The organism is Actinopolymorpha sp. B17G11, from assembly GCF_040196095.1.
Taxonomy (GTDB): Bacteria; Actinomycetota; Actinomycetes; order Propionibacteriales; family Actinopolymorphaceae; genus Thermasporomyces.
In genome coordinates this window covers 1-57,671 of record NZ_JBEFTW010000042.1, presented here as the reverse complement: position 1 = coordinate 57,671, position 57,671 = coordinate 1, and the positions used below count along the sequence as shown (strand labels likewise).

The 57,671-nt window shown below is 69.3% G+C and carries 45 protein-coding genes (1 of these 45 running past the window's edge); 22 read left to right on the top strand and 23 right to left on the bottom strand.

Going from position 1 to position 57,671, the window contains the following annotated elements; translation table 11 throughout:
• The 3 genes in view from ABN028_RS30400 to ABN028_RS30390 are tightly spaced (at most 3 nt apart) and all read right to left on the bottom strand, a layout consistent with a single transcriptional unit that may run on beyond the window.
• Nucleotides 1–59: the start of an ABC transporter substrate-binding protein gene (locus tag ABN028_RS30400; RefSeq protein ID WP_349698982.1), read on the bottom strand. 1,321 nt of this gene lie to the left of the window's left edge; the window shows 59 of its 1,380 coding nt (coding positions 1–59); its start codon is at nucleotides 57–59; its stop codon lies off the left edge, out of view.
• A 3-nt stretch (nucleotides 60–62) separates the two neighbouring features.
• Nucleotides 63–1,463 (bottom strand): extracellular solute-binding protein, encoded by a 1,401-nt coding sequence (locus ABN028_RS30395; RefSeq protein ID WP_349698981.1) that lies wholly within the window; start codon nucleotides 1,461–1,463, stop codon nucleotides 63–65.
• A complete protein-coding gene (locus ABN028_RS30390) occupies nucleotides 1,460–3,454 on the bottom strand; it encodes a glycoside hydrolase family 127 protein (RefSeq protein WP_349698980.1) in 1,995 nt (664 codons plus the stop codon). The genes ABN028_RS30395 and ABN028_RS30390 overlap by 4 nt, the downstream gene beginning before the upstream one ends.
• Before the next feature lie 180 nt (nucleotides 3,455–3,634).
• Between ABN028_RS30390 and ABN028_RS30385 the strand changes: the two genes are divergently transcribed.
• Entirely contained in the window at nucleotides 3,635–4,666 is a 1,032-nt protein-coding gene (locus tag ABN028_RS30385) for a LacI family DNA-binding transcriptional regulator (protein ID WP_349331208.1), read from the top strand.
• A 135-nt stretch (nucleotides 4,667–4,801) separates the two neighbouring features.
• On the opposite strand, the gene ABN028_RS30380 is transcribed toward ABN028_RS30385, so the two are convergent.
• Both ABN028_RS30380 and pyrE read right to left on the bottom strand, forming a co-directional pair.
• Nucleotides 4,802–5,503 (bottom strand): hypothetical protein, encoded by a 702-nt coding sequence (locus tag ABN028_RS30380; RefSeq protein WP_349331207.1) that lies wholly within the window; start codon nucleotides 5,501–5,503, stop codon nucleotides 4,802–4,804.
• An 87-nt stretch (nucleotides 5,504–5,590) separates the two neighbouring features.
• Nucleotides 5,591–6,094, bottom strand: coding sequence for an orotate phosphoribosyltransferase (pyrE, locus tag ABN028_RS30375; protein WP_349331206.1), 504 nt, complete (start codon nucleotides 6,092–6,094; stop codon nucleotides 5,591–5,593).
• 253 nt (nucleotides 6,095–6,347) lie between these two features.
• Here pyrE and add point away from each other — a divergent pair, with 253 nt between their 5' ends.
• The 3 genes from add to ABN028_RS30360 all read left to right on the top strand — a co-directional run bounded on the left by add (nucleotide 6,348) and on the right by ABN028_RS30360 (nucleotide 8,291).
• Entirely contained in the window at nucleotides 6,348–7,325 is a 978-nt protein-coding gene (gene add, locus ABN028_RS30370; RefSeq protein WP_349698979.1) for an adenosine deaminase, read from the top strand.
• Entirely contained in the window at nucleotides 7,229–7,501 is a 273-nt protein-coding gene (locus ABN028_RS30365; protein ID WP_349698983.1) for an integrase core domain-containing protein, read from the top strand. Before add ends, ABN028_RS30365 begins: the two co-directional genes overlap by 97 nt.
• Before the next feature lie 112 nt (nucleotides 7,502–7,613).
• Nucleotides 7,614–8,291, top strand: a complete 678-nt coding sequence (locus ABN028_RS30360) for a Type 1 glutamine amidotransferase-like domain-containing protein (RefSeq protein WP_349698978.1) — start codon at nucleotides 7,614–7,616, stop codon at nucleotides 8,289–8,291.
• 96 nt (nucleotides 8,292–8,387) lie between these two features.
• Here the strand turns inward: ABN028_RS30360 and ABN028_RS30355 are convergent, their stop codons facing one another.
• Genes ABN028_RS30355 through arfA form a run of 3 tightly spaced genes read right to left on the bottom strand, consistent with a single transcriptional unit; the run spans nucleotide 8,388 to nucleotide 12,136 of the window.
• On the bottom strand, nucleotides 8,388–9,491 hold the full coding sequence (locus ABN028_RS30355) for an arabinan endo-1,5-alpha-L-arabinosidase (protein ID WP_349331203.1): 1,104 nt from the start codon (nucleotides 9,489–9,491) through the stop codon (nucleotides 8,388–8,390).
• 47 nt (nucleotides 9,492–9,538) lie between these two features.
• A complete protein-coding gene (locus ABN028_RS30350; RefSeq protein WP_349698977.1) occupies nucleotides 9,539–10,597 on the bottom strand; it encodes a zinc-dependent alcohol dehydrogenase in 1,059 nt (352 codons plus the stop codon).
• A 21-nt stretch (nucleotides 10,598–10,618) separates the two neighbouring features.
• Nucleotides 10,619–12,136 (bottom strand): arabinosylfuranosidase ArfA, encoded by a 1,518-nt coding sequence (gene arfA, locus ABN028_RS30345; protein WP_349698976.1) that lies wholly within the window; start codon nucleotides 12,134–12,136, stop codon nucleotides 10,619–10,621.
• A gap of 265 nt (nucleotides 12,137–12,401) precedes the next feature.
• Here arfA and ABN028_RS30340 point away from each other — a divergent pair, with 265 nt between their 5' ends.
• The 3 genes from ABN028_RS30340 to ABN028_RS30330 all read left to right on the top strand — a co-directional run bounded on the left by ABN028_RS30340 (nucleotide 12,402) and on the right by ABN028_RS30330 (nucleotide 15,760).
• A complete protein-coding gene (locus tag ABN028_RS30340) occupies nucleotides 12,402–13,826 on the top strand; it encodes an extracellular solute-binding protein (protein ID WP_349331200.1) in 1,425 nt (474 codons plus the stop codon).
• A gap of 96 nt (nucleotides 13,827–13,922) precedes the next feature.
• On the top strand, nucleotides 13,923–14,873 hold the full coding sequence (locus tag ABN028_RS30335) for a carbohydrate ABC transporter permease (RefSeq protein WP_349331199.1): 951 nt from the start codon (nucleotides 13,923–13,925) through the stop codon (nucleotides 14,871–14,873).
• A gap of 2 nt (nucleotides 14,874–14,875) precedes the next feature.
• Entirely contained in the window at nucleotides 14,876–15,760 is an 885-nt protein-coding gene (locus tag ABN028_RS30330; RefSeq protein WP_349331198.1) for a carbohydrate ABC transporter permease, read from the top strand.
• A gap of 461 nt (nucleotides 15,761–16,221) precedes the next feature.
• On the opposite strand, the gene ABN028_RS30325 is transcribed toward ABN028_RS30330, so the two are convergent.
• Entirely contained in the window at nucleotides 16,222–17,229 is a 1,008-nt protein-coding gene (locus ABN028_RS30325) for a LacI family DNA-binding transcriptional regulator (protein ID WP_349698975.1), read from the bottom strand.
• Nucleotides 17,230–17,418: 189 nt separating this feature from the next.
• Nucleotides 17,419–18,660, bottom strand: a complete 1,242-nt coding sequence (locus ABN028_RS30320; protein ID WP_349698974.1) for an MFS transporter — start codon at nucleotides 18,658–18,660, stop codon at nucleotides 17,419–17,421.
• 378 nt (nucleotides 18,661–19,038) lie between these two features.
• On the opposite strand from ABN028_RS30320, the gene ABN028_RS30315 reads away from it, so the two are divergent.
• Nucleotides 19,039–20,967, top strand: coding sequence for an IlvD/Edd family dehydratase (locus ABN028_RS30315; protein WP_502879227.1), 1,929 nt, complete (start codon nucleotides 19,039–19,041; stop codon nucleotides 20,965–20,967).
• A gap of 134 nt (nucleotides 20,968–21,101) precedes the next feature.
• On the opposite strand, the gene ABN028_RS30310 is transcribed toward ABN028_RS30315, so the two are convergent.
• Nucleotides 21,102–22,157 carry a class I SAM-dependent methyltransferase gene (locus tag ABN028_RS30310; protein WP_349698972.1) on the bottom strand — a complete coding sequence of 352 codons (1,056 nt, stop codon included), beginning with the start codon at nucleotides 22,155–22,157 and terminating at the stop codon, nucleotides 21,102–21,104.
• Nucleotides 22,158–22,318: 161 nt separating this feature from the next.
• Between ABN028_RS30310 and ABN028_RS30305 the strand changes: the two genes are divergently transcribed.
• From ABN028_RS30305 to ABN028_RS30290, 4 genes are all read left to right on the top strand, one after another.
• Nucleotides 22,319–23,071: an RNA polymerase sigma factor gene (locus ABN028_RS30305; RefSeq protein WP_349331193.1), complete on the top strand. Its 753-nt coding sequence runs from the start codon at nucleotides 22,319–22,321 to the stop codon at nucleotides 23,069–23,071.
• Nucleotides 23,061–23,834 carry an anti-sigma factor gene (locus tag ABN028_RS30300; protein ID WP_349698971.1) on the top strand — a complete coding sequence of 258 codons (774 nt, stop codon included), beginning with the start codon at nucleotides 23,061–23,063 and terminating at the stop codon, nucleotides 23,832–23,834. The genes ABN028_RS30305 and ABN028_RS30300 overlap by 11 nt, the downstream gene beginning before the upstream one ends.
• Nucleotides 23,835–23,931: 97 nt before the next feature.
• On the top strand, nucleotides 23,932–24,057 hold the full coding sequence (locus tag ABN028_RS30295) for a hypothetical protein (protein ID WP_349698970.1): 126 nt from the start codon (nucleotides 23,932–23,934) through the stop codon (nucleotides 24,055–24,057).
• Between the two features lie 5 nt (nucleotides 24,058–24,062).
• Nucleotides 24,063–24,677, top strand: a complete 615-nt coding sequence (locus tag ABN028_RS30290; protein ID WP_349698969.1) for a nitroreductase family deazaflavin-dependent oxidoreductase — start codon at nucleotides 24,063–24,065, stop codon at nucleotides 24,675–24,677.
• Nucleotides 24,678–24,685: 8 nt separating this feature from the next.
• Here the strand turns inward: ABN028_RS30290 and ABN028_RS30285 are convergent, their stop codons facing one another.
• Complete coding sequence (locus ABN028_RS30285; protein WP_349698968.1) at nucleotides 24,686–28,240, bottom strand: AfsR/SARP family transcriptional regulator; 3,555 nt, start codon at nucleotides 28,238–28,240, stop codon at nucleotides 24,686–24,688.
• Between the two features lie 238 nt (nucleotides 28,241–28,478).
• Between ABN028_RS30285 and ABN028_RS30280 the strand changes: the two genes are divergently transcribed.
• Complete coding sequence (locus tag ABN028_RS30280; RefSeq protein ID WP_349698967.1) at nucleotides 28,479–29,687, top strand: AfsR/SARP family transcriptional regulator; 1,209 nt, start codon at nucleotides 28,479–28,481, stop codon at nucleotides 29,685–29,687.
• A 324-nt stretch (nucleotides 29,688–30,011) separates the two neighbouring features.
• Here the strand turns inward: ABN028_RS30280 and ABN028_RS30275 are convergent, their stop codons facing one another.
• Nucleotides 30,012–30,917, bottom strand: a complete 906-nt coding sequence (locus tag ABN028_RS30275) for a phytanoyl-CoA dioxygenase family protein (protein WP_349698966.1) — start codon at nucleotides 30,915–30,917, stop codon at nucleotides 30,012–30,014.
• A gap of 185 nt (nucleotides 30,918–31,102) precedes the next feature.
• Here ABN028_RS30275 and ABN028_RS30270 point away from each other — a divergent pair, with 185 nt between their 5' ends.
• On the top strand, nucleotides 31,103–32,038 hold the full coding sequence (locus tag ABN028_RS30270) for an SMP-30/gluconolactonase/LRE family protein (protein ID WP_349331187.1): 936 nt from the start codon (nucleotides 31,103–31,105) through the stop codon (nucleotides 32,036–32,038).
• 22 nt (nucleotides 32,039–32,060) lie between these two features.
• Here ABN028_RS30270 and ABN028_RS30265 read toward each other — a convergent pair whose 3' ends face one another.
• Nucleotides 32,061–32,390, bottom strand: coding sequence for a hypothetical protein (locus tag ABN028_RS30265; RefSeq protein ID WP_349698965.1), 330 nt, complete (start codon nucleotides 32,388–32,390; stop codon nucleotides 32,061–32,063).
• Nucleotides 32,391–32,524: 134 nt separating this feature from the next.
• Here ABN028_RS30265 and ABN028_RS30260 point away from each other — a divergent pair, with 134 nt between their 5' ends.
• The 5 genes from ABN028_RS30260 (at nucleotide 32,525) to ABN028_RS30240 (ending at nucleotide 41,107) form a co-directional block, all read left to right on the top strand.
• On the top strand, nucleotides 32,525–33,475 hold the full coding sequence (locus tag ABN028_RS30260; RefSeq protein WP_349698964.1) for a D-2-hydroxyacid dehydrogenase family protein: 951 nt from the start codon (nucleotides 32,525–32,527) through the stop codon (nucleotides 33,473–33,475).
• A gap of 155 nt (nucleotides 33,476–33,630) precedes the next feature.
• Nucleotides 33,631–37,170, top strand: coding sequence for a phosphodiester glycosidase family protein (locus ABN028_RS30255; protein WP_349698963.1), 3,540 nt, complete (start codon nucleotides 33,631–33,633; stop codon nucleotides 37,168–37,170).
• A gap of 49 nt (nucleotides 37,171–37,219) precedes the next feature.
• Nucleotides 37,220–37,987, top strand: a complete 768-nt coding sequence (gene uppS, locus ABN028_RS30250) for a polyprenyl diphosphate synthase (protein WP_349698962.1) — start codon at nucleotides 37,220–37,222, stop codon at nucleotides 37,985–37,987.
• 46 nt (nucleotides 37,988–38,033) lie between these two features.
• A complete protein-coding gene (locus tag ABN028_RS30245; protein WP_349698961.1) occupies nucleotides 38,034–38,645 on the top strand; it encodes an O-methyltransferase in 612 nt (203 codons plus the stop codon).
• A 152-nt stretch (nucleotides 38,646–38,797) separates the two neighbouring features.
• Complete coding sequence (locus tag ABN028_RS30240) at nucleotides 38,798–41,107, top strand: discoidin domain-containing protein (protein WP_349698960.1); 2,310 nt, start codon at nucleotides 38,798–38,800, stop codon at nucleotides 41,105–41,107.
• Nucleotides 41,108–41,231: 124 nt separating this feature from the next.
• Here the strand turns inward: ABN028_RS30240 and ABN028_RS30235 are convergent, their stop codons facing one another.
• From ABN028_RS30235 to ABN028_RS30210, 6 genes are all read right to left on the bottom strand, one after another.
• Nucleotides 41,232–42,158, bottom strand: coding sequence for a nucleoside hydrolase (locus ABN028_RS30235; RefSeq protein WP_349698959.1), 927 nt, complete (start codon nucleotides 42,156–42,158; stop codon nucleotides 41,232–41,234).
• Between the two features lie 202 nt (nucleotides 42,159–42,360).
• Nucleotides 42,361–43,092, bottom strand: coding sequence for an NAD-dependent epimerase/dehydratase family protein (locus ABN028_RS30230; protein ID WP_349698958.1), 732 nt, complete (start codon nucleotides 43,090–43,092; stop codon nucleotides 42,361–42,363).
• 7 nt (nucleotides 43,093–43,099) lie between these two features.
• Nucleotides 43,100–44,998, bottom strand: coding sequence for an alpha/beta fold hydrolase (locus ABN028_RS30225; protein ID WP_349698957.1), 1,899 nt, complete (start codon nucleotides 44,996–44,998; stop codon nucleotides 43,100–43,102).
• Between the two features lie 188 nt (nucleotides 44,999–45,186).
• Entirely contained in the window at nucleotides 45,187–46,578 is a 1,392-nt protein-coding gene (locus ABN028_RS30220) for an MFS transporter (RefSeq protein ID WP_349698956.1), read from the bottom strand.
• An 83-nt stretch (nucleotides 46,579–46,661) separates the two neighbouring features.
• The gene (locus ABN028_RS30215; RefSeq protein WP_349698955.1) at nucleotides 46,662–47,336 is read right to left on the bottom strand and encodes a hypothetical protein; all 675 of its coding nucleotides are present in this window, start codon (nucleotides 47,334–47,336) and stop codon (nucleotides 46,662–46,664) included.
• Between the two features lie 301 nt (nucleotides 47,337–47,637).
• The gene (locus ABN028_RS30210) at nucleotides 47,638–48,711 is read right to left on the bottom strand and encodes a tartrate dehydrogenase (RefSeq protein WP_349698954.1); all 1,074 of its coding nucleotides are present in this window, start codon (nucleotides 48,709–48,711) and stop codon (nucleotides 47,638–47,640) included.
• Nucleotides 48,712–48,829: 118 nt separating this feature from the next.
• Between ABN028_RS30210 and ABN028_RS30205 the strand changes: the two genes are divergently transcribed.
• The gene (locus tag ABN028_RS30205; protein WP_349331174.1) at nucleotides 48,830–49,132 is read left to right on the top strand and encodes a putative quinol monooxygenase; all 303 of its coding nucleotides are present in this window, start codon (nucleotides 48,830–48,832) and stop codon (nucleotides 49,130–49,132) included.
• A 20-nt stretch (nucleotides 49,133–49,152) separates the two neighbouring features.
• On the opposite strand, the gene ABN028_RS30200 is transcribed toward ABN028_RS30205, so the two are convergent.
• The 3 genes from ABN028_RS30200 to ABN028_RS30190 all read right to left on the bottom strand — a co-directional run bounded on the left by ABN028_RS30200 (nucleotide 49,153) and on the right by ABN028_RS30190 (nucleotide 56,633).
• Nucleotides 49,153–52,362, bottom strand: coding sequence for a glycoside hydrolase family 38 N-terminal domain-containing protein (locus ABN028_RS30200; RefSeq protein ID WP_349698953.1), 3,210 nt, complete (start codon nucleotides 52,360–52,362; stop codon nucleotides 49,153–49,155).
• Nucleotides 52,363–52,552: 190 nt separating this feature from the next.
• Nucleotides 52,553–55,621, bottom strand: coding sequence for a patatin-like phospholipase domain-containing protein (locus tag ABN028_RS30195; RefSeq protein ID WP_349698952.1), 3,069 nt, complete (start codon nucleotides 55,619–55,621; stop codon nucleotides 52,553–52,555).
• Nucleotides 55,622–55,814: 193 nt separating this feature from the next.
• Nucleotides 55,815–56,633: an aminoglycoside phosphotransferase family protein gene (locus ABN028_RS30190; protein ID WP_349698951.1), complete on the bottom strand. Its 819-nt coding sequence runs from the start codon at nucleotides 56,631–56,633 to the stop codon at nucleotides 55,815–55,817.
• Between the two features lie 98 nt (nucleotides 56,634–56,731).
• Here ABN028_RS30190 and ABN028_RS30185 point away from each other — a divergent pair, with 98 nt between their 5' ends.
• Together ABN028_RS30185 and ABN028_RS30180 are read left to right on the top strand one after the other, a co-directional pair.
• On the top strand, nucleotides 56,732–57,367 hold the full coding sequence (locus ABN028_RS30185; protein ID WP_349698950.1) for a cyclodeaminase/cyclohydrolase family protein: 636 nt from the start codon (nucleotides 56,732–56,734) through the stop codon (nucleotides 57,365–57,367).
• Nucleotides 57,364–57,671, top strand: a 308-nt coding sequence (locus tag ABN028_RS30180) for a tetrahydrofolate dehydrogenase/cyclohydrolase catalytic domain-containing protein (protein ID WP_349698949.1), incomplete at its 3' end; no start/stop codon positions are given. The genes ABN028_RS30185 and ABN028_RS30180, both read left to right, overlap by 4 nt.

Genomic DNA, 57,671 nt, shown 5'->3' with positions numbered 1-57,671 from the left:
GCGACGCCCGCAGCTGCACCGCCGAGCCGCAGGACGTCTCGTCGGCTCCATGTCGTCATGACCTACAGCTCCTGAGTGGGGTAATAGCCTTGGAGAAGCTTGTCGACCTTTGGTTTGAGCTCATCGAGCACCTCCTTGGCCGGACGCTTGCCGTTCTGGATCTGCTGGAGAGCGGGCGTCATGACCTCGGCGATGTTGTCGGTGTTCTTCAGGCTCTGGTCGTACTGCCGGACGGAGTTGTTCAGGGTGTAGTCGACGACGGCGGTACGAAACTCCGGAGGGTGCGCGTCGTTCTTCGTCCAGGAATCGATCGCGGCCTGGTCGGAGTAGAACTTCTCCTCGAGCGGCATCCACAGGCCGTCCTTGTAGAGGTCCACATAGCGCGGGTCGTTGTGGAACATGTAGAGCTCGACGGCCTCGTCATCGTGACCCTTACCAGTGAAGGCAACCGTCCCGGCCGCGAATCCAACGGTGAGTGCCTCTTGATATTTCGGCAGGACCCCGATGCCGTAGTCGAGGTTGCTCTGCGCCATGTCCAGCAGCAGCCACTGGCCATCCATGGCCATGGCCACCCGTCGGGTCTGCAGCAGGCGTGGTGTCGTCGGTACGCCCGCACCACCGGTGGCCAGCTGCGCCGGCGTCGGTGCGACTCTGTGCTTGAACGTCAGGTCCTGGAGGTCCTGGAAGACCTGAACTCCTTCGGCTCCGTTGAGCACGAAGTCCGTGCCGCTGTCGTCGACCGCTTCGCCGCCGTTGCTGCGTACGAGCGGATACCAGCCGAAGTTGTTCCAGTTGGAGGCGATGCCGAACTGGCGAATGGCCTTGGAGTCGAAGCCAGGCTCGTCGGGATGCCTGCCGTCCTGGTCCATGGTGAGTTTGGTGGCAGCCTCGACCAGCTGGTCCCAAGTCCACGCCTTGTCCGCCTCGGCTGGCGGATAGTCGATGCCAGCATCGTCGAACGCCTGCTTGTTGTACCACAACAGCATGACTTCGTTGGCGGTTTGGGTGGCTGCAAGCTTGTTCTTGCCGTACCAGTAATAGGTGTAGGGAAGACGCTCTCCCAGCTCGGGGTACTTCTTGAGATAGGGGTAGAGGTTGATGAGTTTGCCCTGCTCAGCCAGGCGATAGAGCACGCCTCCGCCGAGATAGGCGAGGTCGGGTGCTCTCTTGCTGGCGACCAGGGTGTTGAGCTTGGTGGTGTAATCGGTGCCGGGTGTGTAGAGCGGCTGGACCTCGCCGCCGTTGGAGTGCTCCTTGTACTCCGCCAGCATGGCGTTCATGGCCTTCTGTTCGAAGGTCGATCCCCAGTACATGAACTGCAGCTCGGCACCATCGCCTCCCGAGCCACCACCACCACACGATGCGAGGGCGGCGGGCGCCGCGGCGCCAAGGGCCCCCAGGCCGCTCAGCCTGAGCATGTCCCGCCGGCTCATGTTCGACGTACGCAACCGTCCAGCTGTCATGGTGAGCTCCGATGTGCGACGGGCAACCAGACGCGCATCGCGGCGCCGTCCCGGTTGTCCCACTGGAAGTACGGGATGGCGACCGCGGTGGTGGGGGTCGTGGTGACCTGCTCCTCCGGTGGTGTGGTGGAGTAGGGCGGTGTGGCGGAGTCCGGAGAACCGTTGCCGGGTGGGGCGACGACGACGGCATTCAGGTGCAGCGTGACGGTACGTCCGACGCCGGCGAGATCGTCGACGTCGACCACCCGAGGTTCCATGCCTGGTACCAGGGCGAGGTCGTCCACGTCGACCCCTGCCGGCTGGTCGGCCTGCTCGACGCAGTAGACGAGCGGGCCGCGTTCGACTGCCGCCGTACCGCGGACCGCGTCCATCCGATGGTGCGGGTAGACGATCCGGGGCGTCATGTCCAGCTCGAGCGTCACCTGCTCGCCTGGCTTCCAGGCACGGCGCAGGCGTAGGTATCCGCTCTCGTCCGGGGCGACGTCCGTCGGCTGGCCGTCGACCGCGATGCTGACGGCCGTGCTCCACACGGGCGCACGAACGGCCAGCGTCCATTCCGATCCCGGTGCCTGGTCGATGGTGAACGACACCGTGCCCGCCCACGGGAAGTCGGTGGCGACGGACACACCGGCCGCGCCGGACGGAAGCTCGGCGCGGATCGTACCGGGAACGAACTGGTGGACGAACAACGCGTCCGCGGGCTCGCTGACACTCGCGACATAGTGGCCGAGCGTCGCGACCAGGCGCATGATGTTGGGCGGGCAACAGGCGCACGAGAACCATTCGTTCCGGCGGCCGGGATCGTCACCCTCGAAGTGGTCGTGGCGACGCTGCAACGGATTGACGTAGAAGAACCGCGTGCCGTCGGTCGACGTCGACGCCGCGAAACCGTTGTAGAGCGTGCGTTCGATCAGGTCGGCGTACCTGCCCTCACCGGTGGCGAGCAGCAGCCGCCAGCTCCAGTGGATGCTCGCGATCGCCGCACACGTCTCGGTGTACGCACGGTCCGGCGGCAACTCGTACCTGTCACCGAACGCCTCCTGCGCGTGCCGAGAGCCGACGCCACCGGTGAGGTACGTCTTCGCCGCCACCATGTCATTCCACCGGCGTACGGAACATTCGAGCAGCGACTCGTCACCGGTCTCGAGGTAGACATCGACGATGCCGGCCTCGAGGTACAACGCGCGGACGGCGTGGCCCACGTGCGTGTCGGCCTCCCGCACGGGCAGGTGGTCCTGGAGATAGCGCCTCCCCCGGCCGGAGATCAGGCCCTTGCCGCGTTCGTTGACAAGCTTCTCCGCGAGCGTGAGATAGCTGCGCTCGCCGGTGACGCGGTAGAGCTCGACCAGAGCCGTCTCGATCTCCGGATGCCCGTCGATGCCGGGATTTCCGTCGTGCAGGAAGACCTTGACGAGATGGTCGGCGAACCGGGTTGCCACCGTGCGCACCTGTTCGCCGCCACCGACGCGGGCGATCGCGACCGCGGCCTGGATGAGATGGCCGGCGCAGTACATCTCGTGGCTGTGCGCGAGTTCTGCGTACTCCTTCTCCGGCGCGACGACCTGGTAGTAGGAGTTGAGATAACCGTCGGCGCGCTGGGCGGCAAGGAGCAGTTCGCCTGCTTGGCGTACGAAGTCCATCAGGTCGTCGTCAGGCGCCCGCCCGGCCTCCCACGCCACCGCCTCGAGCTGTTTGTAGACGTCGGAGTCGGAGAACCGGGGACCCCGGAAGGCGGCAGCCGCGTCCTCGCCCAGTTCGCCGGCCACCGACTGAGCGGCGAGGCGGAGGTTGTCGAGGTTTCCGGCTTCGCCCAGCTGCTTGATGCCGAGCGGGATGCTGGCGTCGCGGTTGACCTGCTGCCACCGGCCCAGCGGTCCACCGGTGAGGGCGACGTCGCGGATGCCGAGCGGCCGATGGACCGCCCGCCCGCTCGGCGTGGGCACGGCGGGCCCACACGCTTGTTCGGACGGGGTCGGACGTGCGTTGCCCATCGGACTCCTTCGTACGGCAAACGGAAGGAATAGGATTTCCGAAAGTTTGGGATCCGGCATCGGCAGCGTCAAGGCCGGCGTCAGCTTTAGGTCAGTTCACGCGTCGGTAGTCCCTGCTGAGGGTGCTGAAACAGCGTCTATGCTGGGAGCGGTGTTCGTACGGCAGAGGAAGGAAAAGGATTGTCGGAAGCGTCTCAGCCGGGGCGTGTCGCGACCATCCGTGACGTCGCGGCGGCGGCCGGCGTCTCCATCGGCACGGCGTCCAAGGCGCTCAACGGACGCGGCACGCTGCGCCCCGAGACCCGCGAGCGCGTCGCCGCGGCGGCGCGCCAGCTGGGGTTCCGGCCCAACGCGCTCGCCCGCGGCCTGCTCAGTGGGCGTACCTTCACGGTGGGCCTGGTCACCTCCGACAGTTTCGGACGGTTCTGCATCCCGGTGATGCTCGGCACCGAGGACGCGCTCGGCGCCGGCCAGATCTCGGTCTTCATGTGCGACACCCGCGACGACCCGATCCGGGAACGGCACCACATCCAGATGCTTCTCGCTCGCCGGGTGGACGGCATCCTCGTCACCGGCCGCCGGGTCGAGCCGCGCCCGAGCGTGGGGACGGACCTGCCCGTGCCGGTCGTCTACGCGATGACCCAGTCGACCGACCCGGCCGACTTCTCGGTGATCCCGGACGACTTCGGCGGCGGCCAGACCGCGACCCGGCACCTGCTCGCCCTCGGTCGTACCCGCATCGGCCACGTCGCCGGACCACAGCGCTTCCTCGCCGCGCGGCAACGGGTGGCTGGGATGACGAAGGTCCTCGACGACGCCGGGCTGAAGCTCGCCGGTGGCGAGGCGCTCTACGGCGAGTGGAGCGAGGAGTGGGGGCGGCAAGGTGCCGACATCCTGCTGCGCAGCGACCCCGAGGTCGACGCGATCTTCTGCGGGAGCGACCAGATCGCCCGCGGGGCGGCGGAGACGCTGCGCGAGCGGGGGCGACGGATCCCCGACGACGTCGCCCTCATCGGTTTCGACAACTGGGAGGCGATGGCGAAGGCCTGCCGGCCGCCGCTCACGTCCATCGACATGAGCCTCGGGGAAGTCGGCCGGGTCGCGGCGGAGCACCTTCTCGCGGCAATCGGCGGTGCGGCACCGAGCGGGGGAGTCGAGTCGATCCCCTGCCAGCTCGTCCCCCGCGAGTCGACCGGGCCCGTACGCACCTGAGCCCGGCCCGAGCTCCGCCCCACGCCGCGCGACAGGCGTAAGCAGCGGCGGCCACACCTCGAGGTTGCGCGCGGCCACACCTTGAGGTTGCGCGGCCGGTGCAGGTTCAGCGCCGCCGCTCGCCTCCTCCGCTCATCATCCGCCGGGCACCGCGGGCCTTCGGTCAGGCCAGAACTCGTCGCGGTCGCACGCTGCCGCGACCTCGCCCCGGTTGACCGGATAGCCCTTCGCCGGCCGATGGATCACCAGGTGGATTCCGGTGATCCGGGTGAGGCACCGCTCCGTCGCGGCACGAGCCCGACCCTCGCCACCCGCCCAGACGTCGATCCAGGTGGTCGCACCGTCGGGAGCCTCGTCCAGCTGGTAACACGGCCCGTCCTGTGCCCGGTCGCCGCACTGGTCCTCGACGACGGCGTACTTACGGAGGTACGGAAGATAGAACCGGCTGCGCACCGGCCACTGCGTCCCCTCCTTCCGGTGCCAGCCGACGGCGACGGTGATCGGGTCGTCGTAGCTGCCGACCCCCGCCGCGACCTCGTGACGTTCGTTCGGATAGGCGATCCGGGCCGAACCGGGCGGGGAGTTGTCGTGGACGGAGTAGCCCGTCACGTAGGCAGTCGCGAGGACCCTCTCGCCGGGCCGTCGCTGCTTCCCACCAGCACCAGCCGGTTTGGTCGCGTACTCGGCGGGCGGCGTGGTCGAGGTCGCGGGCCGTGCGGACTCCGACGACACGCTCGGTCGGTCCCCGGACGTCACTCCACATGCGCAGGTCACGAGCAGCAGCCCGGCGGCGATCCACCACGGACGGGGCAGGGCCGCGCTGCGTCGAGCCTGCATGGGAACTCCGGATCCGGTTCGTACCCCCGTGCGGCCAGTGCTGCCGAGCCTCTCATGCCACAGTGTTCTCGCGCCCGCTCAGGGCGATCACATGCGCAGCAGGGCGTGCAACCGGATCCCCTCGGCGGCCAATGCCTCGGTCCCGCCCTCCTGGCGGTCGATCACGCAGAGCGCGTGCGCGATGTGGGCGCCGAGTTCGCGGAGCTGCCGGGTGGAGATCGCTACCTGACCGCCTGACGTGACGACGTCCTCGACGACCAGGACGCGCCGGCCAGCCGGGTCGGCACCTTCCGCGAGCCGGCGGGTGCCGTACGTCTTCGGTTCTTTCCGCACGAACGCACACGGCAGACCGGTGTGGCGGCCCAGCGCAGTGACCACGGCGATCCCGCCCATCTCCAGCCCGGCGAGGACCTGCGTATCGGGCGGCACCAGCGCGACCAGATGCTCGGCGAGTCGGTCCAGCAACCGTGGGTCGGCCTCGAACTGGTACTTGTCGAAGTACACGTCCGAGACCCTCCCCGAACGCAGGACGAAGCTCCCGGTCAGCCGACAGCGCGCTTCGACGTCGCGCGCGAGCTCGCGGAGGGTCATGAACCCAGCATGGCGCAGGTCGACCCCAGGGGCGTACGCCAGGTCGGGTTGAGAGGTCCCGCACTCGCGCGAGTCGTCGCGCGAAATAAGCTCGTGCACCGCACCCGGCCGGCTTGATGAAATAGCGGGGCAGTACCCGCAGCCGACCTGCCGCGGGCTGAGCGGACCTGCAACTGGGCGGACATGCCGCCGAGCCCAGGTACCGCCGAGCCGACGGGCCGCCGGCCCAGGAATCGAAGGGACGACCAACGCAATGGATCTGGCCGCGGCACCCAAGATCGAGCTGCACAGCCACCTCGACTGCTGCCTGAGCTTCGAGGCGGCGCACCGGATCGAGCCCTCGATCACGCGGGAGCACTACGACCGGAACTTCGTCGCTCCGCCCAGGTGCCCGTCGCTGGCGGACTATCTGGCGTACACGATGAACTACCGGAGGCTCCTGCAGTCCGAACGCGCGTTGCGGATCGCGGTCGCGGACGTGTTCGCGCAGATGGCCGCGGACGGGATCGTCTACGCGGAGTTGCGGTTCGCGCCGCTGATCCACACCGAATGCGGTGCCATGTCGGCCGACGAGGTGGTGGCCTGCGTGAGCGAAGAGACCGTACGCCAGATCGCGGCGACAGGTGTCGAGGCGACCTTGATCCTCTGCACGCTGCGCGACTACAGCGCCGAGCAGAGCATCGAAACGGCGCGGCTGGTCGAGCGGCACGCGAAGTCAGGGCCGGTGGCAGGGATGGACATCGCCGGCGACGAGATAGCGTACCCACTCAAGGTCCACGCGCCGGCGTTCGACTTCGTCCGCGAGGCCGGGCTCGGCATCACGGTCCATGCGGGCGAGGCCGGTGGACCGGAGAGTGTGCACGAGGCGCTGGACGTGACGGGGACGACGCGGATCGGTCATGGCGTACGCAGCGTCGAGGATCCTGAGCTGGTCGCGCGGCTGGCCGAGTCGGGCGTCCACCTCGAGATGTGCCCGACCTGCAACGTGCAGACGAGTGCGGTGGAGTCGTACGAAGGCCATCCGGTGGACCGCCTGCGTCGGGCGGGCGTGCGGGTGGGCATCAGCACCGACACCCGCGCCGTCACCGACCTCCGGCTGAGGCAGGAGTACGAACGGTTGGCGGCGACGTTCGGCTGGACGTCGGGCGATTTCGCGCAGGTCAACCGCAATGCGCTCGACGCCGCGTTCGCCACGCCCGAGGTGAACGCCCGCATCGCCACGATCATCTGACCGGACAACACCGACGCCGCCGGCCCGACGGCTCGGCAAGGAAGTTCCGCCGCGAGATCCCCGACGGTGACGCGCTGGCGGTGGAGACGAACCTGTTCCGCCAGACCTACAACACGATCCGGCCGCACCAGGCGCTCGGCGACCGCACTCCGCGCCACGCATACCTCGCTGGATGAAGCCGCACCGCCACGCAGTTGGCAGTTTCGGCGCGTTCGGAAGCGATAAGTTTCGCGGCGGTCCCAGGTCTATACGTCCGACTGCTCCATCGCACTCGAATCGGGAGGCATCTTGCGGCTTCTTCTCACGTCCGCGGGCATCAAGAACGCGAGCGTCCACGACGCGCTGGTCGACCTGCTGGGCAAACCCATCGCCAACTCCAGCGCCCTGTGCATCCCAACCGCGATGTACGGGCATCCCCACGTCGGTCCAGGAGCGGAGGCATGGCGTTTCATCAGCGGACGACAACCCCTCACGCCCATGTGCGAGTTGGGTTGGAAGTCCGTGGGAGTGCTGGAGCTCACCGCGCTGCCCAGCATCGATGAGGAACGCTGGGTCCCGCTGGTCCGGGAGACAGACGTCCTGCTGGTGGGAGGCGGCGATGCCCTGTACCTGTGCCACTGGATGCGGGAGTCCGGGTTGGCGGACCTCCTGCCGTCGCTGCGCGAGACGGTCTGGGTAGGGCTGAGCGCCGGGAGCATGGTGATGACCCCCCGCATCGGGCATCGCTTCGTCGGGTGGAAGCCGCCCGCCGGTGGGGAGGACAGCGCCCTGGGGGTCGTCGACTTCTCGATCTTCCCGCACCTCGACGGCCAGGACATGCCGGAGAACACCATGGCCGGCGCGGAGCGATGGGCTGCCGGTATCCCAGGGCCGGCGTACGCGATCGACGACGACACCGCCATCAAGGTGACCGACGGGACCGTCGAGGTCATCTCCGAGGGGCACTGGAGGCTCTTTCCCTCCTAGTTCCGTCCTAGCTCAGGTGGAACGCGGACCCTGGACAGCTCACCAGCTGTGCGGGCGCGGTGTGCCACCGACGTGACCACAGGTGTACCTGCGCGTCTACCGGGTCGTGCCCGGCCCGTGGAGACGCGGCCAGCCGTCCGCGCCCCATACGATCCGGCGGAGCCCGAGACGGAAGTCGCCGTCGGCGGTCCCGTCGTAGTAGTGGTGCGCCAGGATCCCGTCGAACACCGACTGGCCACCGGGCCCGAACATCGTGCCCTGCTCCGAGAGCAGCACCGTGCCGCCACCGTGGGCGAGCGGCGTCCCGAGCTTGTCGTGATAGGGCCCGGTGACCTCGCGCGACCGGCCGACCGCGATCTTGTACGTACTCTCCACACCACGACAACAGAAGTCGATCGACACGAAGAGGTAGTACCACCCATCGCGCTTCACGATGTACGGCGCCTCGATCGCGTTCGGCGGCACGTGCCGGTCCGCGAGCCGCAGCGGTTCGCCCTGTCCAGCAACGGGTTTGCCGTCCGGCCACGAGAGCCGCACCATCCGGATCCCGCTCCAGAACGACCCGAACGCCAACCACGGCGTGCCGTCGTCGTCCTCCACGATGCCGGGATCGATGGCGTTGTAGTCGTCGTCGGGGACCGACCGCGTCACCAGTCCCTGGTCGACCCATTCGTAGTCAGGATCGCGAGGGTCGAGCGTGGTGTTGGTGGCGAGCCCGATCACCGAGCGGTTCGAGCCGAACGTCGAACCCGAGTAGTAGAGGTAGTAGACCCCGTCGTGGCGATAGACGTCGGGCGCCCAGATGTTCGAGACACCCGGCACCTCCTCGCGCACCCACGCGGGAATGTCGTCGAACACCGTTCCGACGAACTCCCACGACGCGAGATCGCTGGACCGACGGATCTGGACGGTGCCCGAGGACACCTGCGGATCGCCGGTGGAGAAGACGTACCAGTCCCCGTCACGGGCGGTCGAGGTGCCGGACTTCCCCTCGGACTCCCGTACCAACGCGGGATCGTGCGTACGCAGGTCACCGGTCAACTCGTCAGGTGGCACGACGGTACCGGCTCCGCTCACGGTTTCCGGGTCACCTTCTGGCCCGGGCCGGTCCCCGGACTCCCCTGGCTGGGCCGATGTCGAGGCCTGTGGAATAACTGCGACGAGCATCGCCGTGATGACAACCGCCATGATTCGTGTCATGCGCCTCTCCTGTCGCGCAACAGCGAGGATGCAAGCCAGAACAACTGTCAGGGCACCAGCAACACCTTGCGAAGATCGGCCGGACGGTCCCGCAGGGTCGCGATCGCCGACCCCACGTCCGTCACGGCGTAACGATGACTGATCAGTGGAGCGAGGTCCAGCAGTCCCGCGTTGAACATCGTGACGACGTGTTCCCACGCCGCCGCCGACGCACCGAAGACTCCCTGGACAGTGAGGTGCTTGAGCGCGATCTCCGCCAGGTCGCCCTCGGCCGGACCGGCCGGAATCCCTTCCAGGACGACGGTTCCGCCACGACGTGCTGCGGCCAGCGCGACCCGCGCCGAGGTCGTCCGCGTACCGGCCTCGAAGACCACGTCGGCCTCACATGACCACCCCGGCGCAGCCGCCTCGGTGCCGCTCACGCACCGCGTCGCTCCCCACCGCGTCCCGAGCTCGCGCCCGCCCGGGCTGTCGCCGATGAGAACCAGGTCGGCCGGGCTGTAGGCGGAGAGAATCTGGCACGCCACCAGACTGAGCGTTCCAGTGCCCACCACGGCGACCCGCGCGCCCACCGCCGGGGCGGCGGCCCGGATCCCTTCCACGACACACGCCGACGGCTCCAACAGTGCGGCCGCCTCGAGGTCGGCGTCGGCACGCAGCCGGTGCACGAGTCGCGCCGGCACGGTCACGTAGCCACCGAACGCTCCAGGGTGGGTGAACCCCGTTTCCGCGTACCCCGCCTCGCACAGGTTCGTCGCACCCTCCCGGCAGCGAGGACAACGGCCGCAGTTGCGGAAACCCTGCGCAACCACGCGGTCTCCGACCGCAAGGCCGGCGCCGCCAGTGGCCGTCCCGCCGCTCGCGGCGTCGTCGCCGAGCGCGGCCACGGTGCCCGCCCATTCGTGGCCGGGTACGACGGGATACCGCACGTACGCCGCCGGCCGGGTGCCCTCGAACAGCTCCACGTCACTGCCGCAGATCCCCGCCGCGCCGACCTGGACCAGGACCTCACCCGGCCCGGGCCGCACCACCGGCAGGTCGACGATCGCGAAGTCGTCGGCGCCACGGACGATCACCGACGAACTGTGCTCTGGAATCGTGCCCATCTCGGCCGCCTCCCGTCTCGTTCACGCCGCGGGCGTCGACAGCCGGATCATGTTCCACGACATCGGCGGCAGCTCGACCCGCAGCTCGCCGTTGTCGACGACCGGCACCGGCAGTTCCTGTGGGACGACCCGTGCGTTGTCACGGGTGTTGGTCGCGTCCCGGTCAGGTCCGTGCAGCGCCACGTGCGCGACCGGGCGTACGCCGGAATCCGCAGAACCGCTCCCCAGCGCCCGCACGTCGGCCACCACACCGAGCGGCTCTGTCAAAGAACGGTTGACAGCGAAGATCGCCACGTCGCCGGTCTCGCCGTCGAGGGTGGCCGTGCAGTCGAGCTGGGGCACGGCGCCGTACTCCGCCGTCTCCACCACCGGCCCCGAGGGCTCCACCCGAAGCGTGTGCCCGACGCCGTAGGAGAAGGCGTACTTCATCGGATAGAACGTCGACTGGCGCCATGCCGGCCCGCCGTTCTCGGTCGTGATCGGGGCGATCACGTTGACCAGCTGGGCGAAACACGCCATCGACACCCGGTCGGCGCGGCGCAACAGGCTGTTGAGCAGTGATCCGACGACGACCGCATCGGCGAGGGAGTACTCGTCCTGGTAGAGCGCGGGCGCCTCCACCCACTCCCGTTCGTCACCTCGCTCGTGGTACCACACGTTCCATTCGTCGTACGACAGGTTGATGGTCTTGTTGCTCCGCACCTTGGCCTTGACGTAGTCGCAGGTGGCGATCACCGACTCGATCATCGCGTCCATGTCGACACCGGAGGCGAGGAAGCTCGCGAAGTCGCCGTCCTTCGGGCGGTAGTAGGAGTGGAGCGAGACGTAGTCGACGACGCCGTAGGTGTGCTCCAGTACCTCCGCCTCCCACGAGCCGAAGGTCGGCATCCGCCGGCTGGAACTCCCGCAGGCGACCAGCTCGAGGTCGGGGTCGACGAGTCGCATGGCGTGCGCGGTCTGCTGGGCGAGGATGCCGTAGTCGCGCGCGTTCTTGTGCGCGATCTGCCACGGGCCGTCCATCTCGTTGCCCAGGCACCAGATCTTGATGTTGTGCGGGTCCTTCGCCCCGTGCGACACGCGCAGGTCGGACCAGTAGCTCCCGCTCGGATGGTTGCAGTACTCCACCAGTGCCGTCGCCGCGTCGACGCCGCGCGTGCCGAGGTTGACCGCCATCATCGGCTCGACACCGGCCTTGCGACACCAGGCCGCGAACTCGTCGACGCCGACCGCGTTGGTCTCGATCGCCTTCCACGCCAGGTCGAGCCGGCGCCGACGCTTGTCCTTCGGCCCGATCGCGTCCTCCCAGGTATAGCCGGACACGAAGTTGCCGCCCGGATAACGGACCGTGGTCACACCGAGCTCGCGGGTGAGATCGAGGACGTCGGTCCGAAAGCCGTCCGGGTCGGCGTCCGGGTGGTCGGGCTCGTAGATGCCGCCGTAGACGCAGCGGCCGAGGTGCTCGACGAAAGAGCCGCGCACGCGCGGGTCGACCGGACCGATCGCGAACGCCGGATCAAGGGAGAGGGTGGCCTGCTTCACGTTCTTCCTTCCAGGCCGGGAGTTTCGGCCGAGGGATTGCGTTGACGCCAACGACACGCGATCGTAGCCTGAGCGTCGATATCACGCACATTGTTCGGCATATCGAACATTCTCGACATTCAGGATGGTTCCGGTGTGCTGGCCCGGCGTCCTAGGATCGGGCGCCGAGAAACCTCGGGGGATCGAGCACCGTCCGCTCGTCGACCACCGGCGGCAGATGGCGCAGCTTCGTCAAGACGTCGGTCGATCGGATGGAGGTGGGTCGGTGTCAGCTTCGGCTGCTGGTCGCCCGCCCGGCGGCTCTACCGGGCACACCCTGTCGTCGCGCAATCCCCTGTCTACGGGGCAGCCAGCCTCGGGCCGCCAGCACAGCCGGCGCGCGCTGCTGCGTTCTGCGGGCGTGCTCGCCGCTGGTGCCATGGCCGGCGGCCTCACCAGCTGCGGCAGCGTGCGGTCAGGCTTCACCGGCGCCCCGCCGGGTGCGAACGTCCTCACCTACTGGAACCTTCTCGGCGGCGGCGACGGCGTACGCATGAAGGACATGGAGGGCGTCTACCAGAAGGCGAATCCGGACGTCGACCTGGAAGCCGTCACCCTCACGTGGGGGAATCCGTACTACACCAAGCTCTCCCTCGCCACCCTCGGCGCGCAGCCACCGGACGTCGCGATCTCCCACCTGACAAGGGTTCCGACCCTCGTCAGTGCCGGATTGCTCCAGCCCTTCGCGCCCGAGGATCTCGCACGCCACGGGATGGAACCCGACAAGTTCGTCCAGGCCGCGATCAATGGCGCGACCATCGACGGTCAGATCTACGCCATCCCGCTCGACACCCACCCGTTCGTGATGTTCTACAACACCGACATCTGCGAGAAGGCGGGTCTGCTCGACACCGACGGCAACCTCACCTCGGTCGACGGCGAGGACGCGTTCATCGAGGCCCTCGCCAAGGCCAAAGAGGCGAGCGGGACGTGGGGTGGTGCGGTCGCCACCATCGCCGACACCTCCACGCCGTGGCGGTTCTTCTTCAGCCTGTACGGCCAGCTCGGCGGCAAGCTGCTCATGGGCAGCGCACCCGACGAGATCCTCGAGGACGACAAGGCGATCCAGGCCGCGAGCCTGATGCGCCGGGTCACCGTCGAGGAGGAGCTCATGCCGACCAGCATCGACTACGGCGGTGCCGTCGCACTCTTCGCCAACCAGCGCTCCGGATTCTTCTTCCAGGGCGAGTGGGAGGTCTCGACCTTCATCGACGCCAAGATTCCGTTCAGCATGGCGAGATTCCCCCACCTGTTGGGTGACAGCTACGCCGTACAGGCCGACTCGCACACGTTCGTCATGCCCAACAAGAACCCGCTCGAACGCGACCGGATCGACCTCATCTTCGGCTTCATCCGTTCGATGCTCGACCAGGGCATCACCTGGGGCGAGGGCGGCCACATCCCCACCTGGCTCCCCGTCCAGGAAAGTGCGGAGTACAAGGAGATCAAGCCGCAGTCCAACTACGCCGACGTCGCCGAGAGCGCCGTCTACGACCCACCGGCCTGGTTCTCCGGGTCGGGTTCGAACTTCGAGGCGGTCACCGGCTCGGCGCTCGGCGGTGTTCTCGTCGGGCGGACCACACCAGAGGCGGCGGTCGAGCAGATGAAGAGGGGGGTCAGCAAGCTCGCACGGACCGCATCACCGCTCTGATCGTCGTTCCCGCTTCTGCAGTCAGCTCCGCGGCCCGGGATTTCGCGTCGTAGAGCCACCGTCAAGAATCGCCTCTCAACCAGGTCAGGAGGTCTCGTGGGCACCGCGACCATCGCTCCCCAGACCGCGGACGAACGGACCACGGCGTCCGGCGGGCGCCGTAAACCGGCACTTGCTGGGTTCGGGTTCCTTGCGCCGTTCCTGCTTCTCTATGTGCTGTTCCTGGTCGGCCCGAGTATCTACGGCCTGGTGATGAGCTTCTTCCACACCAGTCTCGTCAAGGGCGGCCTGAGCAGCTTCGCCGGATTCGCCAACTACGCCGAGGCTTTCCAGACTCCCGAGTTCTGGGAGTCCCTCTGGCACACGGTGTGGTTCACCATCCTCACCACACCGCCGTTGGTCATCCTGGCTCTGGCGTTCGCTCTCCTCGCCGACCGGGTCGTCCGTGGGCGATGGTTCTTCCGGCTGGTGTTCTTCGCACCGTACGTCCTGCCCTCTGCCGTCATCGCCCTGATCTGGAGCTGGATCTACACCCCGGATATCGGTTCGTTGAGCGGCTGGCTCACCACGGTGGCGGGCTGGTTCGGTGTCGAGTTCGCTCCGCCGATCTGGCTCGGTGACCCGAACTGGGCAATGATCTCGGTCGCGGCCGCGACCGTCTGGTGGACCATCGGGTTCAACTTCGTGCTCTATCTGGCCGGGCTCCAGGACATCCCCCGCGAGCTCTACGAGTCGGCGAGCATCGACGGCGCCAGCGCCTGGCAGCAGATGACGCGGATCACGGTCCCACTGCTGGGGCGTACGACCACCCTGGTCGCGGTCCTGCAGATCATCGCGTCGTTGAAGATCTTCGACCAGATCTATCTGATGACCGCGGGCGGGCCGGACTTCAGCACCCGCCCGGCGATCCAGTACATCTACGACGTGGGCTTCACCGACTACCGGGTCGGCTACGCCTCGGCGGTGTCCATGGTGCTGTTCGCCCTCATCCTCGTCGTGTCGCTGGTGTGGTTCACGATCATGCGGCGCCAGGAAAGGGAGGTCTGACGATGACGGCAGTCGCAACCCCGACCGGTGGCAGGGTCACCGCACCGCCGGAGAAGCGAGGCATCACCCGGGCGCGGGTCTTCAACGGCGTCTGCATCGGGGTGCTGATCGCCTTCGCCCTCCTGTGGTTGGTGCCGCTGCTCTGGGCCGTCGACACCTCCCTCAAGCCCGAGGGCGAGACCACGAAGGTCCCCGTCACGTGGCTGATCGACAGCCCGACCATCGAGGCGTACACGAAGGTCATCGGCGCCGGAAACCTGCTGCAGTGGTACGCCAACTCCGCGATCATCTCGATCATCGTGGCAACGATGGCGGTGCTCGTCGGGAGCATGGCCGGTTTCGCCCTGTCCCGCGTGCGTTTCCGGGGCAGCAACGTGGTGTTCTGGTTCATCCTGGCCGGTATCATGATCCCCGGCGAGGCCCTGATCGTGCCGTTGTTCCGGGAGTTCGCCGCGGTCGGCGCGATCGACACGTACTGGGCCGTCATCCTGCCGCAGATTCCGGTTCCCATCGCGGTGTTCGTCTTCAAGCAGTTCTTCGACGGTGTTCCGCGGGAGTTGGAGGAGGCCGCGCTCGTCGACGGTGCCAGCCGCCTTCGCATCTACGCGCAGCTTTTCATCCCGCTCTCCCGTCCGGCGATATCCGCGGTCGCGATTTTCACGTTCGTCTGGTCATGGAACAACTTCCTGTGGCCGCTGCTCGTGTTGACCAGCACCCCGCTGATGACGCTGCCGGTCGGCCTCGCCACCGTCTCCAGTTCGTACGGAATCCAGTACGCGCAGATCATGGCGTCGGCCGTGCTGGGTGCGCTGCCGCTCATGGTGGTGTTCCTGCTGTTCCAGCGCCGGATCGTCGAGGGCATCGCCAGGACCGGCCTCAAGGGCTGACCCGCGGACCGGTCAACCAGGCACTGCCCGACGACCCGGGAGCTGACCGACCCTGGTTGACCAGCGCCACCCGACCGTGGCCTGGTCAACCAGGCGGGCCCGCCCGACCACGCTGCCGACTGACCAGCGCCGCCCGACCGTGGCCTGGTCAACCAGGCATGGAGACACAAAAGCGGCGTCAACACCTCGCCCAGGGTCGACAGACCCAGCCAACCAGGCGAGTCACCCGGCCAACCAGGCGAGTTGCGGACCCGACCAGGCAAGTAGCCTGCCAAACAGCGCCATGGGCGGATCAGTCCAACCACGATGCCGGGCCGAGGGGCCACACCGCTAGCAAACCTGAACAGCGTGGTCAATCACCGCAGCGGCCGACGGGCTACACCGACCACAACCCTGCTCAGCGTGGTCATTCACGGCAGCGGCCGACGGGGCCGCGCCGACGAGAAACCTGCTCAGCGTGGTCAATCACCGGAGCTGTCGCACCTCGGCGCCAGAGCGGTGGTGGCGCGGGCAGTCAGCCGCGGCGCGAGCTGCGTGGCAGCCGGCACCACACCCTGGGACAGCTTGGCCATCGCCAGGTCGACCGCGCGGCGGCCCACGTCGTCGGCGGGCAGGGCGACACACGACAGGTCGAGGCGCGCCGCCAGCTCGTCCGGACAGATCGCGACCACCGAGATGTCGTCGGGCACTCGCCGATCGCGTTCGCGAAGGGCGGCCAGCACCGACTCGATGACCGACACGTTGTGGACGATCAGCCCCGTCAAGTCGGGCATCGTCCGCAGCAACTCCTCGATCGCCGCGAACGCCGCCTCCCGGGTCGGTTCGCAGGCACGCGTCTCCACGAGAACGCCACGCTCGCCTGCCGCCGCGGCCACCCCGTCGGCGACCCGGGTGGCGAAGCCGGTCCCGCGCGCATAGACCGCCGGCGGGCTTCCCACGAGACCTATCCGCCGATGCCCGAGGTCGGCGAGGTGACCCACGCACGCCTGACCGGCAGCGGCGGAGTCGAGGTCGACGCAGGTCAGTCCTTCGGCGTCGGCAGGGAACCCGATGAGTACGCAGGGAGTCCGCAGCGACCGCACCAGCGGCACGCGTACGTCGTCCAGCTCGACGTCCATCACGATGATCGCGTCAGCGAGCGCACTCGCCTCGACGCGGCGCAGGCCGCGCTCACCCTCGTCCTGCGTGAGGAGGAGAACGTCGTGGTCGACCTCGCGGGCCCGGGTGACGACGGCGGTGACGAACTGCATGAGGACCGGAACATGCACGCCGGTACGCAGCGGAACCACCAGGGCGAGGACGTTGCTGCGCTTGCTGGCAAGGGCCCGTGCGCCCGCGTGCGGGTGGTAACCCAGCGCCCGGATGCTCGCGTGTACGCGGCGTTGGGTCTCCGGAGCGATCGGGCGTTTGCCGCTGAGCACGTAGGACACCGTGCTGGCCGACACCTTGGCGTGCCGAGCGACATCCACGATCCCGACCATGGCTACCCCTGCTGTTGCTCACCACAAGCTGTTGCTCACCACAAGGATGTTGCCGACGAAGCTGCCGACCAGAGGTCGAAGCGATTCGACCTCGCATAGTATGCAAGCACGCTGCGTACGAGGCAATCGTCCTCACTGCCCGCCGGATCGCCGTGAAGCCCGGCCGGCGTCGGCCGGTCAGTCCGATGAGGACATCGCCGCAGGCGCGTGACCGGGGCCGTCAGAGTGGTCATGGACCTCCGCCCGACTGATCGCCGGCGACAGCAGCATCCATCCGGTCGTGGCGGCCACACAGCCGAAACAGGCCACCCCGACGGGCCCGAGGCCGACCACGCCGACGAACGCACCGAACGCCGCGATCCCCAACGGCGTCATGGCACTCGACACCACCGTCACGACGCTCTGGACCCGGCCGAGAACATCCGGCCTGGTCTCGGTCAGCAGCAGGCCACTGAGAATCGCGTTGCATGGTCCGAGGCAGAACGACCACCATGCCGCGGCCGCGCAGACCGTCCACACGTCGGTGGCGAAGATCAGCCCGGCGAAGCCGGGGAGTCCGGCGATGATCCATAGCCCCAACGCGAAGCCGGCCCGTTTCGGCGGCTGCGCGACCGCGCCGAGCAGGCCACCCACGATCAGCCCACCGGCAAGGAATCCCGCCACCAGGCCGTATCCGGACGGGCCCCAGCCCGCGTCCTGTGCCTTGAGGACGACACCGATCGTCTCGACCGGAATGGCCACCATGTTGAGGATCAGCGTGATGACGGCCAGCCCGCGGATCAGCGGATGCCCTACGACGTAACGCAGCCCGTCGGTCAGCGCCTGCCTGACGCCGGTGTCCCGCTTCGGTCGTACGATCGTGAACCGCGGACGGACGAACATCAGAATCGCGAAGCAGAGCAGGAAAGTCGCGCCGTTGACGAACGCAGCCAGCGCGAATCCGCCGAGAGCGACCAGGATGCCACCGGCACCTCGTCCGAGCGCCTCGGAGATGCTCCGGGTGAACTGCCGGACGGCAGCACCCCGCGGAAGTTCCGCGTGGGGCAGGAGCGCTGCGAGATAGCTGTTGGCGGCCGGCAGGTAGAACGCGTCGATCGTGCCGAACGCCAGTCCGAGAGCGATGAGGAGCCACGCCGTGGGAGGCTCGCCACCGGCGGTGAGACCGGCGCCTATCAGAGCGGTGAGACCGGCCAGGACGTCAGCCGCCAACATGAACCGTCGTGGCCCACGGAGGTCCGCCACCACACCGCCGACGAGCATGAACGCCGCACGGGGAATGCCGGTGGCGGCCAGGACGATTCCGGTCAACCGTGGATCGCCGAGTTGTGCGGCCGACCAGCCGACGGCGATGAGCCAGACGTTGTCGCCCACGTAGCTGAGGCCGCGCGCGAGGATGTAGCCGACGAAGCGAGGGTCCACTCGAAGGTCCACTCGAAGCGTCATCCCCGTCCGCACAACTCCGCCCCTTTTGATGTCATGAACCTGACCGCTTCCGGCCCTCCCCGTCGCGCTCGGACCCGCAGAATCAGGTCGCCCGAATGCGCGCTATGCCCCGACCCTTGCCACAGTATGCGATCACTCGAGTACGAAAAGCCAGCACGGACGTCGACTTGCGCAACGTGAGGGCGCTACTTGACCAGCGTCGTCGTCCCGGTGCGGTCCCTGCGTGGTCCCTGCGTCCTTCCAGTGGCCCTCGTGTCGCGGCGATCGTTCCAGTTCGCCCTGCATGATCGCCACCGCGTCGGCTGGCCGGGGTGTCCACGAACCATGCCACGGCCGGCCGGCGGAATACGTCAGATGTCTATGCTGTCCGCTGAGTACGCCCCAGCAGGCCAGCGTGTTCCGTACTGCACGCCTGGCGGTGACCGAGCCTCGAAGGAGCGGGCGATGTCAGAGCAGCCGACATCAGGCCAGGAAGCACGCACCCAGTCGACGCCAGGCCAATCGACGCCAGGCCAGTCGACGCCAGGCCAGGGAGCGTCAGCGCAGGGAGCCGCAGGGGAGAGGGCACCCCTCCGGAGCCGGACGTGGTTCGGCGCGACCGGGCGTTCCGGTATGACGCACCGTTCGTGGATGCGCAACCAGGGCTTCGGACCCGACGTGTTCGACGGCCGGCCGGTGATCGGGATCGCCACCACCTGGTCAGAGCTCGCGCCCTGCAACTCGCACCTGCACCGTGTCGCCGAAGCCGTCAAGCGCGGTGTCTGGCAGGCCGGCGGCTTCCCGCTGGAGTTCCCGGCGATGGCACTCGGCGAGACGATGCTGCGGCCGACCGCGATGTTCTACCGCAACCTCCTCGCCATGGAGGCGGAGGAGCTGATGCGGGCCAACCCGATGGACGGCGTCGTCCTCCTCTCCGGTTGTGACAAGACCACTCCGGGCCTGCTGATGGCCGCTTCGTCGGTCGACATCCCCGCCATCATGGTGACCGGCGGACCGATGCTGAACGGCAAGTACAAGGGCCAGGACGTCGGATCCGGTACGCATGTGTGGAAGTTCGAAGCCGACCTCAAGACCGGCAAGATGACCCAGGAGGAGTGCTACTTCGCCGAGGGATGCATGGCCCGGTCCAACGGCCACTGCATGACGATGGGTACGGCGTCGACGATGGCGTGTGTCGCCGAGGCGCTGGGCATGCAGCTGCCGGGCTCGGCGACCTGGCCAGCGGTCGACTCCCGCCGTTACGAAGTCGCGCAGAGCGCCGGCCAACGGATCGTCGCGATGGTGCACGAAGAGCTGCGGCCGAGCCAGATCCTCACCAGACCGGCGTTCGAGAACGCGATCCGCGCCAATGCCGCCATCGGCGGCTCGACCAACGCGATCGTGCACCTGCTCGCGTTGGCCGGCCGGCTCGGCGTACAACTCGACCTCGACGACTTCGACACCCTCGCGCGACCGGTGCCGACGCTGGTCAACCTGATGCCGTCCGGGAAGTACCTCATGGAGGACTTCTGCTATGCCGGCGGTCTGCCGGTGGTGTTGCGCGAGCTCGCCGACGGTGGGCTGCTGCGGAACGACCAGATCACGGTGACGGGACGCGGCATCGCCGAGAACAACGCCGACGCGGAGTGCTACAACCGCGACGTGATCTACGCGCTGGACGAACCGTTCCAGCCGCCCAACACGGGCACGGCGGTGTTGCGCGGCAACCTCGCGCCGAACGGTGCCGTCATCAAGCAGTCGGCCGCGTCGCCCGGGCTGCTCAAGCACGAGGGGCGGGCGCTGGTCTTCGACTCACCCGAGGACTACCACGCCGTGTCCGACGATCCGGACATGGACGTCGACGCGACGGACGTGTTGGTGATCCGTTACTCCGGACCCAAGGGCTACCCGGGCATGCCGGAGGTCTCCAACGTGCCGCTGCCGACGAAGCTGCTGAAGGCCGGCGTCACCGACATGGTGCGGATCTGCGACGGGCGGATGAGCGGGACGGGATTCGGCACGGTGGTGTTGCACGTGTCGCCCGAGGCGGCGGTCGGCGGACCGTTGGCGTTGGTGCGTACGGGCGATCGGATCGTGCTCGACGTGCCGGCCCGCACCCTCACCGTCGACGTGTCCGACGCCGAACTCGAACGCCGCCGGGCGGAATGGACCCCGCCCGAGCAGAAGTACACGAGCGGGTACGCCTGGCTCTACACCCAGCACGTGCTTCAGGCCCACGAGGGAGTCGACTTCGACTTCCTGCAAGGCTCCCGTGGGCACGCGGTCCCGCGCGAGTCCCATTAGGCGGCGGGTGTTCGTCGGGAGCTCGCCGTCTGCATGAGAGGTCCCCCTGATCCAACAGCAGCTTGGATCAAGGCGCCCCTCATGCAACAGAAGCGGCGGGAGTACGCCTGCGCCGTACGCGTCGACCGGTGGGGTCAGGGGCGCACTTCGTACACGATGTTGAACGGCGTTTCGGCGACCCGGCGGAACCTCGTGAATCCCGCGTCGGTCACCAGGTGCCTGATCGGAGGCTCCCCAGCCTGCGCGCCGAGGGAGTAGCCACCGTCCTGCGACAGGGCGTTCGGAACACACAGGAACGTCGAGAACGAGTAGTAGACCCGCCCCACCGGGTTGAGGTTCGCAGCGACCGAGTCCCCCGCGAACGGCTCGACGACCATCCACGTACCGTCGGGGGCGAGCGAGTCCCGGATGTGTCGCGCGGCACCAAGCGGATCGCCCATGTCGTGCAGGCAGTCGAACGTGGTCACCAGGTCGTACGGACCACCGGTGAAGTCCTGCGCCGATCCGACCGTGAAACTCGCCCGCTCGGACAGGCCCGCCTCGGCCGCACGGGAGTTCGCCGAACGGATCGAACCGGCGTGGTAATCCGAGCCGGCGAATGTCGAAGCAGGGTAGGCCTCCGCCATCAACACGGTCGACGCGCCGTGACCGCACCCCACGTCGGCCACCCGCGCACCGGCCGCCAGCTTCGCCTCGACGCCGTCGAGTGCCGGGAGCCACTCGCTCACGAGATGCGCGATGTAGCCCGGGCGGAAGAAGCGTTCACACCCGACGAACACCTCCTGGGCGTGCTCGTGCCAGCCGACACCCTCGCCGGAACGGAAGGCTTCGACGATCCTTGGCAGCGCGCGTAGCGATCCGAGGGCGAGCTGGAACGCACCTGGCGCATAGACCGCGCCGTCGGGGTCGGTCAGGACGAACGCCTGTTCCTCGGTCATGGAGTACGCGCCCGCGTCGGCGTCGTACTCCACATACCCCCCGGCGGCCTGCCCACGCAGCCACTCCTCGACATAGCGGGCATCGGTGCCGGTCCGCTCGGCGACGTCTGCCGGCTGGAGCGGCTTGTCCGACTCGGCCAACGCCCGGTACAACCCGAGCTGCTCGCCGACGACGACGTTTCCGGCCGCCATCGTCGCTCCGACGTCGCCGACGAAACGACCCAGGAACTCCATCAGCTTGTCGTTGTCCATCGCGCCCTCACGTTCCTTCCTGACGGGCTGTGGGTGTTCCGCGGAACGTTGCGCGTCGCTCGCGGAACACCAGCCGGAACGCTGCCGCGGCATGTTGCACCGCGGTTGCAGGAGGCGCACCGCAACGCCACTGCAATGTCCGGGACCAAGCTCGCGACCAAATGGCCGCACGTACGACAACCGCGCTCGCGCCCTCCGTACTGGACTCGTTCCGTCGGGGCGAGGACAGTGGCGTCCGCGAGGTCTATCTCGCCTACAACGGTCCGGTCTTCGCCGTCGCGTGGAGCGTGCTCGGCGATCGGGAGCTGGCGGTCGAGGCCGTCCAGGAGACGTTCGTGCGCGCTTGGCGGGCAGCGGCGCGTTATGACCCTACGCAGGACATCGCGCCGTGGCTCTTCACGATCGCCCGCCGGGTCTCGGTCGACATCTGGCGCTCACGCCGGCGGATGCCGACGACCGAACTCGAGGAGACGTCGGCCGTCGTGGCCGGCCCGGAGCTCGACTCCATGTGGGAGGCGTACCAGGTGCGCGCCGCTGTGGACCGGCTGCCCGAGGAGGAACGCGACGTTGTTCGCCTCGCGCATTTCGGCCAACGCAGTCACGCGGAGATCGCCGCGGAGCTGGGCATCCCGATCGGCACCGTGAAGTCCCGGTCGCACCGCGCCCACCGGCGCCTCGCCGGGTGGCTCCGCCCGCTCTGCGTCGTCAGCCCGGAAGGGGCGGAGGGACCATCCGGCGTGCTCGGCGTACCTGGCGGAACCGGCGTGCCTGGCGGACCCGGCGGAACCGGCGTAACGGGCGCACCTGGCGGGCCCGGCGGACCGGGAGTACCTGGTGCCGTCCGCGAACCGACCGACCCGTCCGCTGCGTACCAGCCGTACTCGGACCCGGGAGCGCGGCACGATGAACCCTGACGACCGACTCAAGGACTACCTCGAAACCGGCGCATCCGCCCATGGCGCTCCCGACGGTGCCGTCCGCGTCCGTGCCCTCCTCGGATCGCCGGCGGTCTGGGAAGGACCGCCGGACCTGACTCTGCGGCGGGTCCTGTCCCAGATCGAGACCGAACGCCGTGTCGGCGGCCCCAGGATCGCCGCCGAACACCCCGCCGCCGAACGCTCCGCCGCCGAACACCCCGCCGGCGACAGACGCGCTGGGCGGCCCGGCCGGGGCCGGCGGACGAGGCGCCCCGCCCAGGTCGGCGCCGACATCGGGTCAGCCCGCCGACACCGTGCGGCTCCTCGGCACCTGCTCGTCGCCGCCGCCGCGGTGTTGATCTTCGGCGGTGGCGCCGTAGGCGGTTGGTTCGCCGCGGGGGAGAACGTCGGACGACGGGGCACCGAGGTGGTCCTGGCAGGCACCGAACTCGCCCCGGACGCGGGCGCCGTGGCTCGGGTCAGGGACACCGCGAGCGGACTCGCGATCACCGTCCGGGTCACCGGCCTGCCACCCGCACCACCGGGAACGTTCTACGAGGCGTGGATGAAGTCACCGGAGGGCGACCTGGTCCCGATCGGAACGTTCCACCTCAAGGGTGACGAGGAACCGGTCGAGCTCTGGGCCGGCATCGACCCCGCCCGTTATCCGCTGCTCACCGTCACCCTTCAGCGCGAGGGTGAGGGTACGGAGTCCTCCGGAAGGGTCGTCCTGAGCGGCACCATCGCACCCGCCCGATGACGCGCGGCTGCGCTCGGCGGGGTCACCGGCTGCGCTCGGCGGGGCCACCCGCTGCGCTCGCGCGGGGAGTGGAACCGCGGTCGAAAGCGGAGGCAACATGACGGAGCCCATCGCTGCCAATGCCACCGTGGCAGGGTTCGCCGGTACGACGCCGCTGCCGGTGGAGAACACTGGGTCCTGGCACATCTACCAGCTCTCCCTCGACGAACCAGTGGGGATCTGATGGCGATGAGACTGACGAGGAACGCAGAGGCAGGACCGTTCGCCCGCTTCGTTCGCTGGTCGTCGGCGACGGCTCCCGTGTCCTGGGTCTATGCGCGGATACTGCACCGGATCGACGCCCTGGTCTATCGACGTACCCACGGCCGGCACACCGCCTCCAGCCTGGTGTCGGGCCTGCCCGTCACGATGCTGACGACGACCGGTGCCAGGACGGGCAAGGAACGCACCCTGGCGGTGCTCACGATCCCGGACGGCGACGAGTTTGTGCTCATCGCGTCGAACTTCGGCCAGAGCCACCATCCGGCGTGGTACCACAACCTGCGCGCCCATCCCCGCGCGATCATCACCGTCGATGGGGTCTCGACCGTGGTCGAGGCGCGCGAGACCACCGGCGACGAACGCCTGCGTCTCTGGCGGCTGGCCTTGGAGGTGCACCCGGGATGGACGCGGTACGAACGGCGCGCTGCCGCGGCCCGTCGCCGGATCCCCATCCTGCTGCTGTCCCCGGTCGCCGACCCGACGCCGGCCGACCCAACGCCCGCCGACGACCCAACACCGATCGCTGACCCAACACCGATCGCTGACCCGACGCCTGCCGACGACCCGTCCACTGGTTCCTGAGCCCAGGATCACCCAGACGGGGAGGAGTCGGCGAGGAGGATACGGACCGGGTGGGCCTCGGGCGAGTTCATCTCGGCGAACAACGCGTGCGCCTCTTGCCAGGCGCTCTCGGCAGCGCCGGGTTCGTTCCGTTCCCGCAACGCCCGACCCAGCACGAGCAGGGTGCGGGCCACTCCGAGGCGGTGCCCGACCTCGCGGTGCACCCCCAGAGCCTTCCGGGCCCCCTCGACCGCTTCGTCAAGCCGGCCTTGCGCCATCATGATCGTGGCGGATGCCGTGAGCGCCGGGCCCTCGAGCAGCCGGTACCCCGCCTGCCGGACCATCGTGAGAGCCTGCTCGACGCAGCCACTCGCGTCGTCTGCCCGGCCGAGATGCTGGTACGAATGGGCCAGCCCGATCAGGGCGGCGACCTCGTGCTGGCGGACTCCGATCTCGCGGCTGAGCCGCAGGGCGTGGTCGTGGTGGTCGACCGCTTCGGCGAAGTTGCCGAGCCGTTGGTGGACCGTACCGAGAGTGTTCAGGGCATCGGCCTCGAACCGCCGGTCTCCCGCCTCGCGGCTCCCCGACAGGGCGGCCCGGGCGAGCTCGAGTGCCTCGGCGTACCGTCCCGCGTCGCAGTGTGCCGTGGCGAGGGCACGCAGGTTGTCGGCTTCCTGGACGCGATGGCCCAGCTCCCGGTTCAGCGACAGCGCCTGGGTGAAGTGGGTCAGTGCCTCGTCGAGCCGGCCAAGGACGAGGCAGCATTCACCGAGGTTGCCGAGTAACACCGCCTGGCCGCCGCGGGAACCAACCTGCTGGAAGACCGGCAGTGCCTCCGCGTAGTACTCGGCCGCCCGCGGCAGGTTGCCGGCCTCGGCGAAGAGGTTGCCGAGGCTGACCAACCGGCCGGCGACGATCGGCATCCAGCCGATGTCCCTCGCGGTGTCGAGCGCCCGCGAGAAGTAGTCGGCCGCCTCGTCGAGTCGCCCGGCACGGCGGCACAGGATGCCGATCTCCCCGAGCGCCACGGCTCGCGCCTCCCGCCACCCGCACTCGTCGGCAAGGTCGAGTGCGCGGGTGTAGTGGACGGACGCGTGCGGGTAGTCGCTCTCCCGTTCGTACCTCGCACCGAGACTCAGGTGTGCCGCGGCCTGCCCGTGCAGGTCACCCTCTGCCTCCGCCGCGGCGAGGCCGGCGGACGCGACCGTCTGCCAGTCGTGACTGTACGTACGCAGGCTGAAGTAGCCCTTCAGCGTGTTGGCGAGGAGTGCGGCCGGTGATCTGGGCCCATGCACCGCGGCGTGTCGAACGGCGGCTACCAGGTTGGCGCGTTCGGCGTCCAACCAGGTGAGCGCCTGGGTGTGGTTCTCGAGCGCGGCGAGCGCGCGCGGCGGTGGCTGGTCGCTGTCCGGCGCTGGTAGGCGGATCCGGTCCGGATACAACAGCGCGGCAGCCGCATCGGCGGTGACCAGGAACGCGGCCAGGAGCCGCCCGAACGCCGCCCTCCGGTCGGCCACGGGATCATCGGCTTCGGTGCGTTCGGCGGCGTAGAGGCGGAGCAGGTCGTGGAACGCGAACCTGCCGGGTGCGGGGCGGTCGACGAGGTGGGCGGCCTCCAGCCGGTCGAGGAGGCAGGACGCCTGAGCGGGCGGAATCCCGGCAAGCGCTGCCGCGCCCGCCGCGGTGACGTCCGGACCGGGCATGAGACCGAGCAGTCGGAAGAGGCGTTGCGCGTCCGGCTCCAACGCGGAATACGAAAGGTCGAACGCCGCCCGGACCGCGCTCCGCTCGTCACCTGCGACCTCGAGCGCTCCGAGTCGGTGCTCGCCGGCCAGGTCATGGACGAGGGAGGCGACACTACGCCGGCGGTCGACAGCCAGGTGTGCGGCGGCGATCCGGAGTGCCAGTGGGAGTGAGGCGCACAGCCGGGCCAGCTCGTCGGCCGCGTGCTGGTCGGCGTGGATGCGTTCCTGGCCGAGGACCCGACCGAGCAGAGACCGCGCTTCGCCAGGCTCCAGAACGTCGAGCGTGAGGTGCTGAGCACCCTCCCTGGCGACCAACCCGCCCAGCCGGTCACGACTGGTCACGACGACAAGGCACCCCGGACTACCCGGCAGGAGAGGGCGGACCTGGTCGACCGTCCGGGCGTTGTCGAGTACGACCAGCACCCTCCGGCCGGCCAGCGATGAGCGGTAGAGCGCCGCTGCCTGCTCGAGTTCGGCCGGCACCTGGTCGGGCGCCACGCCGAGTGCACGGAGGAAGGCGGCCAGCACCTCAGCCGGCTGTAACGGTGGCATCGGCGCGTAGCCCCGCAGGTCGACGTGGAGCTGACCGTCGGGGAACCGGTCTCTGACCGTGTGCGCCCACTGGACGGCGAGTGCCGTCTTGCCTACGCCGGCAGTTCCGGAGATCACCGCGATCGGCATTCCACCGGTGTAGCCATCGTCGGCGAGCAGTTCGTCGAGGCGCTTCAGGTGCCGGGTCCGACCGGTGAACGCCACTGTCGCCGCCGGGAGCTGCGCCGGCGCCCCCATGGCGAGCGGTGCCACGACCGACGCCGAACCGGCAGCGGACGCCGAGGCCGCGGTTGGGGTCGTGGTCGTGGCCAGGCTCGTGGCTGTGGCCGGTGTCGTTGCCGGGCTCGTGGCCGCGGCCGGCGTCGCGACCTGGCCCGGCATCGTGACCTGGCCCGGCGTCGAGGCACCCCCAGCCGTCGCCGTACCCCCAGCCGTCGCCGTACCCCCAGCCGTGGCCGTACCCCCCGCAGTGACCGGCGTCCCGCCGCGCGCCCCGAGGTAGTCCTCCATGGCGTCCCCACCCGCGAGGATGCTCTGGTGCAGCAGACGCGCGGTCGCACCGGGCTCGACCCCGAGCTGCTCGACGAGGGCCTCACGAAGCTGCCGGTACGCGGCAAGAGCGTCGGCCGGCCGGTCCGCCGCGTACAACGCCAGCATCAGTAGCGCCCACAGACGTTCGCGCAGCGGATACTCGCGTACCAGGCCCTGCAGCTCCCCCACCAGGTCGGGGTTGCGCCCGAGGCGCAGGTCGACGTCGATGCGTTCTTCCAGGACCGTCAACCGGCGCTCCTCCAGGCGTACGACCTCGGAACGGCACGCCTCGATGTCGAGACCGGCGAGCGCGGGGCCGTGCCACAGCGCCAGCGCCTCGGCCAGCAGGTCGGCCGCCTGGCCCAGGGCCATCGCCGAACGCGTGATGGCCCCGCCGCCCCCGGTCAGCGCGTGACGGGCGGCCCGCACCAGCTCGTCGAACTGGTCGAGATCCAGCTCCCCGGCGCGCACCTCGAGGACGTATCCGGGAGCCCGGGTCAGCAGCCGCTGACGGTGCGACGTGCCGTCGTCCACCCGCAGCACCCGCCGCACGTGGGCGACGCACCCCTGCAGCAGACCGCGCGCGCTGGCCGGCGGGTTGTCACCCCACAGGTGGGCGACCAGCCGGTCGGCCGACGTCACGCGGTTGCCGTTGAGGAGTAGCAGGGCGAGGAGCGCCCGCTGCTGCGGTCCGCCCACGGCCAACCGCTGCTCACCGTCCCAGACCTCAAGCGGTCCGAGGATCCGAAACCGCATAGGGGCTCCCTCGAGGCCAGATTCGCAGGCTAACAGGCAGCGGGCCGGCACGACCCGGAGATCGTGTTCGTACGGGCGAACAGGTCTGTTCAGCGTCCTGACCTCCCCGGACGACCCGAACCGGCCGGCGGGCGGATTGTCCATCACTTGCCCAGGATTTGCCCAGACCCGTGGGGGACCGTCTGCCCATGGGGAGTACGCGGCGGGGTGGCGACAGGTTCTCGTCCAGGGGGTCCGGATGCGATCCGCAGCGGTAGCGGCGCGTGACCGGCCGGGGATCCTCGACCCCTACGTCCGCGTGGTCGGCAGTCTTGCGGTCCACCGTGAGGGCCGGGTCCTGTCCACCACGGACGTGGGTAGCCGTAAGGCCCGCACGCTGCTGGCGCTACTGGCCGTCGAACACGGGCGGCTGGTCGGCACCGACCGGATCATCGAGGTGCTGTGGGGGGACGCACCGCCGCGCCGGCCGGCCGAGAATCTCGCGACGTTGGTGAGCCGGCTTCGCACCTCCCTCGGCCCTGATGTGGTCGTGGGAGGGCGCGGTGGCTACCGCCTGGGCGGGGCGCTCGAGGTCGACCTCACCCGTGGCGAGCGGCTTGTGGCCGAAGCCGACCAGCAGCTGGCCGACGGTCAGCCGGCGCACGCGCTGGCGACGGCACGGCACGCGCTCGCGTTGCTCGACGGAGAGGTCCTCGAGGGCGAGCCCGACGCCGACTGGGTAGCTCCCGCCCGCGCCGTCCACCGCGAACTCGTCCGGCACGCCCGACACACGGCAGCCGAGGCGGCCGAGCACGCCCGGGACCTTCCGACGGCGGTGAACCTGGCGCGCGCGGCGGTGGCGGCGGATCCGCTGGACGAGGCGGCCTACCGGGCGCTCATGCGGGCGTACGCACTGGTGGGTGAGCCGGCGCGGGCGTTGTCGGCGTACGAAGAACTACGTTCCACCCTCGCGACCGAGCTCGGCGTCGATCCTGCCCGCGCCACTCGCGAGCTGCATGTGGCGATCCTGCAGGAACGGCTTCCAGGCCCGGCCGACCTGGGACCTGTTGCCGCCCTGCGGTCGGGTTCGGGCCTGGCCGCTGTCACCGCTGGTACGCCCGCACCTGCTGGCACACCGGTGCTGGCCGGTACGCCGACGCTGGCCGGTACGCCGACGCTGGCCGGTACGCCGACGCTGGTCTTGGCGGCCGGACCCACGCTGATGCTGGTGGTCGGGGCGACCGGCGCGGCGGGTGGGGCTGGCGCGGCGGGTGGGGCTCGCGCGGCGGGTGGGGCTGGCGCGGCGGTGGTTCCAGCCGGAGCCGGCGCGGAGGGCGGACCGGGCGCTGCGACTACCGAAGCGCTCGAGCATCAGGTTGCCGAGCTCATCCGCTTCGCGCGCTCGATGGGTTGTGTCGTCGTGCAGGCACCACTGCACTCGTGGTCCCGCCTGCTCCGCACCTCCTGAACAGAACCCGCGCTCTTCGCCCGCCCGGGCGCGCTGTCGGTGCTCGGAGTGTTGACGTTCCTCGCCTCGTGGAACGACTACCCCTGGCCGTCGATCGTCGCAAGCACATCCTCGACAACCTCATGATCGGCTCGATCAAGAGCTGAGTCCGCTCTCTTGGATCCACGCCGCCCGGCCTAACCTGTCGTGCGACGGGCGGCGACTGCGCGCCTCGTGCGAATGACCACGCTGATCATGCGTGCGTACGTCATCGAGGTGCCGACACCATGCCCAGGTGCCACAGGCATGCTCAGCGTGGTCATTCCCGGCCCCGCCAGGCGCGGGTCAGCGGCCGCAGCCGCCCTCCTTGTCAGGACGCACGCCGGGCCGGGCAAAGTCCTCGGTCCCCTTGTAGGCGTACGGATCCTCGCCCGCCACCATCTCGATGTCGCGGTAGTCCCACTTGGCCACGTGCATGTTGTCGGGCACCTTGCCCCAGGGCAGCAGGGACTCGGCACTCATGTAGTGGTTGGTCAGTGCCCTCCGGAACCCATCCCGGCCAGAGTTCGGCAGCGACCGGTGCAGCAGGTAGCCGTTGAAGATGACCGCGGCGCCCGCCGGGATCTCCACCGGCACGGCGTCCTCGTCACGGTAGGGGAAGTCGTACAGCTCGACCGTGCAGTCGAAACGCTCGTCGTCCTGGTCGCGGTCGGGGTAGATCACGCCGCGCCGGTGCGAACCGGGTAGCACCCACAGGCAGCCGTTCTCGATCGTGGCGTCGTCCAACGCGATCCACGCGGCGGTCAACGACCTGTCCCGGGTCGGGATGAAGAACTCGTCCTGGTGCCACGCCTGTCCCGGCTTGCCCTCCGCCTTCATGAACAGCATCGACTGCATGCACTTGACGTTCGGCCCGATCACCTTCGTGAGGGCGTCGACGATCCGCGGATGGTGCAGCGAGCGCTGGATCACCTTCGACAGCTTGTTCGGGAAGTGGATGCACAGGTAGCGCCGCATCACGTCGGCGTCGGACTCGTCGGCGTCCGCTGCCTCGACTCCGCTGATCTCGCCCAGGTCGCCGCGGCACAGGCGAGCGGCCTCCGCGTTGATCTCGGCGACCTCGGCCGGCGACAGCGCGCCTGCCAGCACAGCGAAGCCGTCCTCTCGGACCTGCTCGATCAACGCGTCAGAAACCGTCTCGTGCAGGACGACCGGCGACGGCCGCCGCTCGACCTGTGGGACAGCGGACATGGCACACCCCTTCGCGATACTGACGTTCGTCCCACCAGGATGCGGGGGCGGACCGCCGACGAGCCATGCACATGCGTGGCCACAACCTGTCTGATCCTGACATCACCCTCCGTTACCTGATCCGTCTCGTCGGGACACTTGCTGCCGCGGCTGGCCGCGGACAGTGGTGATCCGGCATCATCGCGATGGCGAGTGGTGCCGGATCACCCGGCGGCACCGAGCTGGCCGCCGATCCAGAGGACGACTACGCGGAGGACACCATGGTCGCTGTCGAGCAGGTCACCGACCCACACGCGCACCACGGCGAGGGCCCGGTATGGCACCCCAGCTGGGGCGGCCTGCGCTTCGTCGACATGCTCGCGGGCGACATCCTCACCGCCGACCTCGCGACCGGCGCCGTCACGCGTACGCACATCGGAGAGGTGGCGGCGGCCTTCCGCCCCCGGGTCGGCGGTGGACTGGTCGCGGCGAACGAGCGCGGGTTCCTCCTCCTCGCCGACGACGGCACCATCGAACACCTCGGCGAGGTCTGGTCCGATCCCACCATCCGGATGAACGAAGGTGGTTGCGATCCGCACGGCCGGTTCTACTGCGGCTCGATGGCCTTCGCCGGGACACCCGGCGCCGGTACGGTCTATCGCCTCGACCTCGACCGCAGGGTCTCCGTCGTCCTCACCGACGTCACCATCTCCAACGGCCTCGCCTGGGCGCCCGAGCAGCACCTTGCCTACTACATCGACACCCGTACGCAGCGCGTCGATGCCTTCGACTACGACCCGGCGCGGGGCATCGTGGCGGAGAGCCGGCGCCCGATCGTCACGATCCCCGGCGAGCACGGCGGCCCGGACGGCATGACGGTCGACGCCGAGGGCTACCTGTGGGTGGCGATGTGGGGCGGTTCCGCGGTCCGCAGGTACGCACCAGACGGGCGACTGGACGGTGTGGTCGAGCTGCCGGTGACGCAGGTGACGGCGTGCACGTTCGGCGGGTCGAACCTCGACGAGCTCTACATCACGACCTCGCGCCAAGGTCTACCCGAAGGCAAGCAGCCGTCGGCGGGTGCGATCTTCGTCGCTGAGACCGGGGTGCGCGGGCTTCCCGTCCTCCCCTTCGCCGGCTGAGCCCGGCCGGCGAGTTCTCCCCTTACGCGGGCTGACCGTCCCGCGCCCCGGGCCGCTCCGGCTCGCGGTTGCGCAGGAGGTCGAGGATCGCGTCGAGCTTTGCCCCGTGCTCGGCCTGGAGCCTGGCCACGTCCGACTTGAGCACACCCACATCCGACTTGAGCACACCCACATCCGACTTGAGCACACCCACATCCGACTTGAGCACACCCACGTCCGATGCCAGCTCGTCCAGTCGGTTGCCCTGGCGTTGCTGGGTCACCTGGATGGTCACGAGCAGCTCGTAGATCGACTGGACGTCGTTGTCGAGCTGCCGGACCTTGCGCTGGACGTCGGGCGGCAGGGCGGTCATCGCGGAAGCCTAGCGGAACGAAGCCGCACGCGGGCGTGGACTGGTGGATGCCGGGTTGCCGGAGGTGTCCCTGGCCGTGGACCACGCCGACCCGGCATGATCGGGCCGGTGACAACCGGCGGAAGGGACGCGTGATGACGACGGTCGCGGTGCTCGACGACTACCAGGAGGTGGCGGCCGACCTGGCCGACTGGAAAGCCCTCCCCGACGGTACCGAGGTGACGTTCTTCGCCGACCATCTCGATGACGAGGACGCGCTGGTCGACCGGCTCCAGCCCTACGACGTCCTCGTGCTGATGCGCGAGCGCACCCCGCTGCGACGGTCCCTGATCGCCCGGCTTCCCCAGCTGCGACTGGTCGTCACCACCGGCATGCGCAACGCCTCGATCGACCTCGACGCCGCCCGCGAGCATGGCGTGACCGTGTGCGGGACGCGAGGCGGTACGCCGGGCACGGTGGAGTTGGCGTGGGCGCTGATCCTCGCGGTCGTACGCCACCTGCCGGCGGAGGACGCACGGATGCGGGCGGGTGGATGGCAGCACACCCTCGGCACAGATCTCGGCGGGTCGACGCTCGGGCTGCTGGGTCTGGGCCGGCTCGGGCGGGCGATGGTGCCGGTGGCGCGGGCGTTCGGGATGGACGTGATCGCGTGGAGTCAGAATCTCACCGACTCCGCCGCGGCCGAGGGCGGCGCTGCGCGCGTGGACAAGGACGAACTGTTCGCGCGATCCGACGTCCTCAGTGTGCATCTCGTGCTCAGTGCTCGGACGCGCGGACTGGTGGGTGCCCATGAGCTCGGCCTGATGAAGCCGACGGCCTTTCTCGTCAACACCTCGCGTGGGCCGGTCGTCGACGAGTCCGCCCTCGTCGCGGCGCTCCACGACCGCCAGATTGCCGGTGCCGCCCTCGACGTCTACGACAAGGAGCCGCTTCCCGCCGGACATCCGCTTCTGTCCGCGCCGAACACCGTGCTGACGCCGCACATCGGTTTCGTGACGCGAGGGACGTACGCCACGTGGTATCCCGAGGCGGTCCACGCGATCGCCGCGTACCTCGCCGCAACTCCGGTGAACGTCCTCACCTGACCCCGCACCACAACGCCTCGTCCCGCGCTTCCCTCGACGCCCGGCCCGCCGCCGCAACTCCCGCCGGCCATGCGGTGTTTTCTTTCGGTCAAGCTCAATGTCTGGTAAACCGCCTCCTTCTGCGCTTCACTGCGTACGACCCAGGGGAGGCTCAGATGTCTTCGACGCCTACGTCCACACGCACTCGACGTCTCGCGCCCGCCACGGCGATCGCCGCGGCCGCGTTGATTCTCTTCGGTCTGGTCCTGCCGGGCGGGACGAGACCCGCCGCGGCCGGCCCGCCTGACGCGACGCCTGCGCCACTCCCCGACCTGCGGTCATCGACGTCGGACGCCGCACGTTTCGAGCTGGACGCGCCGAGGAGCGCGCCCAAGGCATCGGCCGCGGTCGAACCGCGGATGGAGACGTACAAACGGCAGAGACCCGTCGCGCCAGGCGTCACCCTGCGGTCGTTCGACCGGTACGGACCGGATGGCTTCACCGGTACGCCCACCTGGCTGCAGGCCGACAGCCTCACCGTCGACCTCACCAAGGGGACGGTGCCGGGCTACCTCTTCCCCGGTCAGGTCGCCAAAGGCGAGCCCATCTCCGTCCAGGCCAACCGGGTCGGCGCCGCCGCGGCCGTCAACGGCGACTTCTTCGACATCAACAACTCCACGGCACCATTGGGTGTCGGCATCAGGGACGGCGAGGTCATCCAGTCGCCCGACACCAACCCGACCTGGCACAAGTCGGCGGCGATCCTCACTCCTGACGGCCTCGGCCGCATCGGCGAGGTCCTCTTCGATGGCACGATCGCGTTGCCGGACGGCGCGTCCGCCCCCCTTGCCGGCATCAACAAGCCGACGCTCGCGCCGGACGCGATCGAGGCGTTCACCCCGCTCTGGGGCACGTACTGCCGGTGCCGAGCGACCCAGGACGCGGCGAAGGTGACCGAGGTCGAGGTCGTCGACGGGACGGTGACCGCGGTGCGGCCGCAAGCCGGTGAGGGTGCCATCCCGACCGGCGGTTTCGTCCTCGTCGGTCGCGACGCAGGCGCGGATACCCTTGCCGGCTTGGCGGTCGGTGACGCCGTGAGCATCGACTACGCGGCACGTACGGCAGACGAGAAGGAGATCCGGACCGCGCTCAACGGCCGGCAGCTGCTCGTCGTGGACGGCGTCCCACAGAAGGCCAGTCAAGGCAACAACGTGCCGCCGGCGCCACGCACCGCGGTCGGTTTCTCCGCCGACGGTACGAAGATGTACGTCCTCACCGCCGACGGCCGGCAGCCGGCGTTCGCCGACGGACTCGGACTCGACGAACTGGCCACCATGATGGTCGAACTCGGTGCGCACAACGCGGTCAACCTCGACGGCGGTGGGTCCACCACCATGGTTGCCCGCACACCGGGCGCGACGACGGCCGAGGTCGAGAACCGCCCGTCCGACGGCAGGGAACGCTCCGATCCCAACGGGCTGGCGCTGTTCGCGCCCGAGGGCAGCAAGGAACTCCACGGCCTGTGGGTGGAGACCGCGCTGGATCCCGACACCGCAGCCGGCTCGTCGAGCATCGCCCCGGCCCGGCCGGACCGGGTGTTCCCCGGGCTGACCCGGCGACTGACCGCGACGGGCTACGACGAGACCTACGGTCCAGCCGACGGCGACCCGACCTGGACGACCGACGCACCGAAGCGCGGAACCGTCAACGGTGACGGGGTTTTCCGCGCCGGCAAACCTGGGTGGGTCACCGTGGAGGCCTACGACGGAAATGTCCGCGGAAAGACTGAGCTCCACGTGCTGCGCCCGCTCGCCAGACTCTCCGCCAGCACCCAGCAGGTGGCGATCGTCGACGACGGAGGAACCGCGAGGTTCGGTGTGGTCGGCCAGGACGCTGGCGGCTACACCGCTCCGATCGAGCCCGGCGAGCTCACGCTGTCCTACGACGACGCGCTGATCGACATCACACCGGACAGCACCGGGCAGTTCACGGTGACCGCGAAGCAGCCACGCGGTTCGACGCAGGTGGTCATCAGCGCGACGACCGGAGCGGGCAAGGTGAGCTTGACACTGCCCGTCACCGTCGGTCTCGACGAGATCGTCGTGTCGGACTTCGAGGACCCGAGCGTGTGGAGCTACTTCGGCGAGCGGGCCACCGGCAGCATCGCTCCGGCACCCGGCAAGGTCGGTCAAGGACTCGCACTGACCTACAACTTCGACGAGTCGACGGCAACGCGGACCGGTGGAGCCCTTGCCACCGACGGCATCGAGGTCCCGGGCCAGCCACGCGAACTGCGGCTCTGGGTCCATTCGTCCGGCCATGGTGAGTGGGCGAGTCTGCAGGCGTACGACGGGACCGGGGCGTTGCTGCCGGCGTTCCGCGCGGGCTTCCTCACCTCGACCGGATGGCAGCAGCTCAGCTTCAGCGTGCCGGCGGGAACGCAGTACCCGTTGACGATCCGGCGCTACTACTCGGCCGAGACCAAGCCGGAGGCGCAGTACAAGGGTGAGCTCATCATCGACGAGTTGACCGCCCTGGTGCCGCCGGAGGTCGAGGTCCCACGAGCGCAGAAGGTCGAGGATCCGCTGATCCTGCAGAACGGAACGGTCGACGGCGCACCGTGGACGTTCGCGGTGATGTCCGACGCGCAGTTCGTCGCCCGCGATCCCGACAGCGCCCTGGTGAGACAAGCGCGGCGTACCCTGCGGGAGATCCGCGCGAGCGATCCCGACTTCCTGCTCATCAACGGCGACCTGGTGGACGAAGCCTCCCCTGAGGACTTCGCCCTCGCCAAACGCATCCTCGACGAGGAGCTCGAGGGCGAGCTGCCGTACTACTACGTACCCGGAAACCATGAGGTGATGGGCGGCAGCATCGACAACTTCACCGCGGCGTTCGGTGAGACGAGCCGGGTGTTCGACCACAAGGGGACCCGGTTCATCACCGTCGACACCTCCGCGTTGTCGATCAGAGGCAGCGACTGGACGCAGCTTCGCACGTTGCGGCAGGAGCTGGACAAGGCCGCACAGGATCGGGGCGTCGGATCGGTCGCGCTGGTCCAGCACGTGCCGCTGCGCGACCCCACGCCCGCCAAGGCGAGCGAGCTGAGCGATCGCAAGGAGGCGGCGGTCATCGAGTCGTGGCTGTCGGACTTCCAACGCTCGACCGGCAAGGGCGCGGTGTTCATCGGCGCGCATGTGGGAACGTTCCATGCCGCGCATGTGGATGGCGTTCCTGCGTTCGTCAACGGGAACTCCGCGAAGTCCCCGTCCACCGCACCGGCCGACGGTGGCGTCACCGGCTGGTCCCGGTGGGGCGTCGATCCGGTCACCGGCAAGGAGGCCGACGCCGCGCGCGACGATCCGCTGCGCGACGCACCGGAGTGGATCGCCGCGGAGGTACGCCCGCACGTCGACGCCCTCGAGCTGGCCGCACCGGGCGAGGTCGAGGTCGGCGAGTCGGTGGATGTCAAGGCGCTCTTGACACAAGGCGAGGAGACGTTCCCCGTCGGCTATCCGGTGACAGCCTCGTGGTCCGGCTCGCCCAATGTCCTGATCGGCGACGACTCCGAGCGCGAAGCGTGGCACGCGGCAGTCTTCAACCCGCGTACCGGCACTCTCACCGCGTGGAAGCCGGCGTCCATCCGGCTCGCCGTCACGGTGAACGGCACGTCCACGGACACCACGATCAGGCTGTCGGCGCAGGCTGCGGCCTGACTGGACGAAGGTGGGATGCGTCAGCGAGACGTGCGGTAGCTTGAACCGGATGGGTTTCGTTGATCTGGTGAATTCGCTCTACCTCAGGCGGCTGCGCCGACAGGTCGCGTCCGGGCCGATCCCGCGACATGTCGCCCTCATCATCGACGGCAACCGCCGCTGGGCTCGCCAGATGGGACTGGCCCACGTCAGCCTCGGCCACCAGGCCGGCGCCGAACACATCGACACGGTCCTCGGTTGGTGCGCGGACGCGGGGATTCGGCACGTCACCGTCTTCGTCGCCTCCGCCGACAACATCCGCAAGCGTTCTCCCGACGAGATCACCTTTCTCATGCACCTGACCGAGCGGGTGATCGCCGAGCGCCTCGCGCAGCCCTCCAGCCGTTGGCGCATCCATCTCGCCGGGCACCTCGACCTGTTGCCGGACTCGACGGCACACGCCCTCAAACTCGCCCGGGAGACCACCGCCGGGCAGGAGACCGACAGCCACCTGACACTGGCGATCGGCTACAGCGGACGGGCCGAGCTTGTCGATGCGCTGCGTTCGATCTTCGAGCAAGAGGCCCGTGCCGGCACCACCACCGCGGAGTTGGCCGAGCGGGTCACCGTCGCCGACATCGCGAGCCAGCTGGACACCAGTGGGCAACCCGCGCCGGATCTCGTCATTCGTACGAGTGGTGAGCAGCGACTGTCCGACTTCCTGATCTGGCAGACGGCGTACTCGGAACTCCATTTCTGTGACGTCTACTGGCCGGGTTTCCGGCAGCGCGACTTCCTGCGCGCCCTCCGTGCCTACGCGGCCCGGCTGGAACGATGAACCCGAACGAACCGCGACGCGGTGGTAGTGAAGGGTCGGCAACTCGATGACAGCGGGCAACGACAACGACTTTCCAGCTCTGGTACGCGAAGCCCTGGCGGCGGCCCGCGACCTCAGGTTCCCTGCCAGCCGCGAGGAAGCGGGCGGCCAGGGCCCCTCGTGCTCACTGCCCGACGCCGGGCGGATCCTCGCGATGCTCGCGGCGGGGTGCCATGACGGGCGGATCGGCGAGACCGGGACCGGCACCGGCGTCGGCACAGCATGGATGGCCTCGGCAATGCCGGACTCCGCCACGCTGGTGACGGTGGAGGTCGACGACGCGCGCGCCCAGGCGGCCGCGAAGGTGTTCCGCGGCGACTCACGGGTGCGCGTCGTTCACGGCGATGCGCAACTCGTGCTCGCCGATCACGCGCCGTACGACCTGCTCTTCGTCGACGGCGGATGGAACGAAGGCGACGCAACCATAGACCTGTTGCGGATCGGCGGTCGGTTGGTCTTCGACGACGTCACACCGCTCGCCAAGCTGCCGGTCGACTCACCTTGGCGAACGAACGATCCCAAGCGGGACTTCTTCTTCGGCAACCCGCGGCTCGTGTCGGTGGAGGTCGTACTCCCTGATCTCGCCAACTCCCTACTGGTCGGCACCCGCACGGCGTAGCGCCAGATCCGCCTTCACCGCAAGGAAAACGCCGTCCGCTCGGTGGCACGCATGATGACGAACGCATGGCCGATCTGGTCGCGCCTGACGACCGGGATTGACCACGACCTCGACCGGGCTTAGGTTCCGCCCAGGACCTGGGAGGGGGACGGATGCCTCGACGACTGTATGGCCTGGCTCTCGGTGTCGCCATGGTGGCCGCGTCACTGGGCACGACCGCGGCCGCAGACTCGGCGAGCCCGGACGTCCCGGCGGCACCGGCGGACGGCGTCGACGTCTGGGTCAGTGATCCGGCGGCCGGGACGTACCTGACGCAGGCACCGAGCGTGTCATGGCGGCGTGGTGGCGCCCCCGAAGGATCGACGATCGCGATCGACGAGACCCGCAGATACCAGCGCATGGAGGGCTTCGGCGCGTCGTTCACCGACTCGTCCGCCTGGCTGGTCGGCACCCGCCTGGACACCGAACGACGCAACGCCGCGATGCGCGACCTGTTCAGCGCGCGCGACGGGATCGGCCTGAGCTTCGTCCGGCAACCCATGGGAGCGAGCGACTTTGCCGTCGAGGGCAACTACTCCTACGACGACATGCCGGCGGGTGAGACCGACCCGACTCTCGCCCACTTCTCCATCGACCACGATCGTGCCTACATCATTCCGTTGCTCACCCAGGCCCGGAAGCTCAACCCGCAGGTCACCCTGATGGCCTCGCCATGGAGCCCGCCCGGGTGGATGAAGACCAGCGACAACATGATCGGCGGCACTCTCGAACCCGACGCCTACCAACCACTCGCCGACTATTTCGCGAAGTTCATCCAGGCGTACGCCGACGAGGGAATTCCCATCCGCTACATCTCGCCCAACAACGAACCGCTCTACATCCCCGGTGGATATCCGGGCCTCGGCCTGAGCGCCGAGGAAGCGGGCGAGCTGATTCGAAACCACCTCGGACCCACGCTGCGCAAGCACGAACTCGACACCAGGATTCTCGGATACGACCACAACTGGGACGTCATCAGCTATCCGGAAAGCCTCTACGCCGACCCCGAAACGGCGCGCCATGTCCACGGCACCGCATGGCACTGCTACGGCGGCGATGTGCGGGCGCAGTCCCTGTCCCACAACAACTATCCGGCCAAGCCGGCCTATCACACCGAATGTTCGGGCGGGGAATGGGAAGGCACAGACGAGGACGGGTTCGCCGGTGCGATCGGTCTCGTCATCAACTCCACGCGCGACTGGGCCAAGTCCGTCGTCCGGTGGAACATGGCGCTCGACGCGGCCAACGGCCCCACCAACGGTGGCTGCCTCACCTGCCGCGGTGTGCTGAAGGTGACGCAGGACGCCAACGGGGGTTGGGACTACGCGAAGACGGTCGACTACTACGCGCTCGGCCATGCCAGCAAGTTCGTCCGGCCGGGCGCCCGCCGGATCGCCTCGAACACGCTGGGCGCCGGCAACGTCGCAGACGTCGCGTTCGTCAACCCCGACGGCTCGAAGGCCGTGGTGGCGCACAACTCCGGGACCGAACGCACGACCTTCCAGATCCAGTGGGGTGACCGGTGGCTCTCCTACGCACTCGCCCCAGGAGCCGCGGCGACGTTCGTGTGGTCGGGTCGCCAACACGGCGAGCCCGATGCCGACACGATCGGGCAGGTCGACCTCGCCTTCAGGGCCGCTGACGGCAGCCGGCCGGTCGTGAGCTACGACGCCGGGCTGCTCGCCTCTCTCGACCAGGTCCGGGTCGGGGAGAACTGGCTCGGCTATTCCGTACCGACCGGTGGCGCGCTCGAACCACCCGGTACGCCGACCGCGCTGCCGCGAGACGGCTGGGTGGTGTCCGCGTCGGCCAGCGCCCCGGAGGATCCGGCCGCGCAGGCGATCGACGACGACCCCGCCACCCGGTGGAGCACCGGCGCCGGCATGGCACCAGGGGACTGGTTCCAGGTCGACCTCGGCGCGCCGACGGCGTTCAGCGAGATCAGCCTCGACACTTTGGGGAGCCCCGGCGACTTCGTTCGCGGCTACGAGGTCTACGTCTCCGACGACGGCGAGACATGGGGCGAGCCGATCGCCCGCGGCGGTGGGCGTACGCAGCTCCGGGTTCTCGTCCCACCGGTTCAGGCGCGGTACGTCCGGATCGTCAACACGGGCAGCTCGGGCAGCTGGTGGTCGATCCACGAGCTGAACCTCCTGGCGCCGGAGGGCGCGATCGCATCCAACGCCGCCGCTGTGGGTGCGAACGCGGCCGCCGCGGGTGCGAACGCGGCCGTGCCCGCCGTGACCACCACCGGCGAGGGTGACCTGCAGCGCCGGACGGCGAGCCTGCCTGACGGTACCCAGCTGGAGGTCGTCTACAACGCCGGACAGCGGGTGGCAACGTTCGAGGTGTCCTGGGCGGGTACGGCCTACACCTACCGGCTGCCGGCCGGCGCCACCGCTGCGTTCACCCGCGCGGGTTGAGTACCTCGACGGGTGCCGGACCATGATCACGCACGGGAGACCGGGGTCTGTCGGTCCTCGAAGCCGCCGGTTTCCCGTGCATGATCATGAACCCGCGCGCCGGCCCCTACCAGCTCTCGTCACCTCAGGACGGCCCCAGGTCGCCGGCGGCCTTGATCAGCGCGACCGTCGCCGCCACCGCACCCGCCACGTTGATCCTGTCGACGACGTACGTCGCGCGCGCCGTGTCCACACCCTCGCCGACGGGCACCGGTTCGGCCACGCTGACGCCGGCCAGGTCACCCTCCGGCTCGACGCGTACCCGAACGGGCCCCGTCAGGCCGAGCAGGTCCGGTCGCAGCATGGCGAGGACGGCGATGGGATCGTGCGGGTGGTTCCACTGGTGCTCGGTGTACTGCCACCACTGGTGCACCTCCGCCTCGATCTGGCGGCCGAGTGCACCGGCGGCCGCGATCGGTGCGAGCTCGTCCGGCCCGATGCGAGCTCTCGTGGTGATCTCGAGGCCGACGACGGTCACCGGAATCCCCGACGCGAAGACCTCCGCGGCCGCCTCGGCATCGCACTTGAAGTTGTGCTCCGCCTGCTCCCGTACGTCGAAGCGGCCACCCATCACATAGACCCGCCGCACGTTGCTCACGAACGCCGGATCGGTCCGGATCGCCGCCGCGAGGTTGGTCAACGGCCCGACCGCCACGACGTCCAGCTCGCCTGGGATGTCGGCGGCCGTCTGGGCGAGGAACTCAGCCGCGGTGACGTCCTCCATAAACACTTCGCCACCCAGGTCGGAGTAGAGCTGACCCTCGAAGCCCGCCCACCAGGCCTCGGCACCGGACAGCGGGCGCTCAGCGCCCGAGGCCACGGCGAGCCCGTCGTGCCCGGCCAGCCGCGCCAGGCGTCGGGCGATCCGGGCGCGAAGATCGACGTCACCATAGACCGTCGTCACCCCGAGCAGCTCGATATCGGTCGCGCCGAACAGCATGGCCAGGGCCAGCGCGTCATCGACGTCGGAGCCGATATCGGTGTCGAGGATCACCCGATGCGGGTTCGCCACGGCGCCCTCCGTTCCTCCCGTGTGCGCCGGACCTACGATCCGGTCGTACGAACGACTCGGATCGCCAGCGCCGACGCGGACCCTACCCTGCTTCCACTTCCTGGAGAGTACGACGCCCGGTCGTCATCGACCCGGAGGCGGGCACCAGTGGCGGACCCGTTCGCCGCGTTCAGCCGCCCGACGAGCCCGGGCAGTACGTTCCCTACCGCGGTGTCCCACTGCCGGGAGAGCACAACGCCCAGTAGTCGTCGACAGGCACCTGGTCGGCGTAGTCCTCCGAGTCGAGGACGGGCTCGTAGCCGATCGGGTTGCGGACGAGCCAGTCGCTTCGGGTGTTGGCCGACACGCCGTGGCACACCGCGAACGTCACGTCGGCCTCCAGCGCGCGGACCACCAGCTGTTGGAGGTCGGCCGGTCCGAGCCACCCCGCCAACGCCGTGACGTCGCCCGGCTCCGCCGACGTCGCACCAAGCCGCAGTGCCACGACCGACCTGCCCGTCTGGTACGCACGGACGCGCGCGAGCGCCTCTGCCAGGGCCTTCGTCGCGCCGTACGCACAGCACGGCGCCGGGGCCCAGTCGGGGTCGACCGGGACCTGCCGATGTCCGGCGTACGCACCCATCACGTGGACCGAGCTGGCGAGCACCACGCGTGGCACTTCGGTGGCCAGGATGCTGGCGACCACGTCGACGTTGGGGGTACGGAGCTCGTCCCAGGTCGCGCCCGCGTCCGGGTTGGCCGCCAGGTGGACGATCGAGTCGACACCGGAGGTGACCTTGGCCAGGAAGTCCGGGTCGGCCAGGTCGCCGGTGACCATCCCGGGCGCGGGCACGCGATCGGTCAGGACCACGTCGTAGGACTCGACCAGGCCGGGCAGCAGTAGCTGGCCCACCCCACCCGCGGCGCCGGTGAGCAGGATGCGCGGTTTCGGCATGCGCCCATCATCGGCCAGACCGGGCGGGCTCCGCATCCGGGCCCAGGGCAGCCTTCCGGCCCAGGACAGGCCCTGGTCCCGGGACAGCATCCGGGCCCGGGACGGGGAGGGTGAGGACCGGCGGATCCGCGGCCGTCGTCCGCACGGTCACCGGCAGGACCGCGGTGTTGTTGGCGTACACCGCATCGCTGGCGGCCAGGACCACCCGGATGCGGTGGCCGGCCGGCCAGCGGTGGACGATGCCGGGCAGCTCGATGTGCAGCGGCCTCGGGTCGGTGACGTCGGCCACGCGGACCGGTGAAACCAGCCGGTGGACGAGCGTGAGCGCACCGTCGGGCGCCACGTCGTACAGCTTGGCGAACACGATCAGCCGCCCACCTGGTCCGGTGGCCTGGGTGACCCCGGCCAGCGGCGACCGCAGCGTGACGTCGAGGGTCGGCACGCCCACGGTCTCGACGTCGCCGGTGAGCGGCGCGGTGGTCCAGGCGGCGTGCGTACCGGCCGTGTCGTACGGCGGGATCGCCTCCAGTTCCGGCGGCAGCTCGGAGTACGACGACGGCACGCCCGCGGCGAGGTTGACCCAGGTCTGGGCGCCGGCGACGACATCGCCGGGCACCGGGGTCAGGCTCCGGTCGCCGGACAGGTACAACCGCTGGGTCCCGCCGACCGGGTAGGCGTCCGCGGTGCCGTAGGCGGGCTCAGCGCCGGCGGGTGCCGCGCCGTCGTAGCGGACCCAGTCGCGGAAGTACGCCAGTGGCGGCCCGAGCGAGGCGGTGTGGTCGTCGCGCAGCCAGTAGGCGAACCAGTCCAGCACCCGGCGGCCTTCGTACGTCGTCATCGGGTCGCGGGCGCCACTCAGGTCGATCTCACCCGGCGCGGGCGTCTGGCCGGAGTGCCCCCACGACTGCCAGACCATGCGGACCGGCGTCCCCTGCGCGTCGAGGGCGCGATAGGTGGCGATCGCCTCCTGAAGGTTGAAGAGGGTGTCGTCCTGCCCCTGGAGCAGCAGCGTGGGCGCGCGCACCTTCTCGACGTACGACGCGACGGACGCGTGGCGCAGCATGGCGCGGGTCTCAGCCGACGGGAAGCCGGCGACGTTGGCCTCGATCAGCGCCGGGCAGATCTGGTCGGCGAAGTTCGGGCAGCCGGTCAGCCGGCGCGGGTCGCCGAGCGCGTGCTCGGCGCCGCGCAGGACGCCGAGCGCGGCGAAGAGGTCCGCCCACATCCGCTTGAAGACACCCGGCTCGGCCGAGGTGACAGTGCCGGGAGTGAGCCCGGCGTTGGTGGGAGCCAGTGCGTAGTCGAGGTCGTTCCACGTGATGGCCGGGACGAGGGCGTCGATCCGGTCGTCCACGGCCGCAGCCGCGAACTGCACGTGTCCGCCGTACGAGCCGCCGAACATGCCGACCTTGGGATCGCCGGGACCGTCGAGGGCCACCAGGTCGAGCCGGTCGCCGTCGGCGTCCGCCCGCTGCCCGGCCAGGTAGTCGACGAGTTGGCGCGCCGCCAGGCCGTCCCAGTCGGGGTCGTCAAGGTGGATCTTGCACTGCGTACCACCAAAACCAAGTCCGGAGTACGCCAGCACCACGTAGTCCTGCTCGGCGAGCCGGTGCGCGAGACCGGCCTGGTCGTCCTTGCTGCCGCCGAAGCCGTGGGTGGTGAGGATCGCCGGCTGGGGCGTCTCGGCGGTGGCGGTCGCGGGTTGGTACAGGTCGCCGACGATCCGGCAGGTGGTGTCCCTGGCCGGTCCGACGGTGACGTCGACCTGGACGGTCCTGACGCCGACCGATGGGGTGCCAACCACGTGCGCCGCCCGCGAAGGCGGGGCGCTGGCGGTGAACGCCATTGTCGCCAGCAACCCGAGCGCGGCCGCGCCCACGGGGATGGTCGAATACCGTCGGCGCACGGTGGCCCCCTACCGGCCGGGCGAGCAAGGTGGCCGAAGCATAGGCCGGAATGCGGTGACTTGTCCGACTCTGACCGTCGCCGGCCAACGTCGCGGGACGTCGTCCACGGGTGGCCTTCAGGTGCACGCACGCTCAGGTGCACGCACGCTCAGGTGCACTGCTGATCGGCGGCGGCGCCGGCGCGTACTCAGGTTTCGTTCTTCTCCGGTCCGGGGCCGCGGTAGTGCCAGAACACCGGGAACGCCGCCACCGCCGCGAGCATCACCACGACGACGAGGACGCCACCGCCGCTCACCGCCATCGACGTACCCACCGCGGCGCCCGCGGTTCCGTGCAGCAGGTCGGCGAGTCGTGGACCTCCGGCCACCACCACGGTGAACGCGCCCTGCATCCGGCCGCGCATCTCGTCGGTCGCCGCGGTCTGCAGGATCGTGCCGCGGAACACCATGCTCACCAGGTCGGCGACGCCCGCGAGCCCGAGGAACACCGCCGCCAGCCACAGCCACGGCGACAGGCCGAAACCGATGATCGCGAGGCCCCAGCCACAGACGGCGAGGACGACGGCGACACCGTGCCTGCGTACCCGGGAGAACACCCCGGAGAACAGGCCGCCCAGAACCGCTCCCAGCGGGATGGCGGCGAAGAGGATACCCAGCGCGAGACCACCGCCGGGCGGGTCACCGAACGTCTCCTGCGCCATCTGCGGGAAGAGCGCCCGCGGCATCCCGAGCACCATCGCGATGATGTCGGCGAGGAACGACACCAGCAGGATCCGCCGCGTCGCGAGGTAGGCGAAACCCTCGAGCACATGGCGGAGCCCCGCCCGCTTCGGCGCACCGTTCAGGGGCGGCAACGGCGGCAGCCGGTACACCGCCCAGAGCGTCACGGTGAGGGCGATGGAGTCGATGAGGTAGAGCGTGGACAGACCCAGGACCGGGATCAGGGAACCCGCCAGCAGCGGGCCGATGATCGAACCGGTCTGGAAGACGGTCGAGTTCAGGGCGTTGGCCGCCGGCAGCAGGTGCGCGGGCACGAGCCGCGGGATCGACGCGCTCCGGGCGGGCTGGTTCGCGCCGGCGCAGGCCTGCTGCATGCCGAGCAGGACGAACAGCACCCAGACGGAGTTCATGCCGGCCGCCGCCTGTGCCCACAGCAGCAGCGAGGTGACCGCGATCCCGGTGTTGGTGACGAGCAGCAGCTTCCGCCGGTCCACCGCGTCGGCGATGGCGCCGCCCCACAGCGCGAAGACCACCAGCGGGGCGAGGGCGACGAGACCCGAGAGTCCGACGTACGCCGACGAGCCGGTGATGTCGTAGATCTGCTTGGGGACGGCGACCGCCGTGAGCTGGCTGCCGACCGAGGTGACGATCGTGGACGTCCAGAGCCGACGGTACGGGCGGACCGCCAGCGGGCGAGTGTCGACCACGATCTTGCGGATGTCGAACCGCCGCCGCCGGCCGTTGCCGGTCGGTGCCGGATCGGCGGGTGAGGCCGGATCGGCGGGTGAGGCCGGATCGGCGGGTGAGGCTGGATCAGGGGATGAGGTGTCAGGGTCGCCTTGACCGGCGGTACTTGACACCTACGACCCTTCCCTCGACCTGCACGGCACTGAGAGGTGCTCCGGCGAACGACACCGGTCCCCGGGAGCACCCTGCGCCGCGCCTACGGTAGCCGACCATGTCCAGTCCCTGGACGTTCGTCTCCCTTGGCGAGCATCCCTGTCCTCGATCGGCAATCGCTCGGGTCCATTGCCACGTGGGTCGTCGAAGGCTGGCGAAGGGCATTACCGGACGTCGACCTGGCGGGCGACGGCAACCGCACAGGAGGACGCGAGATCACCGACGCGAGGCGGTCGATGATCGGAAACCGCAATGTGCAGGCGCAGTAGAAAACGGCGAGGAAACTCAGGTAGCTCGTGCCGGCACTCATCATGAACGTGACGTACGCGTTCATGTGCGACTGGTATTCCGCTTCTCCGCCCAACGCGACTCCGAGAAGATACAGCAGCGAGTAGTTCGCGGCCTCGAACAGGAGAATGAGCGCGACCCGGCCCTTCCACCGCACCAGACCTCTCGTCGCCACCGAGGCACGCTTCCAGCTTCGGGCCTGGATCACCGGCGGCGCGAGAACCACGATGACGAGAGCCCAGATCCACAAGGGAAGCTGGCGTACGGTCTGAATGATCCCGGCGCCGGAGAGCAGCGCTGTGCCGAACAGGACGACAGACAGCATCCACACGCGAACGGCCAGGTTGGCGGCGCGGTCGAGAACGAATCTCGCCGGGGAGACGGCCGGCACGGCGGAGACAGCCGGCACGGCGGCGATTTCGTTCCTCATGATCGACCCGAGATCGCGTCAGCCACACCGCTTGCCGAAAGGCAGTGGTCAGCCCACTCGGCAAACAATCCATGTATGGCGCCGCGACGATGAGAATATTTCAAGAAATCGATCATTCCGCGAATTCCGTCCGGGTGAGTCCGGCCCACCAAAAGACGTTATCCCGGATGATCCGGAACTGCTGGAGAACGCGCTGAAAACGCGACGAGTTCGGTGTCGCGCCGCACCCGAGCCCCGACCTGTTGGAAGGGATCGGCACCCAGCCGGGGAGACCTTCGCAGGCGCGCGGATCCGGATCAACTCACAGGGCCGCCACGATGGCCGACCCGCACTCCGTCGTCGTCGCCCGGCCGCCCAGGTCGGGCGTGCGATGCGCGGGCTCGGTGAGCGCCGCGTCCACCGCCGTCCCGATCCCGGCCACCGCGCCGGCCTCACCCAGGTGGTCGAGCATCATGGCCGCGGTCAGGACCTGCGCCACCGGATTGGCGATGCCCTGCCCGGCGATGTCGGGGGCCGAGCCGTGGACGGCCTCGAACATCGAGGGGTAGGTACGTTCAGGGTTGATGTTGGCGGCCGGCGCGATGCCCAACCCGCCCGCCACCGCCGCCGACAGGTCGCTCAACAGGTCACCGAACAGGTTCGACCCCACGATGATCCCGAGCCGCTCCGGCGCCAGCACCATCCGCGCGGCCAACGCATCGGCATGACACTGCTCCGACGCGACGTCGGGGTAGTCGGCGGCGACCACGGCGAAGACCTCGTCCCAGAACGGCATCGAGTAGACGATCCCGTTGGACTTCGTGGCCGAGCACACCGGGAGGTCCTGGGCCCGCGCCAGCTCGAACGCGTACCGCACGACACGTTCCACACCGCGCCGGGTGAACACCGACGTCTGGATGGCCATCTCGTCCGCGCCGACGCCCTGCCGCCCGCCGACCCGGGAGTACTCGCCCTCGGAGTTCTCCCGTACGACGGTCATCGCGACATCGCTCGCGGTCCGGCCGGCCAGCGGAGACTGGACGCCCGGGAGCAGCCGCACCGGGCGCAGGTTGACGTACTGCTCGAACGCCCGGCGGATCGGGATCAGCAGGCCCCACAGTGAGATGTGGTCAGGGACACCGGGATAACCGACGGCGCCGAGCAGGATCGCGTCGTGGGGGCGGAGCTGGTCGAGCGCGTCGTCCGGCATCATCCGGCCGGTGGCGGTGTAGCGCTCGCAGCTCCAGTCGTAGGACGTCCACTCCACGTCGAAGCCGTATGCCTTGCCCGCGGCGTCGACCACCCGACACGCCTCGGCGGTCACGTCGACACCGATCCCGTCGCCCGGGATGACCGCGATCCGGTGGGTACGCGTCTCGTTTCCACTTCCGCTCATGATGCCGATCTCAGCATGTCGTGGGTGTCCGCGGCGCTCGTGTCTCGTCGACCGGACCGCCTCACCCGGCCATTCCCCGCAATACACCGCAGGCGGGACGACGGCATAGGGTTGAGGCATGATCGTCGTACACGCGGTGTTCCGCTCCCGCCCCGAACGACGCACGGAGACGATCGCGGCGTTGATCGCGATGCAGCATGCCACCCGCAGCGACGACAGCGGCTGCCTGCACTACGCGTTCGTGGTCGACCTCGAGGACGACTGCCTCTTCACCTGCGTGGAGGAGTGGCGGGACGCGGCAGCCCTGGAAGCCCACCTGGCAAGCTCGCACATGGCCGCCCTCGACAGCGTCCTCGCCGACTCGGCCGAAGGGCCCGCGAAGATCCGGGTGTTCGAGGCCACCCCCACCGAGATCCCCTGACAGTCGCGACTCCTCGCGGGTCAGGGTCGCAGCAGGAGGGTACGCGACGTTCCCGCCGGCAGTCGTACCGTCACCCGGCCGTCCCCGATCGGCACCTCCTCCACCGGTAGGTCGGGCGTCGCGTACTCGACGAGCGTGCTGAGCGCCGCCGCCGACGCGTCGAACCCTTCCAGGGTGAGTTCGGCATCGACGGTGTCGAGCGCGAGTGACCGCAGTCGCACCGCGATCCCGTCCGATCCGTCACGCGGCCGTCCCACGCTGCTCACCATGACGTCCGGTGTGTTCACCGCCAGCAGGCTTCCCGAGGACACGAGGGGCGCGATTCCCTTACCAGCCGCGACGATGGGCACCAGGGGATCGGTGAGTCCTGCCGCGGTCGACGCGCCGAGGGCCTGAACGGACTCGGTGGACGAGCCGGCGATCGCGTATCGGAAGGTCATCTCGCCTTGTTGCTGGGAAGGGAAGTTCGTATCCCAGAGATTGTTGACGACCCACGAGTAGATCGTGGACGGCTCCGGCACCTCGGCATCGATCGTGGACCGGAACGGTTGGTAGGGCAACGCGATCGTACCGAACTGTACGAGCGGTGACTCGAGCGTCGCCCAGACAATCGCATAGTCGTCCTCGCGGATTCCCACCCAGTGCCGAATTCCATGCATGTGCGCCGGCGCTCCCGGCACGTGGGGAACACCGGCACCGGCAACGGAGCCGGTGAGCTCGTAGAGGGGCTCACTCGTTCCGGCCAAGGGGAACGCGAAATACATACTCTCCTTCGTCGAGCTTGCCGGCTTCTGGATCCGGTTGGTGATGTCGACCCGCGGAACTCCCGCATGCAACGAGATCGTCGTGCGAAGCCGATCGACCCCGGGCGCTCTCACCTCGACCTCGAGCTCGTCACCCAGCGCGGAATGCCGCGTACGAAGGACAACCGCGTGGCGCCCCACCTGCCGTGCGGTGAGAAGAGTGAGGTCCGACGCCCGTACCCGCCCTGACAGGTGGTTGACATGAGCGGCCGATCCATAGGTGTCGACGATGTACTCGTTGACCCCGGTCAACGCGTGCGGGTTGACGAGCTCCCGACCGGCGCGTCGATCCACGATCGAGGTCACCATCGCCTGGGTCGGGTCGTAGGTCAGTTCGTAGTAGTCGTTGGCCAGCCGGTACGCCGACTTGGGTCCGGGAGGAAACCCGTCGTGGGCGACGGCGGCCGGCACTGTCAAGGCGTCCTTGCCGCTGCCGGTGGCAGTCTCGGTGACGGCGTCATCGGACGGCTCACCGGTGGCCACGAGGTCGAAACGTACCCATCCCAGCGAGGGGACCTCGCGCGCCACGAACTCCAGCTCCCACCCGCGCGGTGTCGCCGGGCCGTCCGCGGCCGTGACCCGTACCGGCACCCGTTCGTCCTTGCGGGTGTCGACGACGGCCAGAAACCCTTCCTCGACAGGGGTTCCGCTCAGCTGGCCTTCTGGTACGAATGCCCGCACCACGTCCGTACGCGGCTGACCGGTCGTGTTGTAGACCGCCAGCGAGCCGAGAACGTCGGTGAAGGTCGCGGATCCCACCCCCGCGCCCAGACGGTGAGTTCCACCCTGCAGCAGGTCCAGCGCCTCGTCATAGGCCTGGTGCGCATACTCCTGCTTGCGCGTCCATTGCAGGCCGCCGGAGTCCACACCCGCCTCGTGGTCATGCCAGGGACTCGCCGCGCCCCACGTGTGCTCGTCGAAGAGGCCCACCTTGTCATAGATGGAGTCGACGGTCTCGCGGACCGGATGCCGCATTCCCAGCTGCAGATCGGCAAGCAGGTGGACGGTTTCGGCCGCTCGTACGATTCCCTGCGTACGACGGTTGTAGCCGAGCGGGCGAGCTCCCGCACCCACACCGTCGGCCCACCAGTCGCCCCAGTCACCGCAGTGCTCGGCCACCTGGTCACCGATCTCGGCTTCGGCGGCGGCGAGAAAGGAACCGTTGGTGGCGCACACCAGTCGCGGATAGGTCCATTCGGAGTTCCATCGTCGTGCGATCTCCGCCGGAGTTCGGCTGGGCCCGGCATTGTCGCAAGGCCGTCCCTGGACGCGAAGCTGGAGCAGGTCGAACTCATGCGGACGTCTCGTGATCTCGGCGCCCTCCGGAATTCCGGAGAGCCCGAAAACGCCGTCGGGAAACGGAAACGGCCGGGTCACGAGCGCCTGAAGGTACATCGGCAGGAGAGCAAGCGTGTCGGTATAGGAAGTGGACAGTCCGACCAGATTTCCTTCCAGGTACGCCGCACCGTGCGCACTGTCGGTGAACCAGGTGAGCAGGCGCGCTCCGCCAGGCGTACGCCACCAGAACGGTCGCGTCAGGTCCTGCCCGTCCACGAGGTACGGCACCGAACGCCCGGCCCAGTTGTGCGCGGCCGACAGATACCGCACACCGGCTTCGGCGAGCGCGTCCACCCAGCCGGTTGTCGCGCCGGGAACGTCGGTGTGCATCGCCGACCGGATCGGGATGCCGTGGACCTCACGAAGCTCGATCGCCGTGCGGAGCAGGCTCGCCAGTTCCTCCTGGCTCGCCATCTCGGTGTGCAGGTTGAACGGCATCGCCGTGACCTCGATGACATCCATCCGGGCGAGCCGGCAGAACTCCTCGATGGTGGCTTGTGGCCGATGCCGCAGCCACCTCCGGACGGGAAGGTTCGACTCGACCGTCCACCGGAAGCGCGTGTCCGGATCGGTGTCCTCGCCCTCGCGCGCAAGCTCGAGCGCGGCGTCGAGATAGTCGACCTGAGTGCGCAGGACGGCGCCCTGGGTGTCGGTGTATCCGATGTCGAGATGGGAGTGGTGGACGAGATGCACGGTCAGCTTGCGGCCGGGCGCCACCGACAACGTGCCACGGTGCTCCGCACCGGCGATCGTGACCGCGACCGTCCAGGTCGCGGATGACCTGATCTCAGCTACGAGCAGGTCGAGTACGCCGTCACCGAACAGTGACCCCGTCCACGACACGGCGATCCCACCATCTGGTCGGATCAGCTCGACGCGTCGGACGTCGGCGGCCGGCGGCGTGAAGACCAGGCGGACGACCTGCTCGAGGTCGCCGGTGGTCCCGCGTCGGAACAGCGGGAGTGCCGCCCCCGCCACCGATACCCCGTTCACCTGCAGAAACGTGGTGAGGCTTGCCGCGGCGAGGGCTTCGGAGACCGTACGCACGTCGGGTGCACGTCCGCTACGCGTGAGTAAGCGCGCCGTCATGTGACATCCCCACCCATTGTCGTGGCTCGGATCCGTAGCGTGATCATCGCATGCGCACGTTACTCGTCCACCAGCGCGGCGTGAAGGTCACCCGAGACGGCGGGTCAGGTGACGATTCGGCAAAGCCGTCGACGATGGCGACCGCATGCGCACGATCACGGACCTGTGCGGGTCCACAGGTGCCGGTCGTTCACGCGACCGGTGACCGGCCCCGCCCGGCGTTCTCCTGGGTAGTCAGATGACCTGACGATTCACCCACGGCATCGGCCATGCCCTCGATCTCGGCCTCGCCACCGGCTCTTCCTTCGCCACCGGCTCTTCCCTCGACGTCGGCCGGCGCCACCTCGGGCGCGACCTCCGGCGACACCTCGGGGGCCCACAGACGTTCACACATGTCCTTCGTCAACGTGTGCCCGAGAGCGCGATAGGCCTCGAAGTCGAACTCGCCGTAGATCTGGTCGCCCGTCGAACGCAGCGGAAAGTCGCCATGGCGCAGCGCGTACGCTTCGACATCCCAGGAGAGTTGGCCCGCGAGCATCGCCTTCACCAGCAGGACCTCCGCCTCGCTGCCGTCGGGATAACGGGCCAGCCCACGAACCCAGCCGCGTTGGACCCGGTCCCCGTCATGGCGCTGCACCTGGCGAGGATCGAAACTGACATTCACACCGAGGTCCATCCGCGCCGTCGCGATCGCCGATCCCACGGTGGCGAAGCTGTCCTCCGGATCGAGGGATGCGTCGATGACGATGATCCGACGCGGCCGCCGGCGCAACGCCTCGACGAGCCCGAGGTTGTCGTAGTGCCCGCCGTCGGTGACGTAGAGCCGCCGGTCATAAAGCGACGTGCGCCCGACCGCCTCCTTGAACAACCGGTAGGCACCAGGCTTGTCCGCCACGCTCGCCAGGTGAGCCCCCTGGTCGGCGACCTTCGCGATGACCCGCGCCATCACGCCACCGCGACCATGCTCCGCGCGGTCGATCCACTTCTGGGCGAACTCCGACGGCTTCGAGGTCGATCCCCAGTACGGATTGGGCAGCCACACACCCAGCCGTGCGTTGACCACCGCGAAGAGCAGCCGCATGGGCCGGGTCCGTGCGTTCTCGCGTCCGGTCAGGGGGGCGAACGCCGCGCCACTGATGGCGACGGCACCCGCGATCGTGACGTCCCGCTGGCGATGGTCCGCGCGCACTTCGTACGCCGAGGTCGACTCCAGTCCCTCGCTCGGCAGGGTCACGTCGCCGGCAACACCCGTGAACGCCGGATCGAAGACGAACGGCACACACCCCCGGTCCGGCGGGATGAACTCGCGGTCGAACGCATTCGCCGATGCGACGATCGTCAACTGCGGGCCGCCGTCGGTGGCGCCACCCCAGGAGGAGTAGGGCATCGGCATCGCATAGTCGTACGCACTCGCCGAGTCCGGCCCGGTGCGGCGTACGAGGTAGGCAGTGGACAGGCGCTCGCGATAGTACGGATGCAACGACGTCCGCGTGGCGTCGGTGAACACAGCCACCAGCACGACGAGCCCGGCGCACACGGCGGCCACCCACCAGCGCGCCCGCCACTCCTCGCTGGCGACATAGCCGGCCGTCCACCGTGACAGCACCACGAGACCCGCGAGCAGCAGGAGTGCCGAACCGAGCCACGGCACCAGCGTCGTCCTCGCCCACCGCACGAGCCGGTCCCGGAGCCCGACGCCGAACGTGCCCGCCGTACGAGCCGCGCCCACGGCGCCAGGACGGCCATCTGCTTCGGCACCTGCCCGAGAGTCGGCACCGACGTCGAACGTCTCCAACCCCTTCCAGGCCGAGCGGGCGAGCGCGAGGAACGCTGCACCCAACGCGGCCAGCGTCGCGAAGCCGAACTGCGAGTCCAGCGCCGTGTCGGCACCTGCGGCGCCGATCCCGGCGACGCCGCTGGCGGCATTGGCCAGGCCGGTCGCGACACCGTTCGCCAGGTCGGCCATGAGGCCGGCGTCACCCGCGCCGTCCGGCCCGCCCGCTCCGCCGTTCGAGCGCACGCTCACCTGGCTCTGCCCGAAGTCGTTGGCGGCGACGAGCAACATGGGCATGCCGATCAGCAGGCCGGCCGCGAGGAAGCCCGGCAGAGTGAGGGCCTGCGCGAACGCACGTCCTTCCGTACGCAACCAGTCCGGCGGCACCCGGAACCGGTCCACCACGACCTCGACGAGAAACAGGACGACGACCAGCGCGAGTGGCCCGAGAGCCCCCAGCCAGTACCACATCGGGACGTCGGCGAAGTCGACCGCGGCGTCCGGGGTGCCAAGACCGTTGACGACGCCGACCTCGGCGATTGCCCAGCCTAGGACCCAGGACACCAGGCGAAGGCCGACACCGATCAGGACGAGGTTGACGACAGCGCCGTACAGCAACGACATGATGCCCCGCGCGCCCGCCGACACCGACGGCATCAGGTAGTTGGTGTGCCGCCGCAGCCGGGCCAGCTCAGGCGTACCGATGGCGAACGGTGTCCGCTCGCCCTGCCGGCCGGTGAGGGAGCGACGCAGGATGTGGAAGGCCGCCGCGATGTAGCCGCCGCCACTCACTCCGATGACCGACGTGGACTTCTGGTACTCGCCGATGTCGGTCAGGTGCTGGAGCGCGCCGAGGGAGAACGCGGCCGACCGGATTCCGCCACCGGAACAGCAGATGATCTGTCCGCCCTCGTCGTGGCGCCGCGGATCGGCCGGCTCGGGGCCCTCGACCTGCCGGCGCGACAACACGGCGGCGAGGAACGCACCGCAGACGACGAGTACGCCCGCGAGCCAGGCCAGCCACATCACCGGACTGAGCGTGGCCACCTCGAGCGACGGGCACGCACTGCCGCCCGACGACCGCGGCGCCGCGCCGAACCGCTGCCACAGGACGACGTTCTCCGCGACGTCGAGCACGGCGGCCAGGGAGACAAGACCGGCGCCCGCGACACCAACCGTTGACAGCGCGCGCGACCATGGCGCACGGACACAGATGAAGTCGCGGGCTCGCCAGGCGGCGAGGACGTACGCATAGATGAACATGACGTCGACCAGCAACGACAACCGCGCGGGTACGACGCAGGCGGGAACTCCGCCGGCGATGCCCGCACCCCAGCGTTCGGCCCAGGCCGGGTCGGCGTCGAGCACAGCGTTGCGCATGGGCCACTGCACAGCCAGCAGCACCAGGACGACCAGAACGGTGATGCGGACGCGCCGCCATTGCCCGACGATGCGGATCTGGGCCCGGGTGCGTTCCTCCGACACGATGCTCCCCCTTGCCGCGCGGGCCAGCCGGCGGGAACACGCAGGCCGCGGAGATCAAGGTTATGGCACCACGATCTTCACCGTCGACAAACGGAGTTCGGCCGCTCGCGTCGCCCCCGCCGGCGAGGAGGGACGCCAGCCTTCGAACCAGGCTTCGGTTGGCGAACCAGGGATTCGGTCGGCGAACCAGGCTTCAGCCGGCGAAGAGGCTGCGGAGGCGTTCGCTCCACCTGATCCGGTGGACGAGGAGGTGCAGATACCCCCGCTGGACCCAGGTCGCCTGTGGTTCGCAGCCTTCCGCGGCCAGCTTTCGTACGGTGTCGTACGTCTCCTGCTGCGTACGGATGACGTCGTCGACGAGCGCGGTGGTCGAGGTGAGGCCGTAGGCCTCGGCGAAGACGGCGACGCGATGCGGGCGGTTGGGTGGCTCCGGATAACCGAGCGACTTCATGCACTCGGCGTTGCTGCGGAACGGCGCGAGGTATTCGACGGCGTAGACGATGTCGCAGCGTTGCGGTGCGGGATAGGCGAAGTCCCAGTCGAGGATGCCGGTGGGCCGGTCGCCCTGCCACACGAGGTTGTACGGGCCGAAGTCACCATGGCAGACGATCTCGTCGGGGTTGTCCGGATCGCCGGGCTCCTGGATGCCGCTCGACCACAGCAGGTCGGGGTCGCGCCGCCAGCCCGCTACCGCGTCGTGGTACTCCCGCAGCAGCCGGCCGACGGCGCGCAACCCCGAGTCGGGCACGACCTTGGCCCAGCCGGCGGGACCGGACTCGCCTTCGAGGAACGTGAGCACTTCGCGGCCCTGCTCGTCGAAACCGAGCACGCGCGGACTGTAGGGAAACCCGACCGACTCCAGATGCCGCAGCAGAGCGTGGACGGCCGGAGTCCAGGGAGCGACCGGGCGGCGGATGGTCTCGCCGACCCGTTCGACACGTCGCGGCGGCGGCTCCTGCCCTCCGCGTACGGCGTGGTCGCCGTGATCGACGTGATCGACGTGATCGGCCATGGACGGGAGGCTAGCTCGACTCCCGTGCGATGGCCCAATGCGGTGGGGGCGGAGGGCGACGGTACTGTGAGCGACTGCTGCTCACCTGGGGGATCATCGTGACGAAACCCACCCACGACGAGACGATCGGTGCCTGGCTCGACGCCCTCGGATCGGCGGCCCCGGCGCCGGGGGGTGGAGCCGCAGCCGCGATGAGCACCGCCATGGGCGCCGCGCTCGTCGCCATGGTCGCCAACCTCACGATCGGCAGGCAGGCCTACGCCGAACACCACCCGCACGTGACACGTGTGCGCGACGAGGCGGACGAGCTGCGGACCCGCGCCGTGGAACTGGTCGCGCAGGACGCCGAGGCCTTCGACGCCCTGATGGCGACGTTCCGGCTCCCCAAGGTGACCGACGCCGACAAGGCCGCGCGGGCGACCGCCATCCGGGCCGCGACCGTCCGCGCCACGGAGGTGTCCATCGACATCGCCGCTGCGGCCGCGCGCGTGGTCGGGCTGGCGGAGAGCCTGCTCGGTCGTTCCAATCCTTCGGTCGTCTCCGACATCGCGGTCGCCGCGGCTTCTGCGGTGGCCGGCCTGGAGTCGGCGGGGGTCAACGCCGACATCAACCTGCGGTCCCTCCGCGATGTCGATGTCAAGACGCGGTTGACAGCGGAGGTCGAGCGCCATCGTCTGCAGGTCAGTGCCGGGCGTAGCGTCGTCGACGCCGTACGCAAGGAGATCGGGGCATGAGCACTCTCATCGACGGCAGGGCGATCGCGGCGGCCGTCAACGAACGAACGACCCGCGCGGCCGAGCGGCTTCGGGGCGAGCCGGGCGAGCCGGTCGTCCCGACGCTCGCGATCGTCGTGCCGACCGACGACGAAGGGACGGCGTGGTACGTCCGGTCGATCCGGCGTACGGGCGAACGGGTGGGTGTCGACTGCCAGGTCGACTCGATGGTGTCGGCGTCGGGCCCGGACATCGCGCGACGGCTGGCGGAGCTGTCCGCGGATACGTCCCTGCTCTACCAGAACACCCCAAAGCCAAATCCAGA

Bases quoted from the DNA above. Each gene is read 5' to 3' on its own strand.
- ABN028_RS30205 (WP_349331174.1), top strand. From the start codon at position 48,830: ATGATCGTCGTACACGCGGTGTTCCGCTCCCGCCCCGAACGACGCACG.
- ABN028_RS30230 (WP_349698958.1), bottom strand. From the start codon at position 43,092: ATGCCGAAACCGCGCATCCTGCTCACCGGCGCCGCGGGTGGGGTGGGC.
- ABN028_RS30255 (WP_349698963.1), top strand. From the start codon at position 33,631: ATGTCTTCGACGCCTACGTCCACACGCACTCGACGTCTCGCGCCCGCC.
- ABN028_RS30190 (WP_349698951.1), bottom strand. From the start codon at position 56,633: ATGGCCGATCACGTCGATCACGTCGATCACGGCGACCACGCCGTACGC.
- ABN028_RS30330 (WP_349331198.1), top strand. From the start codon at position 14,876: ATGACGGCAGTCGCAACCCCGACCGGTGGCAGGGTCACCGCACCGCCG.
- ABN028_RS30395 (WP_349698981.1), bottom strand. From the start codon at position 1,463: ATGACAGCTGGACGGTTGCGTACGTCGAACATGAGCCGGCGGGACATG.
- ABN028_RS30210 (WP_349698954.1), bottom strand. From the start codon at position 48,711: ATGAGCGGAAGTGGAAACGAGACGCGTACCCACCGGATCGCGGTCATC.
- ABN028_RS30295 (WP_349698970.1), top strand. From the start codon at position 23,932: ATGACGGAGCCCATCGCTGCCAATGCCACCGTGGCAGGGTTCGCCGGT.
- ABN028_RS30350 (WP_349698977.1), bottom strand. From the start codon at position 10,597: ATGGGCACGATTCCAGAGCACAGTTCGTCGGTGATCGTCCGTGGCGCC.
- ABN028_RS30260 (WP_349698964.1), top strand. From the start codon at position 32,525: ATGACGACGGTCGCGGTGCTCGACGACTACCAGGAGGTGGCGGCCGAC.
- ABN028_RS30275 (WP_349698966.1), bottom strand. From the start codon at position 30,917: ATGTCCGCTGTCCCACAGGTCGAGCGGCGGCCGTCGCCGGTCGTCCTG.
- ABN028_RS30380 (WP_349331207.1), bottom strand. From the start codon at position 5,503: ATGCAGGCTCGACGCAGCGCGGCCCTGCCCCGTCCGTGGTGGATCGCC.
- ABN028_RS30285 (WP_349698968.1), bottom strand. From the start codon at position 28,240: ATGCGGTTTCGGATCCTCGGACCGCTTGAGGTCTGGGACGGTGAGCAG.
- ABN028_RS30265 (WP_349698965.1), bottom strand. From the start codon at position 32,390: ATGACCGCCCTGCCGCCCGACGTCCAGCGCAAGGTCCGGCAGCTCGAC.
- ABN028_RS30245 (WP_349698961.1), top strand. From the start codon at position 38,034: ATGACAGCGGGCAACGACAACGACTTTCCAGCTCTGGTACGCGAAGCC.
- ABN028_RS30200 (WP_349698953.1), bottom strand. From the start codon at position 52,362: ATGACGGCGCGCTTACTCACGCGTAGCGGACGTGCACCCGACGTGCGT.
- ABN028_RS30240 (WP_349698960.1), top strand. From the start codon at position 38,798: ATGCCTCGACGACTGTATGGCCTGGCTCTCGGTGTCGCCATGGTGGCC.
- pyrE (WP_349331206.1), bottom strand. From the start codon at position 6,094: ATGACCCTCCGCGAGCTCGCGCGCGACGTCGAAGCGCGCTGTCGGCTG.
- uppS (WP_349698962.1), top strand. From the start codon at position 37,220: ATGGGTTTCGTTGATCTGGTGAATTCGCTCTACCTCAGGCGGCTGCGC.
- ABN028_RS30310 (WP_349698972.1), bottom strand. From the start codon at position 22,157: ATGGACAACGACAAGCTGATGGAGTTCCTGGGTCGTTTCGTCGGCGAC.
- ABN028_RS30280 (WP_349698967.1), top strand. From the start codon at position 28,479: ATGCGATCCGCAGCGGTAGCGGCGCGTGACCGGCCGGGGATCCTCGAC.
- ABN028_RS30315 (WP_502879227.1), top strand. From the start codon at position 19,039: ATGTCTATGCTGTCCGCTGAGTACGCCCCAGCAGGCCAGCGTGTTCCG.
- ABN028_RS30390 (WP_349698980.1), bottom strand. From the start codon at position 3,454: ATGGGCAACGCACGTCCGACCCCGTCCGAACAAGCGTGTGGGCCCGCC.
- ABN028_RS30300 (WP_349698971.1), top strand. From the start codon at position 23,061: ATGAACCCTGACGACCGACTCAAGGACTACCTCGAAACCGGCGCATCC.
- ABN028_RS30305 (WP_349331193.1), top strand. From the start codon at position 22,319: ATGGCCGCACGTACGACAACCGCGCTCGCGCCCTCCGTACTGGACTCG.
- ABN028_RS30290 (WP_349698969.1), top strand. From the start codon at position 24,063: ATGAGACTGACGAGGAACGCAGAGGCAGGACCGTTCGCCCGCTTCGTT.
- ABN028_RS30270 (WP_349331187.1), top strand. From the start codon at position 31,103: ATGGCGAGTGGTGCCGGATCACCCGGCGGCACCGAGCTGGCCGCCGAT.
- ABN028_RS30355 (WP_349331203.1), bottom strand. From the start codon at position 9,491: ATGACACGAATCATGGCGGTTGTCATCACGGCGATGCTCGTCGCAGTT.
- ABN028_RS30215 (WP_349698955.1), bottom strand. From the start codon at position 47,336: ATGAGGAACGAAATCGCCGCCGTGCCGGCTGTCTCCGCCGTGCCGGCC.
- add (WP_349698979.1), top strand. From the start codon at position 6,348: ATGGATCTGGCCGCGGCACCCAAGATCGAGCTGCACAGCCACCTCGAC.